The organism is Mycobacterium sp., assembly GCF_035499775.1.
Classification (GTDB): domain Bacteria; phylum Actinomycetota; class Actinomycetes; order Mycobacteriales; family Mycobacteriaceae; genus Mycobacterium.
Genome location: NZ_DATJYB010000222.1, coordinates 57,672 through 103,979, shown reverse-complemented (window position 1 = coordinate 103,979; position 46,308 = coordinate 57,672). Strand labels below are relative to the sequence as shown.

General features: G+C 66.5%; 43 protein-coding genes and 2 pseudogenes (1 of these 45 cut by a window edge). 13 read left to right on the top strand and 32 right to left on the bottom strand.

Going from position 1 to position 46,308, the window contains the following annotated elements:
• A pseudogene (locus tag VML93_RS14950) lies at positions 1–881 on the top strand (acyltransferase); the annotation flags it as partial.
• A 55-nt stretch (positions 882–936) separates the two neighbouring features.
• On the top strand, positions 937–1,149 hold the full coding sequence (locus tag VML93_RS14945; protein WP_325611746.1) for a dodecin: 213 nt from the start codon (positions 937–939) through the stop codon (positions 1,147–1,149).
• Positions 1,150–1,214: 65 nt separating this feature from the next.
• Here VML93_RS14945 and VML93_RS14940 read toward each other — a convergent pair whose 3' ends face one another.
• From VML93_RS14940 to mutA, 4 genes and pseudogenes are all read right to left on the bottom strand, one after another.
• Positions 1,215–2,495 carry a serine hydrolase domain-containing protein gene (locus VML93_RS14940; RefSeq protein ID WP_325611744.1) on the bottom strand — a complete coding sequence of 427 codons (1,281 nt, stop codon included), beginning with the start codon at positions 2,493–2,495 and terminating at the stop codon, positions 1,215–1,217.
• Between the two features lie 51 nt (positions 2,496–2,546).
• Positions 2,547–3,547: pseudogene (gene meaB, locus VML93_RS14935) on the bottom strand (methylmalonyl Co-A mutase-associated GTPase MeaB).
• Between the two features lie 5 nt (positions 3,548–3,552).
• On the bottom strand, positions 3,553–5,805 hold the full coding sequence (gene scpA, locus VML93_RS14930; protein ID WP_325611742.1) for a methylmalonyl-CoA mutase: 2,253 nt from the start codon (positions 5,803–5,805) through the stop codon (positions 3,553–3,555).
• 5 nt (positions 5,806–5,810) lie between these two features.
• The gene (gene mutA / locus VML93_RS14925; protein ID WP_325611741.1) at positions 5,811–7,679 is read right to left on the bottom strand and encodes a methylmalonyl-CoA mutase small subunit; all 1,869 of its coding nucleotides are present in this window, start codon (positions 7,677–7,679) and stop codon (positions 5,811–5,813) included.
• Between the two features lie 169 nt (positions 7,680–7,848).
• On the opposite strand from mutA, the gene VML93_RS14920 reads away from it, so the two are divergent.
• Positions 7,849–8,592 (top strand): TVP38/TMEM64 family protein, encoded by a 744-nt coding sequence (locus VML93_RS14920; RefSeq protein WP_325611739.1) that lies wholly within the window; start codon positions 7,849–7,851, stop codon positions 8,590–8,592.
• A gap of 168 nt (positions 8,593–8,760) precedes the next feature.
• The gene (locus VML93_RS14915) at positions 8,761–9,312 is read left to right on the top strand and encodes a hypothetical protein (protein WP_325611737.1); all 552 of its coding nucleotides are present in this window, start codon (positions 8,761–8,763) and stop codon (positions 9,310–9,312) included.
• A gap of 19 nt (positions 9,313–9,331) precedes the next feature.
• Here the strand turns inward: VML93_RS14915 and VML93_RS14910 are convergent, their stop codons facing one another.
• Together VML93_RS14910 and VML93_RS14905 are read right to left on the bottom strand one after the other, a co-directional pair.
• Positions 9,332–10,807, bottom strand: coding sequence for a sensor histidine kinase (locus VML93_RS14910; RefSeq protein ID WP_414686357.1), 1,476 nt, complete (start codon positions 10,805–10,807; stop codon positions 9,332–9,334).
• Entirely contained in the window at positions 10,804–11,547 is a 744-nt protein-coding gene (locus VML93_RS14905) for a response regulator transcription factor (protein ID WP_325611736.1), read from the bottom strand. The genes VML93_RS14910 and VML93_RS14905 overlap by 4 nt, the downstream gene beginning before the upstream one ends.
• Positions 11,548–11,622: 75 nt before the next feature.
• Between VML93_RS14905 and VML93_RS14900 the strand changes: the two genes are divergently transcribed.
• Positions 11,623–11,916, top strand: coding sequence for a hypothetical protein (locus VML93_RS14900; protein ID WP_325611734.1), 294 nt, complete (start codon positions 11,623–11,625; stop codon positions 11,914–11,916).
• A gap of 82 nt (positions 11,917–11,998) precedes the next feature.
• Positions 11,999–12,436, top strand: a complete 438-nt coding sequence (locus tag VML93_RS14895; protein WP_325611732.1) for a hypothetical protein — start codon at positions 11,999–12,001, stop codon at positions 12,434–12,436.
• 79 nt (positions 12,437–12,515) lie between these two features.
• Here VML93_RS14895 and VML93_RS14890 read toward each other — a convergent pair whose 3' ends face one another.
• Genes VML93_RS14890 through VML93_RS14880 form a run of 3 tightly spaced genes read right to left on the bottom strand, consistent with a single transcriptional unit; the run spans position 12,516 to position 14,625 of the window.
• On the bottom strand, positions 12,516–12,893 hold the full coding sequence (locus VML93_RS14890) for a DoxX family protein (RefSeq protein WP_325611731.1): 378 nt from the start codon (positions 12,891–12,893) through the stop codon (positions 12,516–12,518).
• A 10-nt stretch (positions 12,894–12,903) separates the two neighbouring features.
• Positions 12,904–14,151 carry an SPFH domain-containing protein gene (locus tag VML93_RS14885; RefSeq protein ID WP_325611755.1) on the bottom strand — a complete coding sequence of 416 codons (1,248 nt, stop codon included), beginning with the start codon at positions 14,149–14,151 and terminating at the stop codon, positions 12,904–12,906.
• 39 nt (positions 14,152–14,190) lie between these two features.
• Positions 14,191–14,625 carry an NfeD family protein gene (locus tag VML93_RS14880; RefSeq protein ID WP_325611730.1) on the bottom strand — a complete coding sequence of 145 codons (435 nt, stop codon included), beginning with the start codon at positions 14,623–14,625 and terminating at the stop codon, positions 14,191–14,193.
• Positions 14,626–14,682: 57 nt separating this feature from the next.
• Between VML93_RS14880 and VML93_RS14875 the strand changes: the two genes are divergently transcribed.
• The gene (locus VML93_RS14875; protein WP_325611729.1) at positions 14,683–15,546 is read left to right on the top strand and encodes a hypothetical protein; all 864 of its coding nucleotides are present in this window, start codon (positions 14,683–14,685) and stop codon (positions 15,544–15,546) included.
• Positions 15,547–15,561: 15 nt separating this feature from the next.
• On the opposite strand, the gene VML93_RS14870 is transcribed toward VML93_RS14875, so the two are convergent.
• From VML93_RS14870 to VML93_RS14830, 9 genes are all read right to left on the bottom strand, one after another.
• Complete coding sequence (locus tag VML93_RS14870) at positions 15,562–16,578, bottom strand: ferrochelatase (RefSeq protein WP_325611727.1); 1,017 nt, start codon at positions 16,576–16,578, stop codon at positions 15,562–15,564.
• Positions 16,579–16,584: 6 nt separating this feature from the next.
• Positions 16,585–17,394: an NADH-dependent enoyl-ACP reductase InhA gene (gene inhA, locus VML93_RS14865; protein WP_325611725.1), complete on the bottom strand. Its 810-nt coding sequence runs from the start codon at positions 17,392–17,394 to the stop codon at positions 16,585–16,587.
• 13 nt (positions 17,395–17,407) lie between these two features.
• Positions 17,408–18,163: a 3-oxoacyl-ACP reductase FabG1 gene (gene fabG1, locus VML93_RS14860; RefSeq protein ID WP_325611723.1), complete on the bottom strand. Its 756-nt coding sequence runs from the start codon at positions 18,161–18,163 to the stop codon at positions 17,408–17,410.
• A 60-nt stretch (positions 18,164–18,223) separates the two neighbouring features.
• A complete protein-coding gene (locus tag VML93_RS14855; protein ID WP_325611721.1) occupies positions 18,224–19,231 on the bottom strand; it encodes a VWA domain-containing protein in 1,008 nt (335 codons plus the stop codon).
• A gap of 10 nt (positions 19,232–19,241) precedes the next feature.
• The gene (locus VML93_RS14850; protein WP_325611753.1) at positions 19,242–20,153 is read right to left on the bottom strand and encodes a DUF58 domain-containing protein; all 912 of its coding nucleotides are present in this window, start codon (positions 20,151–20,153) and stop codon (positions 19,242–19,244) included.
• 50 nt (positions 20,154–20,203) lie between these two features.
• Complete coding sequence (locus tag VML93_RS14845) at positions 20,204–21,322, bottom strand: MoxR family ATPase (protein WP_325611719.1); 1,119 nt, start codon at positions 21,320–21,322, stop codon at positions 20,204–20,206.
• 161 nt (positions 21,323–21,483) lie between these two features.
• Positions 21,484–22,212 (bottom strand): NlpC/P60 family peptidoglycan endopeptidase RipB, encoded by a 729-nt coding sequence (gene ripB, locus VML93_RS14840; RefSeq protein WP_325611718.1) that lies wholly within the window; start codon positions 22,210–22,212, stop codon positions 21,484–21,486.
• A gap of 9 nt (positions 22,213–22,221) precedes the next feature.
• On the bottom strand, positions 22,222–23,670 hold the full coding sequence (gene ripA, locus VML93_RS14835; RefSeq protein WP_325611716.1) for an NlpC/P60 family peptidoglycan endopeptidase RipA: 1,449 nt from the start codon (positions 23,668–23,670) through the stop codon (positions 22,222–22,224).
• 258 nt (positions 23,671–23,928) lie between these two features.
• A complete protein-coding gene (locus tag VML93_RS14830; RefSeq protein WP_414686358.1) occupies positions 23,929–24,468 on the bottom strand; it encodes a DUF6676 family protein in 540 nt (179 codons plus the stop codon).
• A gap of 233 nt (positions 24,469–24,701) precedes the next feature.
• Between VML93_RS14830 and VML93_RS14825 the strand changes: the two genes are divergently transcribed.
• Complete coding sequence (locus VML93_RS14825; protein ID WP_325611713.1) at positions 24,702–27,539, top strand: aconitate hydratase; 2,838 nt, start codon at positions 24,702–24,704, stop codon at positions 27,537–27,539.
• A gap of 33 nt (positions 27,540–27,572) precedes the next feature.
• Positions 27,573–28,136, top strand: coding sequence for a helix-turn-helix domain-containing protein (locus VML93_RS14820; protein ID WP_325611711.1), 564 nt, complete (start codon positions 27,573–27,575; stop codon positions 28,134–28,136).
• A 69-nt stretch (positions 28,137–28,205) separates the two neighbouring features.
• On the opposite strand, the gene VML93_RS14815 is transcribed toward VML93_RS14820, so the two are convergent.
• The 6 genes from VML93_RS14815 to VML93_RS14790 all read right to left on the bottom strand — a co-directional run bounded on the left by VML93_RS14815 (position 28,206) and on the right by VML93_RS14790 (position 34,131).
• The gene (locus VML93_RS14815; protein ID WP_325611709.1) at positions 28,206–28,409 is read right to left on the bottom strand and encodes a helix-turn-helix domain-containing protein; all 204 of its coding nucleotides are present in this window, start codon (positions 28,407–28,409) and stop codon (positions 28,206–28,208) included.
• A gap of 119 nt (positions 28,410–28,528) precedes the next feature.
• On the bottom strand, positions 28,529–30,166 hold the full coding sequence (locus VML93_RS14810; protein ID WP_325611707.1) for an ABC-F family ATP-binding cassette domain-containing protein: 1,638 nt from the start codon (positions 30,164–30,166) through the stop codon (positions 28,529–28,531).
• Between the two features lie 24 nt (positions 30,167–30,190).
• Complete coding sequence (locus tag VML93_RS14805) at positions 30,191–31,000, bottom strand: enoyl-CoA hydratase (RefSeq protein ID WP_325611705.1); 810 nt, start codon at positions 30,998–31,000, stop codon at positions 30,191–30,193.
• A gap of 39 nt (positions 31,001–31,039) precedes the next feature.
• Complete coding sequence (trxA, locus tag VML93_RS14800) at positions 31,040–31,402, bottom strand: thioredoxin (protein ID WP_325611704.1); 363 nt, start codon at positions 31,400–31,402, stop codon at positions 31,040–31,042.
• Between the two features lie 50 nt (positions 31,403–31,452).
• Positions 31,453–32,067: an antibiotic biosynthesis monooxygenase gene (locus tag VML93_RS14795; protein WP_325611703.1), complete on the bottom strand. Its 615-nt coding sequence runs from the start codon at positions 32,065–32,067 to the stop codon at positions 31,453–31,455.
• A gap of 84 nt (positions 32,068–32,151) precedes the next feature.
• Positions 32,152–34,131: a heavy metal translocating P-type ATPase gene (locus tag VML93_RS14790; RefSeq protein WP_325611701.1), complete on the bottom strand. Its 1,980-nt coding sequence runs from the start codon at positions 34,129–34,131 to the stop codon at positions 32,152–32,154.
• Positions 34,132–34,243: 112 nt separating this feature from the next.
• Between VML93_RS14790 and VML93_RS14785 the strand changes: the two genes are divergently transcribed.
• The 3 genes from VML93_RS14785 to VML93_RS14775 all read left to right on the top strand — a co-directional run bounded on the left by VML93_RS14785 (position 34,244) and on the right by VML93_RS14775 (position 37,402).
• Complete coding sequence (locus VML93_RS14785) at positions 34,244–34,606, top strand: metalloregulator ArsR/SmtB family transcription factor (RefSeq protein ID WP_325611699.1); 363 nt, start codon at positions 34,244–34,246, stop codon at positions 34,604–34,606.
• Positions 34,607–34,699: 93 nt separating this feature from the next.
• A complete protein-coding gene (locus VML93_RS14780) occupies positions 34,700–36,532 on the top strand; it encodes an acyl-CoA dehydrogenase (protein WP_325611697.1) in 1,833 nt (610 codons plus the stop codon).
• 72 nt (positions 36,533–36,604) lie between these two features.
• Positions 36,605–37,402, top strand: coding sequence for a hypothetical protein (locus tag VML93_RS14775; RefSeq protein WP_325611695.1), 798 nt, complete (start codon positions 36,605–36,607; stop codon positions 37,400–37,402).
• A gap of 3 nt (positions 37,403–37,405) precedes the next feature.
• On the opposite strand, the gene VML93_RS38595 is transcribed toward VML93_RS14775, so the two are convergent.
• The gene (locus tag VML93_RS38595) at positions 37,406–37,678 is read right to left on the bottom strand and encodes a hypothetical protein (protein ID WP_414686356.1); all 273 of its coding nucleotides are present in this window, start codon (positions 37,676–37,678) and stop codon (positions 37,406–37,408) included.
• On the opposite strand from VML93_RS38595, the gene VML93_RS14770 reads away from it, so the two are divergent.
• Positions 37,677–38,258: a hypothetical protein gene (locus tag VML93_RS14770; protein ID WP_414686355.1), complete on the top strand. Its 582-nt coding sequence runs from the start codon at positions 37,677–37,679 to the stop codon at positions 38,256–38,258. The two genes, VML93_RS38595 and VML93_RS14770, sit on opposite strands and share 2 nt — an antisense overlap.
• A 30-nt stretch (positions 38,259–38,288) precedes the next feature.
• On the opposite strand, the gene VML93_RS14765 is transcribed toward VML93_RS14770, so the two are convergent.
• The 7 genes in view from VML93_RS14765 to VML93_RS14735 are tightly spaced (at most 57 nt apart) and all read right to left on the bottom strand, a layout consistent with a single transcriptional unit that may run on beyond the window.
• Positions 38,289–38,636 carry a metal-sulfur cluster assembly factor gene (locus tag VML93_RS14765; protein ID WP_325611693.1) on the bottom strand — a complete coding sequence of 116 codons (348 nt, stop codon included), beginning with the start codon at positions 38,634–38,636 and terminating at the stop codon, positions 38,289–38,291.
• A complete protein-coding gene (gene sufU / locus VML93_RS14760; RefSeq protein WP_325611691.1) occupies positions 38,611–39,099 on the bottom strand; it encodes a Fe-S cluster assembly sulfur transfer protein SufU in 489 nt (162 codons plus the stop codon). Before sufU ends, VML93_RS14765 begins: the two co-directional genes overlap by 26 nt.
• Positions 39,096–40,349, bottom strand: coding sequence for a cysteine desulfurase (locus tag VML93_RS14755; protein WP_325611689.1), 1,254 nt, complete (start codon positions 40,347–40,349; stop codon positions 39,096–39,098). Before VML93_RS14755 ends, sufU begins: the two co-directional genes overlap by 4 nt.
• A gap of 2 nt (positions 40,350–40,351) precedes the next feature.
• Entirely contained in the window at positions 40,352–41,134 is a 783-nt protein-coding gene (gene sufC, locus VML93_RS14750; RefSeq protein ID WP_325611688.1) for a Fe-S cluster assembly ATPase SufC, read from the bottom strand.
• On the bottom strand, positions 41,131–42,285 hold the full coding sequence (gene sufD / locus VML93_RS14745) for a Fe-S cluster assembly protein SufD (protein WP_325611686.1): 1,155 nt from the start codon (positions 42,283–42,285) through the stop codon (positions 41,131–41,133). Before sufD ends, sufC begins: the two co-directional genes overlap by 4 nt.
• Positions 42,282–45,941 carry an intein-containing Fe-S cluster assembly protein SufB gene (gene sufB / locus VML93_RS14740; RefSeq protein ID WP_325611684.1) on the bottom strand — a complete coding sequence of 1,220 codons (3,660 nt, stop codon included), beginning with the start codon at positions 45,939–45,941 and terminating at the stop codon, positions 42,282–42,284. Before sufB ends, sufD begins: the two co-directional genes overlap by 4 nt.
• Positions 45,942–45,998: 57 nt before the next feature.
• Positions 45,999–46,308, bottom strand: the final stretch of a protein-coding gene (locus VML93_RS14735) for a metalloregulator ArsR/SmtB family transcription factor (protein ID WP_325611750.1). Its footprint extends 443 nt past the window's final position; only the last 310 of its 753 coding nucleotides appear in the window; the start codon falls outside the window, past its right edge; it ends in the stop codon at positions 45,999–46,001.

Sequence of the window (46,308 nt, the reverse complement as noted above, 5' to 3'; positions counted from 1 at the left end):
ACGCCCTGATGGACGGTGGCGAACCCATCCGGCTGCCGGCCGTCGGCAGCTATGACGAGTACTGCAAGCGCGAGCGCGCGCACAACTCGGCGCTGAGCCTGGACTCCCCCGCGATCCGTAGGTGGGTCGAGTTCTTCGAGAACAACGGCGGATCCCTGCCCTCCTTCCCGTTGCCGCTCGGCGACACGGCACGGCTCAGCACCGGCGACGTCCTCTCGCTACGACTGATGGACGCCGAGCAGACCGCTCGCTTCGAAGCTGCGTGTACCCGCGCGGGCGCCCGGTTCAGCGGCGGGGTGTTCGCGTGCGCCGCCCTGACCGAAAACGAACTCACCGGCGCCGAAACCTATTACGCGGTCACCCCTACCGGCACTCGCAGCACTCCGGCGGAATTCGTCACCAGCGGATGGTTCATCGGCCACATTCCACTGGTCGTACCCGTCGGCTCCTCGTTCGACGAGACCGCGCGCTGCGCCCAAGCCGCCTTCGACTCGAGCACCGACCTGGCCAGGGTGCCGTTCGAGCGGGTGCTGGAGCTGGCGCCCTGGCTGAAAAAGCCACCGCCACGGAACGGCTTTCCCATGCTGTCATTCCTCGATGCCGGTGTGCCGCCGCTTTCTGCCGTCGTTGCGACACAACTGGGCCGGGCGAACACCAGGGTGTTCACCGACGGCAAGGTCGCCGCCCGAGTGTGCATGTGGGTCAACAAGTTCCACGAAGAAACCACGGTCACGGCGTCGTTCCCGAACAATCCGATCGCCTTCGACTCGGTGCTGCGGTACCTCGAGGCGATGAAGTCGGTGTACCTGGCCGTGGCCGAGGGCCGCAGCGAGGTAGCGCACTTGTGCGGCACCTCGCAGCTGCAGCGGCAACCGTCCTGATTGCATTCATATTCAATTCGTCCAGAAGCACTATCGACCGACGTAAGGGGACCCGATGAGCAGCCACACCTACCGCGTAATCGAGATAGTCGGAACCTCACCCGACGGCGTCGATGCGGCCATCCGTAGCGGCCTGGCGCGCGCGTCACAGACCATGCGCGCCCTGGACTGGTTCGAAGTGCAGTCGGTTCGCGGCCATCTGGCGGAGGGATCGGTTGCACACTTCCAGGTGACCATGAAAGTCGGCTTCCGCCTGGAAGATTCGTAGTCCAGATGGTGGCGACCCGCTTCGCCCGGCTGCGCCGCGCTCGCGATCGCCACGAGTCCGGTAGGTCAGCCGGCGACGGCTCCCGGCTCGGCGAACGGGGCACCGAAGTCGGTCACCGGCTCGAAGCCGCGCTTCTTGACCTTCGCCGCCGCCTGGCGCAGCAGGCCGCCGAGGGCCACCATGCCGACATGGTCGGTCAGCACGAACGGTGTCAACAGCCGGTTGTGCACGAACCCGAAGGCGACGCCGGTCGCCGGATCGGCCCAGCCGAGCGAACCTCCCAGCCCGACATGCCCGAAGCCCGGCAAGGCGAACGGCACAGAGTGGTAGCCCAGGTGGAAGCTCAAGGGAACGCCGAGGTTTGAGTCCGGCCGCAGGCTGCGCCGCCCGGCCAGACCCGCAACCAGCTCCCGGGACAGGAATTGGGTGCCGTCCACCTCGCCGTGGTTGGCGATCGCACCGTACATGCGCGCCAGCGCGCGGGCCGTCGCTACGCCGTTGGCCGCCGGCATCTCGGCGTCCAGCATCGCTATCTCACCCTGGACGGAGGCCATGACACCCGGGAAGTACATCGACCGGTACACGCCGAGAAAGCGGTTGGCGACCTTGTTGGTCACGCAGGCGACAACCCGGTTGGCGGCAATGTTCTGGGGCATGATGATCTGGGCGGCCCGGGTCGGTGCTTCGATCGGCGGCCGGCCCAGGTGAAAGCCATCGGTGTCCAACGGCGCCGCAAGCTCCTCACGAAACAGCGTGCGCATGCTCTTTCCGGTGACCGCTCGCGCCAAACCCGACATCAACCACCCGTACGTCAGCGCGTGGTAGGCCTGTTTGCCCAACAGACGTCCCGGTGCGGCCGCAGCAAGCCGCTCTTCCATCATCAGGTGGTCCAGCAAGTGTTCCTGGGTGGCGCCGCGCAAGCCCGACAGGCCGGCCGCATGCCGCATCACCTCACGCACCGTCATGGCCGCCTTGCCGTTGGCCGCGAACTCCGGCCAGTACTGAGCAACCGGGGTGTCGTAGTCGATCAGCCCGCGGTCGGCGAGCCGGTGAATGACGGTGGAGGCCATCCCCTTGGTCGCCGAGAACACCATCGGGGCGGTGTCCGCCGTCCACGGCACGTCTCCGCGCCGGTCAGCCCACCCGGTCCACACGTCAACGGCGGGCTGACCGTCGACATACACCGCCAGGGCCCCGCCACCGAACCGCCGGGCGGGAAACATGCCGGCAAACGCGCGAACGACGCAATCGAAATGTGAGTCCGCCGCGCCGGACACACGATGACCTGCGCCGGGGTCATCGCGAGTAGGGACCGCGCGGAGATCGACTCTGGTATCCGCTGTCACACTTTGAATTTACTTGGATTTCACACGGGGCACGCGCAAACCATTATTAATTTACCTATCCGTTAGCGAGCTGCTGCCCCGAGTATTTGCTGGGCCGCTAGGGCGGGCGTCAGCTCGCCGGCTTTGACCTGACGCTCCACCTCGGCGCGGATCTTGCGGACCTCGGGGTTGGACAGCACGCGGTCCAGCACGGTGTCGCGGACCATCTGCCAGGTCCAGTCAACCTGCTGGGCCCGCCGGCGCGCGTCGAATTCGCCTGCCTCGGTGAGCACTTGGCGATGACGCTGGACGGTGTCCCAAAACTCCGCCAGGCCGGTCTCCTCCACCGCACTCATAGTGAGAACCGGTGGCCGCCATAGTGTTTCGCGCGGATAAATCAGTCTGATGGCCGACGAGAGCTCGCGCGCCGCTGACCGCGCCTCGGCCAGGTGGTTACCGTCGGCCTTGTTCACCACCACGATGTCGGCCAACTCCAGCACACCTTTTTTGATGCCCTGCAACTGATCACCGGTGCGCGCCAGGGTCAACACAGCGAACGTGTCGACCATATTGGCGACTGCAACCTCGGACTGTCCGACGCCGACGGTTTCGATCAGGATCACGTCAAATCCGGCGGCTTCCAACAAGACAACTGTTTCCCGGGTGGCCTTTGCCACGCCGCCCAAAGTTCCCGACGTCGGTGACGGCCGGATGTAGGCGTCCGGATGCACTGCCAGCCGCCCCATTCGGGTCTTGTCGCCCAGAATCGATCCGCCGGTGCGAGTCGACGAGGGGTCCACGGCCAGCACCGCCACCCGGTGCCCCTGCTCGATCAGGTACATGCCCAGCGCATCGATGGCGGTGGACTTGCCCACCCCCGGAACCCCGGTGATACCGACCCGATGGGCCTTGCCGGACTCCGCCGTCAACTCCAGCAGCAGTTGTTGCGCCTGTTCCCGATGGTCGCCGCGGGTGGATTCGAGCAGCGTGATGGCCCGCGGCAGCGCCGCACGATCGCCGCTGCGGATAGCCGTGGCCAGCGCGTCAACGGTGTCGGTGCTTTGGGATGTCATCCCCACTAGCCCAGGTCGTAGCCCAGTCGGCCGGCGAGCTTGTTCAGCAAGCCGATCGCGGCGTCGGCGATCACTGTCCCGGGCGGGTAGATGGCGGTGGCCCCGGCCTGGTACAGCTCGTCGAAGTCACCGGGTGGGATGACACCGCCGACCACGATCATGATGTCGGGCCGGCCCACCTTCGCCAGGGCGTCACGAAGTGCCGGCACCAGCGTCAGATGCCCGGCGGCCAGCGAGGACACCCCCACCACGTGCACGTCGTTGTCCGCGGCCTGGCGGGCCACCTCGTCGGGCGTGGAGAACAGCGACCCGACGTCGACGTCGAACCCGATGTCGGCGAACGCCGTCGCGATCACCTTCTGACCGCGATCGTGACCGTCCTGGCCCATCTTGGCGACCAGAATCCTGGGGCGGCGGCCGTCGGCCTCGGCGAATTTCTCGACCAGCTCGGTAGCACTTGCGATGTTGGAGGCCTTTCCGACTTCGTCACGGTAGACCCCGGAGATGGTACGGATCTCCGCCTGGTGCCGTCCGTACACCTTTTCCAGCGCGTCGGAGATCTCGCCGACCGTGGCCTTGGCCCGGGCAGCGTTGATGGCCAGCGCGAGCAGGTTGTTGCCCAGCCCGTCTTCTCCGGCACGTCCGTGCGCGGCGGCCGCACGGCTCAACTCGGCCAACGCGGCCTCGACCGCCGCGGCGTCCCGGGTTGCCCGCAGCTCCTGCAGTTTGGCCAGTTGCTCGGCGCGCACCCGGCTGTTCTCGACCTTGAGCACCTCGATCTCTTGGTCCTCGTCGACCTGGTACTTGTTGACCCCGACCACCGGCTGCTGGCCGGAGTCGATGCGGGCCTGGGTGCGCGCGGCCGCCTCCTCGATGCGCAGCTTGGGGATGCCGTCGCTGATGGCTTGGGCCATGCCGCCGTGCTCGGCGACCTCCGCGATGTGGGCGCGGGCGCGCTGCGCGAGCTGGTGGGTCAGCCACTCGACGTAGTAGGAGCCGCCCCACGGGTCGATGGGCCTGGTGGTGCCCGACTCCTGCTGCAGCACCAGCTGCGTGTTGCGCGCGATCCGGGCGGAGAAGTCGGTGGGCAGCGCCAGCGCCTCGTCCAGGGCGTTGGTATGCAGCGACTGGGTGTGACCCTGAGTCGCTGCCATCGCCTCGATGCAGGTGCGGGCGACGTTGTTGAAAGCGTCCTGTGCGGTCAGCGACCAGCCCGATGTCTGCGAATGTGTGCGCAACGACCTGGATTTCGGGCTTTGGCTACCGCATTCGGCGACCAGTTCGCTCCACACCAGCCGGCCCGCGCGCAGCTTGGCGACTTCCATGAAGAAGTTCATTCCGATGCCCCAGAAGAAGGACAGCCGGGGCGCGAACTTGTCGATGTCCAAGCCGGCGTCCAGCCCTGCCTTGATGTAGTCCACCCCGTCGGCCAGCGTGTAGGCCAGTTCCAAATCCGCTGTGGCACCGGCCTCTTGGATGTGATAACCGGAGATCGAGATGGAGTTGAACTTCGGCATCTTGGCGCTGGTGTAGCCGAAGATGTCGGAGATGATCCGCATCGACGGCTTCGGCGGATAGATGTAGGTGTTGCGGACCATGAACTCTTTGAGGATGTCGTTCTGTATGGTGCCGGCCAGTTTCTCCGGCGGCACGCCCTGCTCCTCGGCCGCCACCACGTACAGCGCCAGAATCGGCAGCACGGCACCGTTCATGGTCATCGACACCGACACCGTCGATAGGTCGATGCCGTCGAACAGCTGCCGCATGTCGAGAATGGAATCGATTGCCACACCGGCCATTCCGACGTCGCCCTGGACGCGTGGGTGGTCCGAGTCGTAGCCGCGGTGGGTGGCCAGGTCGAAGGCCACGGACAGCCCCTTCTGACCCGCGGCCAGGTTGCGGCGGTAGAACGCGTTGGAATCCGCGGCGGTGGAAAACCCGGCGTACTGGCGAATCGTCCACGGCTGGTTGACATACATCGTCGGGTACGGGCCGCGCACGAAGGGCGGCTCGCCCGGGAAACTGTTCAGCGGGTAGCCCTGCGCCGCGACGGCGGCGCGGTCGGCGGCGATGTAAACCGGTTTGACGTCAATACCTTCCGGCGTCTGCCACTGCAGCTGATCCGGTGTGTAGCCGTGTGCTGACGCGGCCGCTGCGACGTGTTCTGCCACTGCGGCTTCGGTGGACGGCGGCACGGAACGCGTGCCGTGCAACGGGACATCGGCGAAACTGCCGATAACGGGCGTACTGGTCGTCATCGCGGCTAAGCTCCCAACCGGGTGAGCAGATTCGAAAGGGCTTCGACCGCATTGATTTTCGCGGTCAGGAAGTCGTCTGGCCGGTCCTGCGCATCGCCCAGGGCATGCTCCGGTCCGGCCAGGTAAATCCGCTCGATGCCGGCGTTGCGGGCCGCCTGCACAATGGCGGGCACCTCGTCCGGGTAGCGCTTGTCGGTGCCGCAGATGACCGCCACGGTCGGGGAGCCCGCGTCGGCCACGGCCCGGCCGACGGCGGCGGCGTCGACGGTTCCCGGATTTATCGCCTCGATGCCGCCGGACGCCAACAGGTTCGACGCGAACGTCGTGCGGATGTTGTGCTCGGCCAGCGGACCCAGCGGCAGTAGCAGCGCCTGCGGGCGCGCCCCGGTCCGGGCGAGGTAGGCATCCGAACGGTCGCGCAGCGCCTCGAACCCGGCCGCGTAGCGCACCAAGTTGCCGGCTCCCGCCAGCGAATCACTTTGCGGCAGTGCGGGTTCGCCCAGGTTCGGAAACTCGTTGACACCGGTGATCGCGGCCCGGCGATGAGCGATGTCCTCGGCGCGGCGGGCCGAGGTCTCGGCGATCTGCGCGGCGATGAAATCACGGGCGTCGACGAATCCGCCGCGGGACTCGATGGCCCGGAAATGCTGCCAGGCCTGCTGGGCCAGCTGTTCGGTGAGTTCCTCCACGAACCATGATCCGCCGGCGGGATCCAGCACCCGCCCGACATGCGACTCTTCCAGCAACAACAGCTGGGTGTTGCGGGCGATCCGGCGCGCGAAGCTGGTCGCCATACCCGGGAAGCCGCCCGGGATCGCCACATCGAACGCGTACACCAGCACCGTGTCGGCGCCGCCGACGCCGGCACCGAACGCGGCCAGCGTGGTGCGCAACATGTTCACCCACGGGTCGCGCTGGGTCATCATCGGCAGCGATGTCTGCGCGTGCACGACGGCAGCGCCGCCTTGCGGGTCGCCGGCGACCTCGGCGACCCGGGCCCACAGTTGGCGCACGGCGCGCATTTTGGCGATCGTCATGAACTGGTCGTCGTCGGCGGCCAGTCGGAAGCTGATTTGCCCGAGCGCATCGGCAACCGACAGGCCCGCCTCGCTGAGCACGCGCAGGTAGGCCACCGCGGCGGCGATGCTGCCGGCGAGCTCCCAGGCCGCGCTGGCGCCCAGATTGTGGAAGGCCGGCCCGTCGACGGTGATGGCCCGCACTCCGCGCTGCCCGATCGCGCGGGCGGCGACCGCGACCACCTGCTCGACCGGCGGCGCGGCGCGGTCGCTCAGCATCGCGGTCAATGGGTCGGCGCCCAGGTCGACCGACAGCGTCGCGCGCTGGTCGGGCTCCAGGCGGCCGATCAGCGCGAGCAGGATGTCGCAGGCCGCCAGGTAGTCGGCGCCCGCATCGAGGATCACCGGCGCCAGGTTCAGGTACACACCCGCCAGCAGCGCCTCGAGTTGCTGCGGCGGCACGCCGGGATCCCCGACCCGCAGCAGCAGCGCGCTGACCCCGTCGCCCAGCGCGGCCAGCATCGCCGCGTTGGCTTCAGCCGCGGATGCGCCCGGCGAAGGGAACGCCTCGGCGACCTTCCAGCCGGTGTTGACGTCGCGCAATGCAGGGAATGCTGGGCCGCCACGCACATAGGGCCACTCGCCGGGCAGCGGCGGCTCGGGCAGCTCGTCGAGCGCGGTGTAGAGCGCACGCACGGCGAACCCGTCATATGTCGGGGTCTCCAGCAGATGCTCGGGTTGCTCCCCCAAGTCGGCGGGGTCCTTGCGGGTGCTCTTGGCGAGAACACCGGCGACCGCGCTGCGCCAGCGCACGCGAACCTGTTCCAGGTCGGCGAGCTCGGGTACGTCAATGGACACCGATTGCTCCTGTTTCCGCAGCGATACGCAGCGTTTTCGTTCATGCGACTTGCTAATCAGGCTAATTGATGGAGCTGGCCGCAAAAAAGCGCGGAGTCCAGCCGGGCTGTCGGCGAAACGCCAGCCGTGGGGAAGGTCCTGTTCACCGATGACCCGTACCCTGTAGACCGTGACGAGCCTCGCCACCAGCAAAATCGCCGGTACCCTGCGCAGTCTGGGCTGCGCAGTGGGCGCCGCGGCGCGTCAGCTGCCACCGGCACGGACCGTCGGGACAGTGGTGGTTATCACAATCCTCGTGGCGGCGGCGCTGTTGCTTCGGCTGCCCACCGCGGTGGAGTTGCGGGACTGGGCCAAATCGGTAGGCCCCTGGTTCCCGCTGGCGTTTCTGGCCGCGCACATCGTCGTCACGGTGGTGCCGATCCCCCGCACCGCGTTCACGCTGGCCGCGGGTCTGCTGTTCGGCCCCTTGCTGGGCGTGGTGATCGCGGTGGCCGGCAGCACCGCGAGCGCGGTGCTCGCATTGCTGTTGGTGCGTGCCGCCGGCTGGCGGCTCAACCGCCTGTTTCGCCATCGGTCGGTCGACCAGGTGGACGAGCGCCTGCGGGAGCGGGGCTGGCTGTCCACGCTGTCGTTGCGGTTGATTCCTGCCGTGCCGTTCTCGGCGCTGAACTATGCCGCCGGCGCGTCGGGCGTGCGGCTGGTCCCCTATACGCTGGCAACGCTGGCCGGTTTGCTTCCCGGCACTGCCGCGGTGGTGATCCTGGGCGACGCGCTCGCCGGTCACCCCAGCCCGCTGCTGATTCTGGTGTCGGCGTGTACCGGCGCCCTGGGCTTGGCCGGCTTGATCTACGAGATCCGCCACTACCGCCAGCAGCACGAGCCCAGGCCCCAAGTGGCCATCTCTAATTCCTAAGACCCATCTCTAATTCCTAAGACACTGTCCCGCAACAGATTTCCGTACAACACAGCGGACGAACAGCCCCGTCGCGCTTAATGACAGAGATCAGAAAACAGGCCATCGCGGTGCCTTCGGAGGGATAAGCTGCGCACCGTAGCTTCCTACGAAGCAGAGGAGCAAACCATGGTCCGCTTGCGTCCTCAGCTGACCGGCGCCGGCGCCGCCACCCTCCTGATCGGCCTGACCGCCGCCGGGTTACCCACCCCGGCCGCGGCTGACCCGGCAAACGCTCCAGCAGACGTGCAAACTCTGATGAGCCATCTGTCCGGCGGCTTCAACCCCGCCGACTGCCACCCGGCCAGCGCGCGCACCCCCGCGGCGCTGGCGGCGGTCGACTGCCCCGACTTCACAAATCACGATCCCGGCGGCCCGTGGAACGCGCTTTACCTGCTGTACGCCAACGCCGGCGATCTGAATGCCGACTTCCAGCGCGCCCTCGCGGACCCGGACAATCCGGTGCAACCTTTCCCGGATGGCACGAAGGGGCCCATCCAGTGGAACCGCGGCGGGCACAGCGGGTCGGTCGTGTTCAACGGCCAAGGTGGTAATTCCGTCGTCCATCTGCTCTGGACAGACACCACCGCAATGATTTTGGTAGACGCTGAGCAGAGCATCGAGAGGGACCGGACCCAAGCCCGCCTGTGGGACTGGTGGCAGGCCGAGGGCGTTCGCTGATCGGCACCGGCCGGTCGGGCTAACCGCCGGCCGGCAAGCTGAGCCGGAATCGTGCCCCGCCTTCGTGCTGCAGGCACACCAGCTCACCGCCGTGGGCCCGGGCCAGGGCCCGCGCGATCGCCAGGCCCAGCCCGGCGCCGCCGTGGTCGCGGGCACGCCCGGCATCCAGGCGGACCAGCCGCTCGAAGATGTGATCGCGCTCGTCGTCGGGAATTCCCGGGCCCGTGTCGGTGACGGTCACCTCGGCCAGCCCGCCACCGCTGCTCATCTCGACAGCGATGGATCCTCCGGCCGGGGTGTACCTGCGGGCGTTGTCCAGCAGGTTGGACAAGATCTGCGACACCCGGGTCGGATCGGCCCTGACCGTCAGCGCGCTCAGGCCGCTCCGGGTGATGGTCACCTGCGGCGCCAGCATCGCGGCTCGGTCGGCTTCGGCGCCGACGATGGCGGCCAAGTCGGTGTCGCGCAGGTCCAGTGCAAGCCCGGCGTCGATGCGGCTCAGATCCAGCATGTCGGCGACCAGCCGTCCGGCGCGGCGAGCGTCGGACAGCAGCAGGCTGGCCCGACGGTACTGACCGCGCGCCGCGTCGTCTTCCTGTTGGCCGGCGCTGCTGGCCAGTTGTTCGGCCGCGGCCTGGATGCCGGCGATCGGGGTGCGCAGCTCGTGTGCGGCGTCGACGAGAAACCGCCGGGTCGCCGTCTCGGCGCGTTGCGCAGTGTCCGCGGCTTGCTGGGCCAGTCGCTCGGAGCTTTCCAACGCGTCCAGCATGCCGTCGAAAGCGCTTGCCGCGCGGCCAAGTTCGGTGTCGGCGCGGTCGGGACGCAGCCGCCGTCCGCGATCACCGGTGGTGATGTCGTTGGCCAGCGCCGTCATCCGGTTCAACGGCCGTAGCGCGGCCCGGCTGACCGCCACCATCAGCAGCGCCGCGGCCAGCAGGGTCGCCAGCCCGGCACCGACCATCAGTTGACGCAGCTGTCGGGTCACTTGCGTGGTCTGGGTGGTGTCGGCAACCAGGATCACCCGGGCGCCGTCGGGCAGCGGATGCACCAGCACGGTCGCGGTCGCATCGGGCGGCGGGCCCGGCGGAGGCGGCGGCGGTATCGGGCCGGGCGGCGGCGGGCCGGGCGGACCCCAGTGGTGGCCCGGCGGGAACGGCGGGCCGGGCGGCAGCGGCTCGGTGGGAGCCGCGGTGGTGTCGGGACTGATCCTGCGATCACCGTAGGTCGCGCCGTCGGCGGTCACCAGCAGCGCCCGCACGCTGCCGCCGTTGAGTTCGGCGGCAAGCAAATCCGGTTCGGTGTGCGCGGCCGCCAGTGCGTCGGCGCGTGACGTCGCCGCGATCAGCCGGTCGTGCAGATTTCGGCGCGCCTGAACACCCAGGACCACGTCGATAGTGACGCCGAGCACCACCAGCAGCACCGCCAGCAACGCCACCACGGTCAGCGTGACCCGGCGCTGCAGCGACGGCGTCGGGGTCACCGGATCGGTCGTCACGGGCGTTGGGGTTGCAGGCGGTAACCGATGCCGCGCACGGTGTGCAGGATCCGTGGGCCGTGGGCCTCGAGTTTACGTCGCAACCCGCTGACGTGTACCTGCACCAGGTTGGGGTCGTAGGCGTCATAGCCCCACACCGCGTTGAGGATCTGGGGAGCGCTGACGATCCGGCCGCGCTGGGCCACCAGGAAATCCAGCAGCCGCAGCTCGGTGGCGGTCAGGTCCAGCCGGTGCCCGTCCCGCGCCGCCACACCGGCGTCGACGTCGAGCAGCAGGTCGCCCACTTGAACCACCCGCGGCAGCCGTCCCCGCCGGCGCAGCACGGCGCGGACCCGCGACACCAGCTCGGCGAGCTCGAACGGTTTGACCACGTAGTCGTCGGCGCCGCCGTCCAGGCCACGCAGCCGGTCGGGCAATCCGTCGCGGGCGGTGATCAACACGATGCCGATGTCGCCCCACTCGCGGACGACGTCGATCAGTGCGAATCCGTCCCGACCCGGCAGCATCACGTCGAGCACCACCAAGTCGGGCCGCAGGCCCTCCAGAACCTCCTCCAATCCTTCTCCGTCGCAGCGGGTGTCGGTGTGATAGCCGACGTCGGCCAGCGCCTCGCTGACCATTTCCCGGATCGTCTCGGAGTCCTCGACCACCAGTACCCGGGGTGTGCCGACGCTGAATTGTTCGGTCCGGTTCACAACCGAACGACTGCCGGTGGGTCCCGTTCGCGAACAATCGGCCATGGCCCCATTGTTAACGCGCGGTTCTGAGATCAGGCTTAAGCACGCGCATTCACGACAACCGACATGGGGAGCCCGATGACCTCCGAACAGCTCCGTAACCCACCGCCACCGGCTGCCCCGGGCAGACGCTATTCACTGGGCGTGGTGATCGGCGCCGCGGTGGCGGGTGTGGCGATCGGCGCGCTGTCCGTCTTTGCGATAGCCGCCCCCACCTGGAAAATCCGCTTCGAGCTTCCGCCGCCCCCATACCCGGCCCCGCTGTCCAGTTACCTGCCGCCGACGCCGCTTCCTACCATCACCACGCCGACGACCGGGCCGGGTGGCCTACCTGCTCCGCCATTTCCGCCGCCCGGACCCACGCCTCGCTGAGGCACGCGAATTTCTTCAGATTCACTTCAAGTACGGCTCCTACCGTCGCGGTTATCGACGAACCGACGACATGAGGAGCCGCATGACCTCCGACGACACCAACACCACCACCGAGCATCAGGCCCCTCCAGCGCCGCCGCCGGCCGTGGTCGCCCCGCGCGTGCAGGCCAAAGGCCAGCACTCCACCGTCGTCGTGATCGGCGCCGGGCTAGTGGGCGCATTCGTCGGCGCCATGTTCACAGCGGCGGCGTCGCTGGCTATTTTCGCCTTCGGCTTTGGACCTCCGCCGCCGCCACCGCCGTTCGGACAGCCGGCGTCGCAGTTCGGCTTTCCCCCGCCCCCGGGGCCGGGCGGTCCACCGATGGCCGGACCGATGCACGGCGGGCCCGGTATGGGGTCTTGGGGTCCGGGACCCGGTGGGTGGCCGCCGCCGTTCCCGGGAGGGCCTCCGCCGCTGGGCCAAGGACGGGGCGGGCCGGGAGCGCCGCCTCCTCCTCCGGGACCTCAACCGCCACGATGAGCACTCGGCGACCAGACGCAGAATCGCATTGCGGGTGCCCGCCCCGTGCGATTCTGCGTCTGCTCGGCGGTAGCCAGAGTCAACGCGCCCCGGGCATCCCCGCGCCGGCGTCCGGCCCCTTGGCCGTCATCGCGGTGAACAACACCAGGAACGACGCCGCCGGAAGCGCATTGACCACCTTGTCCCGGACCCGGATGTGCGCGCCGAGGGCCAGGGTGAAATACAGCGTCAGCATCGCCGTCGTCAGCCTGGCCAGCCCGGGGAACCGGGTCACCGACAGCAGACCGACCGCGGCGGCTGCCTTGACCACCGGCAGCACCGGGCGAATACTGTCCGGACATTCCACGATGTCCAACGACTTCTTGATCGGAGGCACTTGGACCGCGCACGCGACCGCGTCGAAAGCCTGGAAAGCCGCAAGCGCCGCATAGGTTTTCGGTGAAGTCAAAGCACTCATGCCGGCAATCCTATTGAGTCAACCGCGGCGGCATTCCCGGCGGCGCTGCCGGCGGCATTCCCCGCGGTATTCCCTGCGGTGGTCCCGGCGGCATTCCCTGCGGCGGCGCCTGCGGTGGCGCCGGCGGCATCGCCGGCGTGCCAGGCAGTCCAGGCATGCCTTCCACCGGCCGGCGGGCTATCGCCTCCGCCTTGGCCACCGCCTGGGCGATCGCCGGATCGGTGTCGGTGGAGAACCAGTCGGCGACTTCAGCGTCGTCATCGCCGACCGCATGCCTGGGCATGTCGTCAACCGGAGACGGCGTGAACCGGAACACGCCGTCCTCGCCCGGTGCGCCGAGCAACTTGGTGAACCCCTGCAACGCGGTGCTGAAGTCGCTGGGCACCACCCACACCTTGTTCGCGTCGCCGCGCGCCATCTCCGGCAGCGTCTGCAGGTACTGGTAAGCCAGCATCTCCGGGGTGGGCCTACCGGCTTTGATCGCGGCGAACGTTTTCTCGATCGCCTTGGCCTGGCCCTGCGCCCGCAGGTAGGCCGCGGCACGCTCACCCTGAGCGCGCAGCATCCGGGACTGCCGGTCGGCCTCGGCGGCCAGGATGACGGCCTGCTTGGCGCCCTCGGCGGCCAGGATCTGCGCTTGCTTCTGCCCCTCGGCCTGTGTGACCGCGGCCTGCCGGGCGCCTTCGGCGGTCAAAATCATCGCACGCTTTTCCCGGTCGGCCTTCATCTGCTTTTCCATCGAGGCCTGGATCGACGGCGGCGGGTCGATGCTGCGCAGCTCCACCCTCGCTACCCGCAGGCCCCAACGGCCGGTGGCCTCGTCGAGCACGCCGCGCAACTTGGTGTTGATCTGATCCCGCGAGGTCAGGGTCTGCTCCAGCGTCATGCCGCCGACCACGTTGCGCAGGGTGGTCGTGGCGAGCTGCTCGACGCCGACGATGTAGTTGCTGATCTCGTACACCGCGGCCTGCGGCACGGTGACCTGAAAGTACACCACCGTGTCGATGTTCAACGTCAGGTTGTCCTCGGTGATGACGGGCTGCGGCGGGAAGGACACCACCCGTTCGCGCAGGTCGATCCGGGCTCGGATCCGGTCGATGAAGGGCATCAACAACGTGAACTGCCCGCTGACCGTGCGTTGGTAACTTCCCATCCGCTCGATCACCGCTGCCTCGGCCTGCGGGATGACCTTGACCGATTTGGCCAGCACGACGATGGTGAAAATCACCAGGACAACGAAGAACAGCAGAATGAGCACTTGTTCACCTGGAGTCACCGGAGTTCCTTTCTCGAACCGCTACCCGTTCTTGAAGACCACCGCAGTGGCACCATCGATGTGCACGACGGTCACCGACTCGCCTGGCTCGTACACGTCGCCCTCGTTGAGCGGGCGTGCGGTCCAGATCTGGCCGTCAACCTTCACCTGACCCTCGTGGCTGGCGATCCGATCGAGTACCAGCGCCTGCTTGCCCTCCAGCGCTTTGGTGCCAGTCTGGACTTTTGCGGCGGGTGTCAGCCGCTGCCGCAGCGCGGGGCGAACCAGCACTACCAGCAGCACCGAGACGATCAGGAACACCGCCCCGTCGGCCAAGATGTGCCAATTGGTCAGCCAGGCAGTTCCGGCGGCGGCAAGCGCGCCGCCGCTGAGCATCAACATAAACATGTCGCCGGTCAACGCTTCGGCAGCGGCGAGCGCCAGCGCGAAGATCAGCCAGCTCAGCGGGACGAGCATGCGGCCAGAATACGCGTGATCGGCCTTTGCCGGGACAACCAACTACACTGCGAGATCATGTGGTGTCCCAGTGTTTCGCTGTCGCTGTGGGCCAACGCCTGGCTCGCCGGCAAGGCCGCGCCCGACGATGTATTGGATGCGTTATCACTTTGGGCCCCAACACAATCGGTGACCGCGTATGATGCGGTCGCCGCGGGCCACACCGGACTGCCCTGGCCCGACGTGCACGACGCCGGCACGGTCTCGCTACTGCAGACGCTGCGGGCCGCGGTTGGCCAATCCAGGACGCGCGCGACGATCAACGTGGTATTGCCCGTGCCCGGCGATGTGCGCGGGCTTGTCCCCGGGACGCAATTCGGCCGCGACGCCCTCACGGTGGGCGAGGCGCTGATCATCTCCAACCCCGACGACCCCGGCACCGCCATCGGTCTGGTCCCGGAGTTCAACTACGGCGATACCGACTGCGAAGACGATTCACCCGATTTGTGCGCGCTCTCTTGGATCGTCTACTCCCTGCCCGGTGCACCCGCGCTCGAGCACCATGAACTGGGCGACGCGGAATACGCATTGCGCTCGGCGGTGCGCTCGGCCGCCGACGCGCTCGGCAGCATCGGGCTGGGATCCGCCGCCACCGACGTCGCCGACCCGCGCGGACTTGTCGAGCAAATGCTGGAATCCGCACGGCAGCACCGGGTTCCCGAGCATGCGCCGTCACGCGCGTTGCGGGTGCTGGAGAACGCCGCACACGTGGGCGCGATCATCGCCGTCAGCGCCGGCCTGAGCCGATTGCCGACCGGAAACTCGGCGTCGGAAACTCAGATCGCCAGCGATGCGCTGCGACCGCTCGCCGGTGTGGTCCGTTCGGCGCGGATGGCCGCCGTGAGTGCGATCTTGCGCTCCGCCTGGCAGGATTACTCCTGACGGCGGCGACCCGCTTCACTCGGCTGCGTCTTCCAGCGCTGCGCAGTGCGGTCGACGACACGGCTCACCGTTGCTGCTGGCCAGACAGCCCGGCACCGGATCAGGGCCGCTCACTCGGGCCGGACCACGCCCGCAGCGCAATTCGTCGATCAAACCCGCAGCCAGCCGGGCGAATCGGCGGTCGGCGTTGGGCGTGGCGGCGCGGGCGAACGCGATCCCCGCCGCCTCGGCCTGTGATCGCAGTTCCTGGTCGAGATCCCACACCACCTCGATGTGGTCGGCGACAAAGCCGATGGGACACACGATTACCGCCCGAGTGCCGTTGCCGGCCAGCTCCGCGAGGTGATCGGCGACATCGGGCTCCAGCCACGGAACCTGCGGCGGCCCCGATCGCGACTGCCACACCACGTCGTAATCGCGATACCCGGCCGCGGCGGCGACCAGGCTTGCGGCGTAACGGACTTGGCCGCTGTAAAGATCAGGGCCGCAGCGCCGGTCGGCGGCGACGGGGATCGAATGTGCGGTGAACACCAGTCGCGCGTCGGCCGGCACGGTGCGGGCCGCCGCGGCGACGGCGTCGGCGAACATCTCGACAAAGAGCGGATGGTCGAAATACCGCCGCAGCTTTACCAGTTCGGGCGCGCCCGGCCCGGCCGCCCGCCGCGCCCGGGCGATGTCCTCGACGTACTGCGTGCAGCTCGAATAGCCGCTCCACGCCGAGGTGGTGAACACCGCGGCACGACGAACGCCGTTGTCGCGCATCGTTGTAACGGTGTCTTCGACGTAGGGCTCCCAGTTGCGGTTGCCGAAATAGACCGGCAGGTCCTGTTCGGCTTCCAGCTCACCGATCAGTGCGCGGTTGATCGCGTTGATCGGCGACACCCCACCGAAATGCATGTAGTGCTGGGCGACGTGGTCAAGCCGTTCGGGTGGCACATTGCGGCCCCGGGTGACGTTCTCCAGAAATGGCCGCACCTGCTCGGGCGCCTCCGGGCCGCCGAAGGACAGCAGCAGGATCGCGTCGAATTCCATTAGACCCTACAGTAATTGGGTGTGCGCGCCGCCGTCGGCGAAGATGATGTCGCCCGTGGTCGCCGGCAGCCAGTCGGAGAGCAACGCGCAAACCGTCTTGGCAACCGGCGTCGGGTCCTTCATGTTCCAACCGATCGGCGCACGCTGATCCCAGCCCTCTTCGAGCAATTGGATCTGCGCACCGGCCTCGTCACCGAGCGCACCCCCCACGATCGCGGCCATCGCCAGCGTCCGAATCGGTCCGGCGGCAACGAGATTCGAGCGGACCCCGTACTTGCCCGCCTCGCGTGCCACGAACCGGTTGACCGATTCCAGCGCGCTCTTGGCGACCGTCATCCAGTTGTAGGCGGGCATCGCCCGGCTGGGGTCGAAGTCCATACCGACGATGGAGCCGCCCGCGTTCATGATCGGCAGCAGCGCCTTGGCCAGCGACGCATACGAATACGCCGAAATGTGAATGCCTTTGGAGACATCCTCATAAGGCGCGTCGAAGAACGGGTTGATGCCCATCCCGGTCTGCGGCATGAATCCGATCGAATGCACCACGCCGTCAAGCTTGTTGCCCTCGCCGATCTCGGCCGTCACCCGCTCGGCCAGACTGTCGAGATGCTTCTCGTCTTGCACATCGAGCTCGATCAGCGGCGCCTTCTCCGGCAGCCGGTCGGCGATGCGCTGGATCAATCGCAGCCTGTCGAACCCGGTGAGCACCAGTTGAGCGCCTTGCTCCTGGGCCACCCGCGCGATGTGAAACGCGATCGACGCGTCGGTGATGATCCCGCTGACCAGAATCCTTTTGCCGTCGAGCAGTCCTGCCATGTCCGTCCTTCTCCTAGTGCCCCATGCCCATGCCGCCGTCGACCGGGATGACCGCACCGGCGATATAGCTCGCATCCTCGGACGCCAGGAAGCTGACCACCCCGGCGACCTCCGCTGCGGTGCCGACCCGCTTCGCCGGGATGAACTCCAGCGCCCCCGCCTGGATCCGCTCGTCCAGCGCGCGCGTCATCTCGGTGTCGATGTAGCCGGGGGCCACCACGTTCGCGGTCACGCCGGCCTTGGACAATTCCCGGGAGATCGAGCGGGCCATGCCGATCAGGCCGGCCTTGGAGGCCGCGTAGTTGGACTGGTTCCCGATACCCCAGCTGCCGGAGACCGACCCCACGAAGATCATCCGGCCGAACCGCTTTTTCTGCATGCTGCGCGAGGCGCGCTGGGCCACCCGAAACGCCCCGGTGAGGTTCGCGTCGATGACCTTCTCGAACCTCTCCTCGGTCATCCTGATGAGGAAAGCGTCCGCGGAGATGCCGGCGTTGGACACCAGCACCTCGACGGGACCTTGGTGCTCCTCGACCTCTTTGAAGGCACGGTCGACGGCGTCGTTGTCGGTGACGTCACACTCGACGGCGAACAGCCCGTCGGGTGCCCCGGATCCGCGGTGCGTGACGGCCACCTTGTGGCCGTCGGCGGCCAGCCGCTGTGCGATCGCCAGACCGATCCCCCGGTTTCCGCCCGTCACCAGGACTGAACGGGAGACGAATGCGGGTTTGCCGCCGTCGGCGGCGAGCTCAGCGGCCGTGTCAGTCACCCGGCCAACCTATCGCCTCGGTGTAGCGGGGCTGAAATCTCCCCCTGGCATGTCGACCCGTCAGTTGGGCAGTCGCCGGTTGATCAGCAGGGCGGCCAGCGCGGACAACGCGAGAAGCAGTGCACCCAGCCGCAGCCAGCCAGCGCTGGCGTCGCCCTTGCTCGGCTCGTAGCCGATCTGCTCCTGCAGTGTCGCGTAGACCTCCTTCAACTCGGCCAGAGTCGAGGCGTTGTAGGCATTGCCACCGGAGAGCTGGGCGACCTTCTTCATGGTCACGTCGTCGACGGGCACCGGCTGGCGCTGGTTGTTGATCTCGACGAACCCGTACGGGGTGCCGAACGAGATCGTCGAGATCGGCACGCCCTGGTCCTTGGCGGTGCGGGCGGCGGTGTAGGCCCCCTTGGGGTTGTCTGGGTTGGTCGGCATCGTCTCCTTGCCGTCGGAGAACAACACGATGCGCGCCGGGGGCGGTGTGTCGGCGCCACCGATCACCGCGCCGACCGTGGCGATGGCCTGCAAGGCAGTGAAGATTCCCTCCCCGGTGGCGGTGCGATCGGCGAACTGCAACTTGTCCAGCGCGGCCTTCGTCGCTGCCCGGTTGGTCGTCGGCTGCACCAGTACCGTCGCGGTGCCCGCATACTCGATCAGCCCGAGGTTGATGCCCGGGGTCAGCTCGTCGGCGAACTGTTTGGCGGCTTCCTGCGCAGCTGCCATCCGGTTGGGCGCGACGTCGGTGGCACGCATCGACTGCGACACGTCGATTACCAGCATCACCACCGCACGGTTGCGCGGAATCCGGACTTCGATCGTCGGCCCCGCCATCGCAATGGTGAACAGCACCAACGACAACACCAGCAGGACCGCCGGCAGGTGCCGCCATCGGTGAGGTCGCTTGGGGGCAACGCTGTCCAGCAGCTCCGTGTTCGCGAATCGCAGCATCCGCCGCTGGCGGGCCAGCTGCATCACCACGTAGAGCACGGCCAGCCCGACGGCCACCAGCAGGAACAGAAAAAACCACGAATGCGCGAAGCCGGACAGCGTCATCGGCCCGAGCAAGGGCAGCGTCATAGCAGACCTGTCACTGACGCCCCGCCATGGACCCGCGCCTGCGGGACTCGACGAAGCGGACAATGTCGGCGATCCAGTCCCGGTCGGTGCGCAGCGTCAGCAGCGGCGCACCGCAACTGCGCAGCGTGCGGGCGACCTCGGCGCGATGAGCCGCCGCGGCCCGGGCGAAATCGTCGCGCAGCTGGGCATCGATGGTGTACTCGCGGGTGACTCCGGACTCGGCGTCCTGCAGTACGACCTCGCCGACGTCGGGAAGCTCGACGTCACGAGGATCGAGCACCTCGATGCCCAGCACCTCGTGGCGGCCGGCGATCGCGCGCAGCGGCCGGGTCCAATTGATCGGGCCCAGGAAGTCACTGATGATGACGGCCATCCCGCGGCGGCGCTGCGGACGGCGCAACGCGTCGATGGACCTGGCCAGGTCACCGCGCACCCCCGGCGGGGCCTTGGGCATGGTCGCGATGGTGCGCAGCAGCGTGTGCTGATGCTGCCGTCCGCTGCGGGCCGGCACCCGGGTCATGGTGGCGCCGTTGTCGATCAGCGCGCCGAACCGGTTACCGCCGCCGCTGTTGAGGAAGTTGATGGCGGCCGCGGCGGCCACCGCGAGGTCACGCTTCTCGCAGAACGCGGTCCCGAAATCCAGACTGGCCGACAGGTCCACGACCAGCCAGGTCTCCAATTCGCGGTCGGCGATCATCTGTCGAACGTGGGGGTGGGTGGTGCGCGCGGTCACCGACCAGTCCATCCGGCGCACGTCGTCGCCGGGCTGGTAGAGGCGCGACTCCCCCGGCTCGGAGCCCGGGCCCGGGATCAGCCCGAGGTGGTCGCCATGCAGGACACCGTCGAGCTTGCGGGTGACGGTCAGTTCCAGGCTGCTCAGCGCCGCCGCCAGCTTCGGGTCGTCGATGTCGCCGCGCTGCATCGACGGTGGGTGCTCAGAAGCCGCCGGCTTCCCGGCGGGGCGAGCGTTTGTCACCGGGCAACGGTGGGCGAGACCGCGGTCTGCATCACCGGACCCACCGAATGTCCTTGCTGCGGAACGGCGTTGATCTGCGGCATGGCGACCGTCTGCATGACCCGGTTGATCACGATCTCCGACGAGATTTCGTCGGCGAGCGCGTCGTAGGTGAGCACCAACCGGTGGCGCAGCACGTCGGGAATGACGTCGACGACGTCCTGCGGGATCACGTAGTCGCGGCCGCGCACCAGCGCCAGCGAACGCGCGGAGGCGATGATGCCCAGCGACGCGCGCGGCGACGCACCGAACGCGACCCAGGTCTTGACGTCGTTCATGCCCAGCTGCTCGGGATTACGGGTGGCGAAGACGACCCGCACCACGTAGTCGACCAACGCGTGGTGCACGAAGTTGTTGGCCGCGGTGTCCTGCAGCCGCACCAGGTCTCCGGTGCTCAGGATCTGCTTGGGCTCCGGTGGCCGCACACCCATCCGGTAGATGATCTCCCGCTCTTCCTCCGGCGACGGGTAGCCGACGTTGATCTTGAACAGGAAGCGGTCGCGCTGCGCCTCCGGCAACGGGTAGACGCCCTCGTGCTCGATCGGGTTCTGCGTCGCCATCACCAGGAACGGGTTGGGCAACGGATAGCTCTTGCCGCCGATGGACACCTTGCGTTCCTGCATGACCTCCAGCAACGCGGACTGCACCTTCGCCGGCGCGCGGTTGATCTCGTCGGCGAGCAGGAAGTTGGCCACCACCGGACCTAGCTCGGTGTCGAATTCTTCCTTGCCCTGCCGGTAGATGCGGGTACCGATGATGTCGGTGGGCACCAGGTCGGGGGTGAACTGGATGCGCGAGAACGTGCCGCCGACCACCTTGGCGAAGGTCTCCACGGCCAGCGTCTTGGCCACACCGGGAACACCCTCGAGCAACACGTGGCCCTTGGACAGCAGGCCGACCAGCATCCGCTCCACGAGTTGGTCCTGGCCGACGATGATCCGCTTGACCTCGAAGATGGCCCGCTCCAGCGTGTGTACCTCGGCGGCTAAGCCGTCAGCGCCACCGGTATACGCCTCATGGGCGCCCCCGCCCGAGTAACCGCCGGGGCCCGGGGGCATTCCACCTGCTTGCGTCATCAATAACCCTCCAGAGCTCGTCGGACACGACTGCTTTCACGACCAAATGTCGCGGGGCAGCGGCGTGCCCTCGTTCAACTATTCCAGGCCACTCGGATTCCGTCGACGCCACGGTTGCCGCAGGGTGACCATGCGGGCAAATCACGCCCCGCCCACCCGGGTCAGTACTCGATGATCCTGGTCAAAAACGGTGTCATCCCGGGTTTGCGCACCGGGCTGACGGTGACTTTGCCGGCCAGGCTGCTGGCCTCCAGCATCTGACCGTTGCCCAGGTACATGGTGACGTGCTGACTCCCGTTGGGGCCGTAGAAGATCAGGTCACCGCGCCTGGCCTCGTTGGGTGGGATGTGGCGGCCGGCGTTGTACTGGTCGCCGGAGAACCGCGGGATCAGCACGCCGACCCCGGCGAACGCGTAGCGCATCAGGCCAGAGCAGTCGAAGCCGTTGATGTTGGCGCCGTCGCCGACTCCCTTACTGGGACCGTCGAGCGTGCCGCCGCCCCACGAGTAGGGGACTCCCATCTGTGACCCGGCCCGCCGGATCACGTACTCGACGGCTTGGCGGCCGTTGGCCCGCGGAATCCGGCTGCCACTGGTGTTGTTGGCGGCGGGGGTGCCGCCCAAATTGATGCCGAGCCCGCCGAGGAATTGCCTACCCAGGTCCAGCGTCGTCTGGGTGGCCTGGGCGGTGGCCTGCAGCGAGGCGTTGGCGACGGCCAGCGGATCTCCGGGAGCTCCGGCACTTAGCGTTGCCGGCAGGGTGGGGTCCCACTGGCCCGGGTCGGCTTGTGCCGGAGCGGCGGCAGACAACATCAGCCCGGTCACCACGGCGGTGATCCAGGCTAGGTTGATCAGGCGCGTCCTTTTGACCTGAAAAACTTTGCGGCGCATAGTTCCTCGTTAATAATCGATATAGCGGATTACGAAGGGCGTCATGCCGCTGGTGCGCACCGGCGCAACACGCACCTTCAACCCGATGTCGGGGGCCTCGAGCATCTGGCCTTCGCCGAGGTAGATCGTCACGTGCTGGCTGCCGCCGGGGCCGTAGAAGATGACGTCGCCGCGGCGCATCTGGGAGGTGGGGATCTTGCGGCCCAAGTTGTACTGCGAACCCGAGTAGTGCGGCAGCTTGATGCCCACGCCGGCAAACGAGTACAAGACCAGGCCCGAACAGTCGAAGCCGGTGATCGAGGCCCCGGAGTCGATTCCTTTGCTGGGCCCGGCGGCATTGCCACCACCCCAGGAATAGGGCACCCCGATCTGTGACATGCCACGACGGATCACGTACTCGGAAGCCTGTCGCCCGTACACGCGCGGAATCCGGCCCTGCGTCGAGCCCGTGGGGACGTTGGTGATCCCCGAGTCGTTGGGCTTGAGGATGCCCAGCTGCTGCAGGAAGTTGCGCCCCATCTGGGCGGTGACCTGGGTCGACGTGGCCGAGATGCCCAACACCTGGTTGATCACCGCGATCGGGTCGCCGGGGATGTTGGCGCTGGGAACCTGCGGCAGCGTGGGGTCCCAGCCGTCCCACCTTCGTCCCCCGGCCGGCCCCCCGAATGGTCCAGCGCCACCGCCCGGTGCCCCCGGATCCCAACGGTCGCCTGAACCCGGAACACCAGACACGCCGGGCGCCCCTCCTCCCGCTGACCAGATGGCGGCTTCGAGTTTGACCTGGGCCGCGTCGCGCTCGGCAGCCAGGCGATTGACCTGGTCGCGTTGTTCGTCGAACTTGTGCTGCGTGTCGGTGAGCGCTCTGACGGCGGCATCCTCGCTGGCCTTGGCATCAGCGGCGGCTTTGTCGGCTTTCTGCTTGGCCAGTCGCGCCGCCGACTCCTTGTTCACCTGCTCTGTCCGCGCCCGCAGCAGGTTGGCCATCACCGTCTGGGAGCTGGCGTTGAGGACCTGGGCGGCAGATGCTGTGGCGATGATCTCGTCGGGGTTTCGCGCACTCAGGTAGCTGCCCTGCGGGCCGCCCATGTAGGTGGCCGCCGCGTAGCTGTTGAACCGGCGCTGAGCAGCGGCGATCGCCGTGTTGGCGTCCTTGACCGCCTGCTGGCGCTCCTGCAGTTCGCGTTCGGCGGCGCCGGCATTGTCCCGCGCGGTCTCCACGTCGACCATGGCCTTGTCGACGCTTTGTTGTTCGGTCTCGACTTCTGCGGTCAGGTCCTCCAGGTGCTGGTTGGCCTTGGCGACCTCAGCGATCAGCGCGCCCATGGTGTCGGCGCCGGGATCACCGACCGCGAGCCCAGGCGTGCAAGCCAGCAGCGCCACGCAGAGGACCGACGGAATGGCCGGTCGCACCAACCGTGCGGCTGGTCGCGACACAGAGCCACGGCGGGTCCGTCTCATTCGCAGGTCTCCTACGGCTTAACGCACACGGGCGGCGCAGGTCACATTTTTCCCACAAAGCGCCAAAGACAACATGAGCATCATTCGCACCGTACGTCACATCTGACGCCATGGAAACGTCAGTCACAAACTGCACTCTGGACGTGCGTTTAATGTGACCGAATAGTGATCTGCTGTGTTTGCCGCGAGAATTCGCAGAGCTTGCGAACCGGGCTCGGCGGAGCGCGGAATTGGGCGAAAATGCGTGGTTAGACGGCTTTAGACGGCCTGGGTGGGCGCTTCTGCCGCCGTTTCGTCGGCCTTTGTCGAGGTTGCTGATCGCCTGCCGCGCAACTGCATGAATCGAGTGCCGACGGCCGCCGCAAGCACCACAATCAGCAGCAGAATCGTCAACCCACTCCACGGAAACTCGGGAGTGTTCAGCTCGTTCAGAAAGTTATTCGCCGACACCACCGGGTTGCCAGTCTTGGCGTGGTCCTCCCCCGCCTCGAGCGTCACGCGCGCGAAGTGCGTGCTGTAGGTGCCGACGAAGCTGGGGCTCAGGGTGAGCACCGTGGCATCCGGGTAGTCGGCGCCAACCACCGTGGATATGTCCCGCAGGGGTGTGTCGTGGGGCGGGTTGTGGTCCAGCAGCACGATCTTGAGGTTGATGCCCTCCGCCTGAGCGTGGTCGACCACCTCGAGCAGTCCCGCCATGGCCACCGGTGGTGCACTGACCCCGCTGGCCTTCACCTGAGCCTTGATGAAATTCATGTCCACGTCTTGCGGAATGTAGAGAGGCAGGGTTTCCCCGGTCATCGCGTCACCCACCTTTTCCATCCTTTCCGCTCATCGGTGCTCTGACCACCTCCGAGCGCTAAAGGCACGTTACGCGACATGACCCAAAAGGGTTCCAACAAGCGCCCGACACGACAAGACTGAACCTGAGTGCCACTTCAAACAGGACAAGCGTACTGTTAAAGTGACATGGTTGTTCGAGATGCCGCCGACGTAGCCCCGTCGGCGGAAGAACTTAATCCCCGGGAGTTGATGTGACCAGCAAAGATTCGGTGAACTCGTTCGGAGCCCGCGACACCCTCAAGGTCGGCGACCACACTTACCAGATCTATCGTCTCGACGCCGTCCCCAATACCAAGAAACTCCCGTACAGCCTGAAGGTTCTGGCCGAGAACCTGCTGCGCAACGAGGACGGCAGCAACATCACCAAAGAACACATCGAGGCCATCGCCAATTGGGATCCCGAGGCCGAGCCCAGCATCGAGATCCAGTACACGCCCGCGCGCGTGGTGATGCAGGACTTCACCGGCGTGCCCTGCATCGTCGACCTGGCCACCATGCGCGAGGCCATCGGCGATCTGGGCGGCAAGGCCGAGAAGGTCAACCCGCTGGCACCGGCCGACCTGGTGATCGACCACTCGGTGATCGCCGACCTGTTCGGCACCGCCGACGCCTTCGAGCGCAACGTCGAGATCGAGTATCAGCGCAACGGCGAGCGTTACCAGTTCCTGCGCTGGGGACAGGGCGCATTCGACGACTTCAAGGTGGTGCCGCCGGGAACCGGCATCGTGCACCAGGTCAACATCGAATACCTGGCGAGCGTGGTCATGGAGCGCGCAGACCGCGCGGGAAAAATCACTGCGTACCCGGACACCTGCGTGGGCACCGACAGCCACACCACCATGGTCAACGGCCTGGGTGTGCTCGGCTGGGGTGTGGGCGGCATCGAGGCCGAGGCCGCGATGCTGGGCCAGCCGGTGTCGATGCTGATCCCGCGCGTCGTCGGCTTCAAGCTGACCGGCGAGATTCAGCCCGGCGTCACGGCCACCGACGTCGTGCTGACCGTTACCGAGATGCTGCGCAAGCACGGCGTGGTCGGCAAGTTCGTCGAGTTCTACGGCAAGGGCGTGTCCGAGGTGCCATTGGCCAACCGCGCCACGCTGGGCAACATGAGCCCCGAATTCGGTTCCACCGCAGCCATTTTCCCGATCGACGAGGAGACCATCTCCTACCTCAAGTTCACCGGCCGCACGGATCAGCAACTGGCACTCGTGGAGGCCTACGCCAGAGAACAGGGCATGTGGCACGATCCCGATCACGAGCCGGCGTTCTCCGAGTACCTCGAGCTCGACCTGTCCACGGTGGTTCCCTCGATCGCCGGGCCGAAGCGCCCCCAGGACCGAATCGCGTTGTCGGACGCCAAGTCCACCTTCCGTGAGCAGATTCTCAGCTACGTCGATGGCGACGCGGACGGCCAGCAGGGCTACTCGAAACTGGACGAGTCAGTCGAGGAGACGTTCCCGGCCAGCGATCCGGCCGCGGTGTCGAACGGACATGCCGACGACCGTCCCCAGGTGCATTCGGCGGCCGCACATTCCAAAGGTCGCCCCAGCAGCCCGGTGACGGTGAAGTCCGACGAGCGTGGCGAATTCGTGCTCGACCACGGCGCGGTGGTGATCGCCGCGGTCACGTCGTGCACCAACACCTCCAACCCCGAGGTGATGCTGGGCGCGGCCCTGTTGGCGCGCAACGCCGTCGACAAAGGACTGACCTCCAAGCCGTGGGTGAAGACCACGATGGCGCCCGGCTCGCAGGTGGTCAACGACTACTACGACAAGGCCGGCCTGTGGCCGTACCTAGAGAAGCTCGGCTTCTATCTGGTCGGCTACGGGTGCACAACCTGCATCGGCAACTCCGGGCCGCTGCCGGACGAGATCTCGAAGGCCGTCAACGACAACGACCTTTCGGTGACCGCGGTGCTGTCGGGCAACCGTAACTTCGAGGGCCGCATCAATCCCGACGTGAAGATGAACTACCTGGCGTCACCGCCGCTGGTAGTGGCCTACGCGCTGGCCGGGACCATGGACTTCGACTTCGACGCCCAGCCCCTCGGCAAAGACAACGAGGGCAACGACGTCTTCCTGAAAGACATCTGGCCGTCGCAGAAGGACGTCTCCGACACCATCGCCTCGGCGATCAACCAGGAGATGTTCACCAAGAACTACGGCGACGTGTTCAAAGGCGACGAACGGTGGCGCAACCTGCCCACCCCGAGCGGCAATATCTTTGAGTGGGATGCGGATTCGACGTATGTGCGCAAGCCCCCGTACTTCGAGGGCATGCCCGCCGAGCCGGCACCGGTCGGCGACATCAGCGGCGCCCGGGTGCTGGCCCTGCTGGGTGATTCTGTGACCACCGACCACATCTCTCCCGCCAGCAGCATCAAGCCCGGCACCCCGGCGGCGCAGTACCTCGACGAGCACGGCGTGGACCGCAAGGACTACAACTCGTTCGGCTCGCGGCGCGGTAATCACGAGGTGATGATCCGCGGCACGTTCGCCAACATCCGGCTGCGTAACCAGTTGCTGGACGACGTGTCCGGTGGCTACACCCGCGACTTCACCCAGGATGGCGCCCCGCAGGCGTTCATCTACGACGCGGCGCAAAACTATGCGGCAGAGAACATTCCGCTGGTGGTGCTGGGCGGCAAGGAGTACGGCTCCGGCTCGTCGCGGGACTGGGCAGCCAAGGGCACCCGGCTGCTGGGCGTGCGGGCGGTGATCGCCGAGTCGTTCGAGCGCATCCACCGCTCCAACCTGATCGGCATGGGCGTCATCCCGCTGCAGTTCCCCGACGGCCAGTCCGCGCAGTCCCTGGGTCTGGACGGCACGGAGGTGTTCGACATCACCGGTATCGAGGTCCTGAACGACGGCAAGACGCCCAAGACGGTGAAAGTCAAAGCCACCAAGGAAGGTGCAGACCCGATCGAGTTCGACGCGAAGGTGCGCATCGACACCCCAGGTGAAGCCGACTACTACCGCAACGGCGGCATCCTGCAATACGTGCTGCGCAACATGCTGAAGTCCGGCTAACACCTAACACCTAACACCCGACCACGCTCCGCGGTGCCCAAAGTCAGCGAGGACCATCTGGCGGCTCGTCGCCGTCAGATCCTGGACGGCGCCCGCCGTTGCTTTGCCGAATACGGCTACGACAAGGCGACGGTTCGGCGTCTGGAACAGGCGATCGGAATGTCGCGCGGTGCGATCTTCCACCATTTCCGGGACAAGGACGCGCTGTTTTTCGAACTGGCGCATCAGGATGCCGAGCGAATGGCCGACGTCGCGGCACGCGAGGGTCTCATCCAGGTGATGCGCGACATGCTGGCCGCGCCCGACCAGTTCGACTGGCTGGCCACCCGGTTGGAGATCGCCCGCAAGCTACGCAACGACCCCGAGTTCAGCCGCGGCTGGTCCGAGCGCTCTGCGGAGTTGGCGGCGGCGACGACCGATCGGCTGCGCCGGCAGAAGGAGGCCCACCGGGTGCGCGACGACGTTCCCGGCGACGTGTTGCAGTGCTACCTCGAACTCGTTCTCGACGGGTTGGTGGCCCGGCTGGCGTCGGGCGAGGACCCGCAGCGGCTGGCCGACGTCCTCGATCTGGTGGAAAAGTCGGTACGGCGCAACTGATTTCGACGCTGAGCGTAACGTCACTGCGAACAAAGGGACAAGATTTCGCAGTGACGCTACGCACGCGGTCTATCGGTGTCGGGAAGTGTGGTTGGGGCCGCCGCGGCTGCGCATCGTAGTGCCCGACTCAAGCAGCATGCTGTGCACAGATCCATACGATCTGCCGGTGCTGGCCACCAGCTTGCGGATGCTCGCCCCGCCTTCATAGGCATTACGCAACTCGTGCAACAACTGATCGCGTGTCTTCTTCGACTTCCTCGTTGGGTTTCGCACGGGGACCTCCACGCTTCAACACGAACCGAAGCACTTAGCGTAAGAACCCGTTGTCGAACGCGGGGCAGTTTGACCGAAAATCATCCGCGACCGAAATCGCCTGCGGCCCCGCGCAAGAATCAGGCCAGCTCGATGAGATCCCGATAGTCCTCGGACCAGTAGTCCTCGGTGCCGTCGGGCAACAGCACCACGCGCTGCGGGCCGAGCGCCTCGGCCGCACCCGGGTCGTGCGTCACCAGTACCACCGCACCGCGATAGCTGCGCAGCGCATCGAGCACCTGCTCGCGCGATGCCGGGTCGAGGTTGTTGGTCGGCTCGTCGAGCAGCAACACATTGGCTGTCGACGCGACCAGGCCGGCCAGTGCCAGCCGGGTCTTCTCCCCACCGGACAGGGTGCCCGCGGGTTGGTCGAGCTGTGGGCCGCTGAACATGAACGCCCCGAGCAGGCCACGCAGATCTTGTTCGCCGGATTCCGGTGCCGCGTGGCGGATGTTCTCCCAGACAGTCGCGTCGATGTCGAGCGTGTCGTGCTCCTGCGCGAAATAGCCGATCCGCAAACCGTGTCCGGGTTCCAACCCGCCGGTGTCGGGCTTCTCCACGCCGGCCAGCAGTCGCAGCAGCGTGGTCTTACCGGCGCCGTTGAGTCCGAGCACGACGACGCGCGAGCCCCGGTCGATGGCCAGATCGACGCCGGTGAACACCTCGAGCGAACCGTAGGACTTGCTCAGCCCCTTGACCACCAGCGGCGTGCGCCCGCATGCGGCCGGGGTCGGAAACTTGATCCGCGCCACCTTGTCGGCGACCCGCTCCTCGTCAAGGGCCGCCATCATCCGGTCGGCGCGGCGCAACATGTTCTGGGCCGCAACGGCTTTGGTGGCTTTGGCACCCAGCTTGGCGGCCTGCGAACGCAGCGCAGCGGCCTTGCGTTCGGCGTTGGCGCGTTCCCGGCGGCGGCGCTGCTCGTCGGTGGCCCGGGCATCGAGGTACTTCTGCCAGCCCATGTTGTAGACGTCGACCTCGCCGCGCACCGCGTCCAAAAACCACACCCGATTGACGACGTCGGCGATCAACTCGACGTTGTGGCTGATGACCACCAGACCGCCGGTGTGGGTCCGCAGGAAATCCCGCAGCCAGCCAAGCGAATCCGCGTCGAGGTGGTTGGTCGGCTCGTCGAGCAGCAGCGTGGTGCCAGAACCTGAGGCGCCGGCTCCGCCTTCCGACGCGGCGAACAGGATGCGCGCCAGTTCCACCCGGCGACGCTGACCGCCCGACAGGGTGTGCAGCTGCTGGGTCAGTACCCGTTCGGGCAGGCCGAGGCTGGCGCAGATCCGGCCGGCTTCGCTTTCGGCGCCGTAGCCGCCCAGCGCGACGAATCGTTCCTCCAGCTGACCGTAGCGGCGGATAGCGCGGTCGCGCGCGTCGTCGTCGGCGACCTCGGCCATCAACGCCTGCTGCTTTTCCAGATCAGTCAGCAGCACGTCCAAGCCGCGGGCCGACAACACCCGGTCGCGGGCCAGCACGTCAAGGTCGCCTTCTTTTGAATCCTGTGGCAGGTAACCGATTTCGCCGGTTCGAGTGACCGACCCGGCATAGGGTTGGCTTTCCCCGGCCAGGATGCGCAGGGTGGTGGTCTTGCCGGCGCCGTTGCGCCCGACCAGCCCGATGCGATCGCCGGGCTGCACCCTCAGGTCCGGACCGTCGGGTGAGATCAGGATGCGCGCGCCAGCGCGGACCTCGAGGCCCGTAGCCGTGATCACGATCCTTCTCCTTGTTGCGTTGCGCTATTTGTCGTCGGTGAACACCGGCGGCCGCCGTTCCGCGCGTGCCGCGACCGCTTCCTCGAAGTTGGCGGTGAGTAGACGGACGAAGAGCTGTCCCAGGCCCTCGGCCTGCATATGCCCTTCCAGGCTACCGGCGTCCAGTCCACTCCAGAGTGTGCGTTTGGTCAACTCAATTCCCGGCCGGGAGAACATCGCGATCCGGGCCGCGATCGCATAGCAGGTGTCCAGCAGCTGGCCTTCGGGGACCTGACACGACACCAGGCCGATCTGCTCGGCCTCCTCGGCGCTGACGTCGCGACCGGTCAGCATGATCTCGAATGCGCGCGACGATCCGATGGCCCTGGGCAACAGGTAGCTCAGGCCCAGTTCGCTGGCGGTCAGCCCGTTGTTGATACCCGCGGCCCGGAAATAGGCGCTGGTCGAGGCGACCCGGATGTCGGCGGCCAATGCCAGGCACAGTCCGCCGCCGATCGCCGGGCCGTTGACCGCGGCGATCACCGGTTGGTGCAGCCGACGCAGCGCCAGGATGACGTCGTCGAGCAACTCCATGGACCGCAGCGCATACGTCGGCCGGGTGAGGCCCTCGACGTTGGGCACCGTGCCCGCGGACTTGTGGTCGGCGCCCGACGAGAACCCCCGGCCCGCGCCGGTCAGTACGACCACGCGAACAGAGTTGTCGTAGGTGACCTGCTCCAGGGCCTCTTTGAACGGCACCATGACGTCGAACGCCATCGAATTCATCCGCTCGGGCCGGTTGAGGGTTATCAGCGCGACCCCGGGACGCGGATTTTCAACGAGGACCAAATTCACCTTAGAAAGGTAGCGCGTGTTTCCTGAGAAGGCGCTGGGTCAGACTTCTTGCGCCCCGGCCTCGTCGTTCGCGGCGTCCACATCGAAGGCTTTGACCTGCTGAACCAGGTCCTCCAAGGCTGCCGGCGGCAGCGCGCCGGGCTGGTTGAACAGCAGTTTGCCCTTCTTGAAGGCCATCAGCGTCGGGATGGACCGGATCTGGGCGGCCGCGGCCAGCTGTTGTTCGGCTTCGGTGTCGACTTTGGCGTGCACCACATCGGGGTGTTTCTTGGACGACGCCTCGAACGTCGGGGCGAACGCTCGACACGGTCCGCACCAGGACGCCCAGAAGTCGACCAGCACGATGTCGTTGCCGTTGATGGTTTCGTTGAACTGCTCAGCAGTGAGGTCTTGGGTAGTCACGTCCCCGTAACGCGGTGCGACGGCCCGATGTTCCCGGTGCAGTTCGGCCTTCAGCCCGCCACCCTCAGGTGAGCGATTGCCAGCTCGAACTCGCCGACGTCGTCCTGGTCAAGGTTGAGGTCGCCGAGCATCGCCGTTCGCAACGAGTCGGTCGCGTCGGCGCTTTGTTGCATCGTTTCCACGCTGTCGAAGGTCACCGATGACACCGCCCGCGCGGCTGTGGGGTCGACCATCAGGCTGGCACTGCAGAAGCCGTCGAAATCCTCGATGGCCGGCAGCATCGCCCGCTGGTAGAAATCGATGGCGCTGTCGAACAGCTCGGGCCGCGCTTTGAGCCAGGTGGCACGCACGCAGACACCAGGACTTGAATGGCGATCGCGGCGCATGACGGCGATCTGCCAGTGGTTGTCGATCGGCGGGCCGCGCAGAATCTGGGCGGCCCGCTTGTGTGCCGCCAACATCTGATTGGCGCTGGCGTGCATCGCCTCCTTGGTCCGCCAGGAGTTGGTCGCTACGCATCTGCCGGACCCTCGGTCGACCAGTAGGGACATGCCGAGACAACCGTCGATGCGCTGGAGCGTGGGCCACGTGGCATCGCGAAAGTGCGCTATTCCAGCGTCGATCGCCGCAGGTTGCGCGTGGATGGTGGTAGAGCGTGCGTACAAGATGGGCCTATCTCCCGGATACCATTTCCCTACCGACTCCCCGCGTCTTTTCCAGGGCAGCGCGAAGGTATCCCACGCTACAGCCTAGGCAGCCGCCGCGAGCCGCCACGAGTGGTTGGTCAGCAGGCGCATCCCGTTGAGCGCGACGATCAACGTGGACCCTTCGTGACCGGCCACGCCCAGCGGCAGCGGCAGCTGCCCGAACAGATCCCACAGCACCAGAACGCTGATAAAGCCGGCCGCGATGCCGAGGTTGACGACCACAACCCGGCGCGCCCGCCGGGCCAACCCGATGATGGTCGGGATGGTGTGCAGCTCGTCGCGGACCGTCACACCGTCGGCGGTCTGCAGGGTGAGGTCGGCGCCGGCCCCCATCGCCACCGACGTGCGGGCCGCCGCCATGGCCGGAGCGTCGTTCACTCCGTCGCCCACAACCAGCACCCGGTGACCGCCGGCCTGCAGAGCGCGGACCGCGTCGACCTTCTGCTCGGGCAACAGCGCCGCTCGCACGTCGGTAATCCCGGCCTGCTGGGCCACCCGTCGCGCCGCGCGCGCATTGTCACCGGTCAGCAGCACCGGCGGCGCCGAGGTCAGCGCGGACAGCGATGCAACGGAGCGTGCGGCGTCGGCCCGAACCTGATCGGTCAGGCCCAGCACACCGACCGCGACGCCGTTGACCAACACGATGGCAGCGGTGGCGCCGGACTCCAGGATCGGCGTCAGTTGGGCCACCGGTGCGCCCCGGTAGCTGTGCGGGCTGCAGATCTCGACGAAATCGTGACCCACGGTGGCGCGCACCCCGCGACCCGGCAGCGCGCGGAAATCTTCGGCGGGCGGGATGACCATGCCACGCATCCGAGCATCCTCGACGATCGCCCGCCCCAGTGGGTGCTCGCTGGATTGTTCTGCGGCAGCGGCCAATTGGAGTAGTCGCTGGGCGTCTATTCCGTTGCGGCCGGTGGTGTCCAGCGGTGCCAGAGCTTCAACGGTGGTGAGTCGCGGGACGCCGCAGGTCAGGGTGCCGGTCTTGTCCAGCGCGACGACGCTGGTGTCGGCGAGGTGCTCGACGACGACCGCCGACTTGACCAGTACCCCGTGCCGCCCCGCGTTGGCGATCGCCGACAGCAGCGGCGGCATGGTGGCCAGCACCACGGCACACGGCGAGGCCACGATCATGAACGTCATGGCGCGCAGCAGCACCGCTTGCAGGTGGGTGCCCATCAGCAGCGGAATGACGATGAGCGCGATGGTGGCGACCACTACCCCGACCGAATAGCGCTGCTCGATCTTCTCGATGAACAGCTGGGTCTTGGCCTTGGTGGCCGATGCTTCAGCCACCAGTTCGACAATGCGCGAGACGACGGAGTTGGACGGATCACGGGTGACCACCAAGTGCAGCACCCCAGACCCGTTGACGGTGCCGGCGAACACCTCGTCGCCGCAGCATTTGGCGGCCGGCATCGACTCACCGGTGATGGAGCATTGGTCCACCTCGGAAGACCCGGACACCACGACGCCGTCGCCGGGAATCCGCTCCCCCGGTCGCACCACCACCCGGTCGCCCACGACCAGCTCACCGGCCGGCACCACCCGCTCGCGTCCGTCACCATCGAGCACGACGGCCTGATCCGGCGCGAGGCCCAGTAGTCCCTTGACCGAATCCGCGGTGTGTTTGGTCGCCACGTCGTCGAGCGCGCCGGAGGTGGCGAAGATGACGATCAGCAGGGCGCCGTCGAAGATCTGCCCGATCGCGACCGCTCCGATCGCCGCGACGATCATCAGCAGGTCCACGTCGAGGGCCTTCTTCCGCAACGCTTGCGCGCCGGCCCATGCCGAGCCCCATCCGCCGGTGAGATAGCAAGCCAGATACAGCGACCACCACACGGTCTGGGGGGCACCGTTGAGCTGAGCGATCAGCCCGATCAAAAACAGCGCCAACGCGACAGCCGCCCACCGCACCGAAAGCACGGACCACAGAGCCGCTCGCCAACTCAAAGGCTTTGCAATTCGATCACGATCGAAACAAGCCTCTTGAGCGGTCACGTCGAGAGCGGTCAGAGTCATGCCGGCGGCCTCACAAGGGGGTGGTGGGGTTCGACAAAGAACAAGCAAAGTGTATAGATGTAGACATCTACATATGTCTCGGTTTTATTTCGGTATGTGATTGAATTGACCTATGGCACAAGGCAAGCGAGGCAAGCCTTACCATGCTGGCCGGCCACCGACCCTGGACCATGCGGCGGCCGCCAGAGTCGCGGACACGCTGCAGGCCCTGGCATCTCCGACGCGCCTGCTCATCCTGACCCGGCTACGGCAATCACCCTGCTCGGTCACCGACCTGGCGACCGCGGTCCGGATGGAACAGCCCTCGGTCTCACACCAGCTCCGGTTGCTGCGCAACCTCGGCCTGGTCGCTCGCGACCGAAACGGACGCAGCGTCGTCTACCGGCTGTACGACGACCACGTCGCCGCCCTGCTCGACGAGGCGGTCTATCACGTCGAGCACCTCGGGCTCGGCGCTCGCGACACCACGGCTTAGTAGCGTGAGCAGGTTACGGTTGCGTACATTTTCCCAAGTCAGACAGACTTAGCTCGAAATCAGCCGCCTTCTCAACGATCAGAGGGAACTGCATTGGGCCACTACATCGCCAACATCCGCGATCTTGAGTTCAACCTATTCGAGGTCCTCGACATAGGCGCCGTGCTGGGCGCCGGACCGTACAGCGAGTTGGACGAAGACACCGTCCGGACGATCTTGGCCGAAGCCGCACGCCTGGCCGAAGGGCCGATCGCCGAGTCCTACGCCTCCGCGGACCGTAACCCGCCGGTATTCGACCCGGAGACACACAGCATCAGCCTGCCCGACCCCGAGTTGCTGAAATCCGTGGATGCGATCAAAGAGGCCGGGTGGTGGCGCCTGGGTCTGGCCGAGGATATCGGTGGTATCGCCGCACCCCCGCCGCTGACCTGGGCGGTCGCCGAGATGATCTTCTCCGCCAACGCCTCCGCGTGCTTCTACGTGATGGGGCCGCCGATGTCCCGGGCGCTCTACGCCGAAGGCAACGACCAGCAGAAGCGCTGGGCGGCAGAAGGCCTGGAGCGCGGCTGGCAGGGCACCATGGTGCTCACCGAACCCGACGCGGGTTCCGACGTCGGTGCCGCACGCGCCAAAGCCTTCGAACAGCCCGACGGCACCTGGCACATCGAGGGTGTCAAGCGGTTCATCTCCGGCGGCGATGTCGGCGATACCGCCGAGAACATCTTCCATCTGGTGCTGGCCCGGCCCGAAGGCGCCGGCCCGGGCACCAAAGGGTTGAGCCTGTTCTACGTGCCGAACTACCTCTTCGACCCGGACACGCTCGAACTCGGTCCGCGCAACGGGGTTTTCGTCACCGGGCTGGAGCACAAGATGGGCCTGAAGTCCTCCCCGACGTGCGAGGTGTCCTTCGGCATCACCGATGTGCCCGCGGTCGGCTACCTGGTGGGCGACAAACACAACGGCATCGCGCAGATGTTCACCGTGATCGAGAACGCCCGCATGACCATCGGCGTCAAGGCCGCCGGCACCCTGTCCACCGGCTACCTGAACGCACTGGCCTACGCGAAGGAGCGGATCCAGGGCGCGGACATGACTCAGATGACCGACAAGACCGCGCCGCGGGTCACGATCATGCACCACCCCGACGTGCGGCGCAGTCTGATGACCCAGAAGGCCTACGCCGAGGGCCTGCGGGCGTTGTATCTGTATGCAGCGGCGCATCAGGATAGTGAAGTCGCACAACGGGTTTCGGGTGCAGATCTGAGCATGGCACACCGCGTCGACGATCTGCTGCTGCCGATCGTCAAGGGAGCGAGTTCGGAACGGGCCTTCGAGATCCTGACCGAATCGCTGCAGACACTGGGCGGCTCGGGTTTCTTGACCGACTACCCAATCGAGCAGTACCTGCGCGATGCCAAGATCGACTCACTCTACGAGGGCACCACGGCCATCCAGGCGCTGGACTTCTTCTTCCGCAAGATCATCCGCGACCACGGCAGCTCCCTGCAGCATGTGACGGCCCAGATCACCCGCACCATCGACACCTGCGACGAGTCGCTGAAGTCGCACGTCGAGCACCTGCAGGCCGCGCTCGAGGACGTCACCGCGATGACGGAGGCCCTGACCGGTTACCTGATGTCCGCCGCGGAAAACCCGACCGACATCTACAAGGTGGGCCTCGGGTCGGTGCGGTACCTGCTCGCCGTCGGAGACCTGCTGATCGGCTGGCTGCTACTCAAGCAAGCCGACGTCGCGCACGCCGCGCTGCAGAGCGGGCCTTCGGCAAGCGACGAGGCGTTCTATAAGGGGAAGATCGCGACCTCGGCGTTCTTTGCCAAGAACATGCTTCCCAAGCTGACGGCGCTGCGTAACGTCATCGAGACACTCGACGACGACATTATGCGGCTGCCGGAGGATGCCTTCTGAAGACACAGTCTGCGCACAGCTCCATCGGGTAAACCCGATCGTCGAGACCTTTTCACGATCGGAGAAACGTTGATGCGTGCCACCCCCCGACTCGCGCGAGTCGCGGTCCTCGCCGTTACCGGCGCCGCCGCACTGTCCCTCGCGGCGTGCAGTTCGACGAGCCCACCACCAAGCGGGACCACCTCGTCAAGCACTGTCTCGTCCTCCCCCACGACAACCACGTCGGGATCGCCGACTTCGTCAACGCCCGGTGGCGAAGCGGAAGTCAACGGACTGATCGCGTCGGTGGCCAACAACTCGGCGCAGGTGACCCAGCATGGCGGGAACACGACGGTGAATTTCGGCGGGTCGACCAAGGTCACCGAGACCAGTTCGGCTGCGCTGAACGACGTCACCCAGGGCAGCTGCGTCAGCATTCACGCAACCCACGACTCGCGTCGCAGCAACCCGGTCACCGCGGCGTCCGTGCGGATCAGCCCCGCCGTCGACGGCAAATGCCCACAAGGCAAGGAGCCCGCGCCAGAATCGACGACCACGCCGCCGTCCAGCCCGACGACGACGACGCCCAGCCCCACGACGACGACAAAGCCGGCCAAGAGGTCGAACATCGTGGGCACGGTCGCTTCGGTTTCGGGTAACACGATCAATGTCACCACCACCGATGCCGGCGGCAATACCTCACAAGCTGCCGCGACGGTCAACGACAAGACCAGTTACACCAAGGAGGCCCCGGCCAACATTCAGGCGATCACGCAGGGCAAGTGCATGACGGCGAAGGGAACCAAGGACAGCGGCGGCGCGCTGCAGGCGACGACGATCGACCTGCGACAGGCCACCAATGGCAAGTGCGGTCACGACCACGACAGGTGACCGCTACCGACGACATGTGAGAGCAACGGTGCTGCGGGTATCCGCATACATGCAAAGCGCACGAGGGACTCGAGTCGCGGTCCTCGCGGTCGCTTTGGTGTGCGTGTCTGCGTGCGGCACATCGAGCAACGGCGGGAACCCCTCGTCGTCGGCCGGCCCGACCAGTTCGGCGCCCAGTTCGGCGCCGAGCTCAGGACCCAGTTCAGGGCCCAGTTCGTCGCCGAAGCCGCCACCGCCACCGCTGGCGCCAGCGCCCAAGGACCGTGTCGAGGGCATGGTCAACTCGGTATCGGGCGGCGTGATCCACCTCAGAACCCGGAGCGGATCGGCGACGGTGGACTTCGAACCGGCGACTGTGATCAGCGAGGCCGGGCCGGCTCACCTGACCGACGTCACCGCGGGCAGTTGCATCAGCGCACACGCCGCGCCGGGAGGAGCTCCGGGTGCCATCACCGCGGAATCCGTGCTGATCAGCCCTGCCGTCGATGGCAAGTGCGTACCGCCCCCGGAGGAGGAACCAAGCGGCAAACCTGCCGCCCCGCCGCCCGCCGCACCCACCGGCGTCTTCGGCCAGGTGGGCTCCGTCGCGGACAACACCATCGTCGTCAACCGCATCGGTCCTGACGGCCAACCCACTTCCACCAATGTGGCCGTGACCGGCTCGACTTCCTACACGAAAGACACAGTCACCAACGATCACTCGATCCAGAACGGGAAGTGCTTGGCGGCGCAGGGCACCGAAAGCGATGGAGCGTTGCACGCGACGGCCATCAGCCTGCAACCGTGCCCGCCGATGGGGCGCCCCCACCCTCATCTCCCGCACCTGCCGCCGATCCCGATTCCGCACCACCGCTAGCGGGCGGACTCGCTTGACGGCGTTACTGATTCAGACAGTGAAGCCCAGCGCGCGGAGTTGCTCGCGCCCGTCCTCGGTGATCTTGTCCGGGCCCCAGGGCGGGTTCCACACCCAGTTGATCCGGATTTCGTTGACCAGACCGCTGCCGACGAGCGCCGAGCGCGACTGGTCTTCGATGACGTCGGTGAGCGGGCAGGCGGCGGATGTCAGCGTCATGTCGATCAGCGCGACCTTGCCCTCGTCACCCGATTCCAGGTTCAGGCCATAGACCAACCCAAGGTCGACGACGTTGATGCCCAGTTCGGGGTCGACCACGTCACGCATCGCCTCCTCGATATCGAAGAGCAGTTCGTCATCCGGTGCGCTGGTTTCGCTCATCCCTGACCTCCTCGAAGGATTCACTGGCCTGTGACAGTGCATCTTTAAACGCCATCCAACCGAGCAGCGCACACTTGACCCGCGCGGGGTATTTGGCTACACCGGCGAACGCTACTCCGTCGCCTAGAACGTCCTCGTCACCCTGCACGGTTCCGCGCGAGGACACCATTTCGGTGAATGCGTCGACGGTCTTCAACGCCTCCGGCACGCTCTGGCCGATCACCTGTTGGGTGAGCACCGACGTCGCCGCCTGGCTGATCGAACACCCTTGCCCGTCGTAGGAGATGTCTACGACGCTGCCGCCGTCGTCAGACAGCGACACCCGCAGCGTCACCTCGTCCCCGCACACCGGGTTGACGTGAGATACCTCAGCGCCGAACGGCTCCCGCAGTCCGCGGTGCTGCGGGTGTTTGTAGTGGTCCAGGATCACGTCCTGATAGATCTGCTCGAGGCGCAATGTCATTCTCTCCCAAAGAAATCCAGCGCCCGTTGTACGCCGGCCAGCAAGCGGTCGACCTCGTCGAGCGTGTTGTACACGGCGAACGACGCGCGCGCGGTGGCCGCGACGCCGAACCTGCGATGCAGCGGCAATGCGCAGTGATGTCCGACCCGCACGGCGACGCCGTCGTCGTCGAGCACCTGACCGACGTCATGGGCATGCACCCCGTCGACGACGAACGCCACCGGCGAGCCGCGGTCCTGCATCGAGGTGGGTCCGACGATGCGGACGCCCTCGATCCCGGACAGGCCGGCGATGGTCGCGGCAACCAGTTCGCGTTCGTGAGCTTCGACGGCATCCATGCCGATGGCGTCCAGATAGCGTGCGGCGGCGGCCAACCCGACGACCTGGGAGGTCATCGGGGTACCCGCCTCGAACCGCTGCGGCGCGGGCGCGTAGGTCGAGGCGTCCATGGCGACCGTCTCGATCATGGAACCACCGGTCAAAAACGGCGGCATCGCTTGCAGCAGGTCGCGGCGGGCGTACAACACGCCGATACCGTTGGGCCCCAGCATTTTATGCCCGGAGAAGGCGGCGAAGTCGACATCCAGCGCGTGCAGGTCCACCGGCTGGTGTGGCACCGACTGGCAGGCGTCCAGGACGGTCAGCGCGCCTATTTCTTTGGCGCGGGCCACCAATTCGCCCACTGGCGCCAGTGCGCCGGTCACATTCGAATGATGGCTGAATGCGACGACTTTCACCCGCTCGTCGAGTCGCCGCGAGTCCAGGTCGATGCGGCCGTCTTCAGACACGCCGTACCAGCGCAGGGTGGCTCCGGTGCGCCGGGCCAGCTCTTGCCACGGGACGAGGTTGGCGTGGTGCTCCAGTTCGGTGGTGACAATAACGTCGCCGGGCTGCACCGCCCACTCGAAACGGTTGTCCCCCAGCACATATGACACCAGATTCAGCGACTCGGTGGCGTTCTTGGTGAAGACCAGCTCGTCGGCGTGGGCGCCGACGAACGCCGCGATCTCGGCCCGGCCCTGCTCGTAGGCGTCGGTGGCCTCCTCCATCAGCTGGTGCGCACCGCGGTGCACGCCGCCGTTGGAGGTGAGCAGGAACTCACGCTCGGCGTCGAGCACCTGCAGTGGGCGCTGCGACGTCGCGCCGGAATCCAGGTACGCCAACTGATTTCCGCCCCGCATGACACGCTTCAGGATGGGGAAATCGGCGCGGATCGCCGCGAGGTCCAATGGGGTCACTGAGGCCGTCATCGTCAAGCCCCGGTGGCGGCCGCTTGGGTAAACCGCTCGTAGCCGTTCTGCTCGAGTTCGTCGGCCAGTTCCGACCCGCCGGATTCGGCGATGCGCCCGCCGACGAACACGTGCACGTACTCCGGGTGGATGTAGCGCAGGATGCGGGTGTAGTGCGTGATCAGCAGGATCCCGCCATGCTCCGCCTCGGCGTAGCGGTTCACGCCCTCGCTGACCACCCGCAACGCGTCGACGTCCAGGCCGGAATCGGTCTCGTCGAGAATGGCGATCTTGGGCTTGAGCAGCTCCAGCTGCAGGATCTCGTGGCGCTTCTTCTCGCCACCGGAGAAACCCTCGTTGACGTTGCGCTCGGCGAAGGCCGGGTCGATATCGAGGCCGGCCATCGCGGCCTTGACCTCTTTGACCCAGAGCCGCAGTTTCGGCGGCTCGCCCCGGATGGCCGTGGCCGCCGAACGCAGGAAATTCGACACCGAGACACCGGGCACCTCGACGGGGTACTGCATGGCCAGAAACACTCCGGCGCGGGCGCGTTCGTCCACGCTCATGTCCAGGACGTTGGCGCCGTCCAGGGTGATCGATCCCGAGGTGACCCGGTATTTGGGGTGACCGGCGATGGCGTAGGACAGCGTGGACTTGCCCGAGCCATTGGGGCCCATCAACGCATGCGTCTCACCGGATTTCACGGTCAGGTCGACGCCCCTGAGGATGGGGATCTCGCGTTCCCCGTCGGCGGCGTTGGGGTTGTCGACACTGACGTGCAGGTCTTTGATTTCCAGAGTCGTCATGAGGTAGCAGTCTTTTCCGTGATTTCCAGTTCGTGTTCGATGGCTGCGGTCAGGCGGTCCCGGACATCGGGCACCGCGATCTTGGAGATGATCTCGCCGAAGAAGCCGCGCACCACCAACCGGCGGGCCTGCTCTTCGGGGATGCCGCGGGAACGCAGGTAGAACAGTTGCTCGTCGTCGAATCGTCCGGTGGCGCTGGCGTGTCCGGCGCCGACGATCTCGCCGGTCTCGATTTCCAGGTTGGGCACCGAGTCGGCGCGGGCGCCGTCGGTGAGCACCAGGTTGCGGTTCACCTCGAAGGTGTCGGTTCCGGTGGCCTCGGCCCGGATCAGCACGTCGCCTATCCAGACGGTGTGCGCGTCGGGCAGGTTCGACGCCGGATCTCCTTGCAGCGCACCCTTGTACAGCACGTTGGACCTGCAGTCGGGGTGGGCGTGGTCGACCAGCAGCCTCGATTCGAGGTGCTGACCGTCGTCGGCGAAGTACAGGCCCAGGAGCTCGGCGTCCCCGCCGGTGCTGTTGAACCGCACGTTGGCCGACAACCGCACCACCTCGCCGCCGAGCGTGACGGTGACGTGGCGCAGCACCGCGTCCTTGCCGAGCTTTGCGTGGTGGGCGCTGAGGTGCACCGTGTCGTCGGCCCAGTCGGCGATCCACACGACGGTGAGTCGCGCGGCGTCGCCGACGACGAATTCGACGTTGTCCGCGTAGGTTCCACTGCCCCGGTGGTCGATGATGACGACGGCCTCGCCGAGCTCTTCGACCCGGATCTGCAGGTGCCCGTAGGCCACCGCGCCTGTGCCGGGTCCGGTGACGGCGACGTTGACCGGTTCGGCGATCTGCGTGTCGCGTCCGACGGTGATCAGCGTTGCCGAGTTGAACGACGAAAACGCTTGGGCTGCAACGCGGTCAGCAGGAACCCCGCCTTGCCCGAGGCGATCGTCGCCGCGGCGCACCGTCTCGGTCCGCACGCCGGGCAGCTCGCTGACGGCGATCTGAGCGCTTCCGGTGGCGTTAGCGGACCCGTCGTGCAGGCCACGCAGTCGCCTCAGCGGGGTGAATCGCCAGAGCTCGTCGCGGCCGTGCGGAACCTCGAACGCGTCAACATCGAAGGAGGAGAACAACTCCCCCTTATTCAATGCAGCGGTCATCCGACCGCGCCCTCCATCTGCAGCTCGATCAGCCGGTTGAGCTCCAGCGCGTACTCCATCGGCAGTTCCTTGGCGATCGGCTCGACGAACCCGCGCACCACCATCGCCATGGCCTCGTCCTCGGTGAGCCCGCGGCTCATCAGGTAGAACAGCTGGTTCTCGCTGACCTTGGACACGGTGGCCTCGTGGCCCATCGTGACGTCGTCCTCGCGGATGTCGACGTAAGGGTAGGTGTCGCTGCGGCTGATCGTATCAACCAGCAGCGCATCGCATTTCACGCTGGACTTGGAGCCGTGCGCGCCCTTGTTGACTTGCACCAGCCCTCGATAGGAGGTGCGGCCGCCGCCGCGCGCGACCGACTTGGACACGATGTTGCTCGACGTGTTGGGCGCCAGGTGCAGCATCTTGGCGCCGGTGTCCTGGTGCTGGTCTTCGCCGGCGAACGCCACCGAGAGCACCTCACCCTTGGCGTGCTCGCCGGTCATCCAGACCGCCGGGTACTTCATGGTCACCTTGGACCCGATGTTGCCGTCGACCCACTCCATGGTGGCTCCGGCCTCGGCGCGGGCGCGCTTGGTGACCAGGTTGTAGACGTTGTTCGACCAGTTCTGGATCGTGGTGTAGCGAACGCGTGCATGGGGTTTCACGACTATCTCGACCACTGCCGAGTGCAACGAGTCCGATTTGTAAATGGGCGCGGTGCAGTTGTGCACCGCGAAGCCGTAGGCGAGGTAGCTGTCGGGCGCTTCGACGTCGAGGTTGTACACGGGCTCGTGCGCCTCTCGCACCGCGCGCTTCTTGATCGGCACGGCGAAGTAGTCGCCGCAGTCGCGGGCCTGCTTGGGTCCGTGGCCACCCTCGGTCCACTGGACCTGGTAGATGTCCTTGCGCATGACATTGCGGCCCATGATGACACCCGGACCTGCCGGCCGGCGCAGCTCGACGGTGGCGTAGTGACCCAGTCGCGCCAGGATCGACTGCAGCTGGAACGCCCAGACACGTGACGTCGTGTGAACCCGCTTCCAGAGCGCGCCGCCGCGTTCGATGATGTTGCCGTCGCCGTTGACATAGGCGTCCACCAACTCGCGTAGGAAGATCTCGTCCTGACGCATCAGGAGATCGGACAACTTCTTTTTCGACGATCCGATGCCGACGTTGTCGCGCATCGCGGCGTAGCCCGCCTTCGTGTAGACGGTCACGCGCGCCGAGTGCTTGTGCTCCTCGACCAATACCGAACCAGACTTCTCGTAGAGCGACTTGCACGCCTGGCGCACGTCCTCGACGTATTCGAATTCATCACTGTGGAACGAGAAGATCAGCGACTCACAGTTGTTGGTGAGGCACGCGTGACCCTCGGCCAGGTAGTAGCCGGCGAGCCGCGCGAACTCGAGCGGCAGCACCGTCTTGTGCGGGATCGGCTTCGGCTTGGGGTAAATCAGGAAGTCGCCCTCGGCCACGTCCTTTGCCGCGATCCACCGCGGCTCGGCAACACGCAGCTTGGCACTATTGACTTCCGCCTTCCATCCGTTGCGTTCCTTGCGCATGACGCGCACCTCGGCGCGCGGGACGACGAGCAAGGGGTGCTCTGCTGTGACGGAGAATTTGTTGGCGGGCGACATCGGCGTGAAGGTGAACAATTCGCCATTGAGGTCGCGCATTTGCACCGCGGTGACGCGATGCGGCCGGCCATCGTGGCCAGTGACGTAATCACCGACGCGAATCGACTCGATGGGCCGCAGGTCGCCGTCCGCGGTCGTGATCAGCTCACCTGCCGGCAGGCAGCCCTCGACGTAATGCACGTAGGAGCCCTCGTCGGCGATGATCAGCGTTCGCTCGAACTGGCCCATGTTCTCGGTGTTGATCCGGAAATACGCCTGCAGCGGGATGTCGACGCGCACACCCGGCGGGACGTAAATAAAAGAACCGCCACTCCACACCGCAGTATTCAATGCAGAAAACTTATTATCGCCTGCCGGAATTACTGTTCCAAAATATTTCTGGAAAATCTCCGGATGCTCCCGCAAACCAGTATCGGTGTCCAGGAAGATAACGCCTTGGGCTTCCAGGTCCTCTCGGATCTGGTGGTAGACCACCTCGGAGTTGTGTACCACGAGTCCTGCAGCCACAAAATTATGTGGACCGTCGACCTCGATGTCATACACCGGCTCGATGGCATACGGTTCGATTGACTTGACCCGCTCGAAGCCAAGCCAATCGTTGGTGTGCGCTCGGATCGTCGTCCCGTGCGAACTGTTGGACGAATGCACGTAGCGGCGGCGACCGAAGCGGTCTGTTCGCTTCAGATTGCGGCATCCGAGGCGCTCGAAGTCACCGGAAATCCCTAGGCGCCAAGCAATCTGCATGCGTTCCGGGGCGTGCCGGTACGGCTGAGTGAACGACCAAGGCCCGCCCGCGCGCAGCCCGGAAAGTTCGGCAAGCTCCCGGGCTTGATTGATGAGAGGCTCATTGGCACAGGTAAGCATCACGGAGCCACATCGTTCCGGCTGGACGTAGCCGTCGGCGTCAACCCAGCCGCCGAGGAATGCCAGCCGCTGGTCAACCGGCAGCCCGTAGACCCACTCGGGCACCCGCTTGGTCAGCGACAATCCGCTGAATCCCAGCGCAACGATCCACTCCGTCAACGCCTTTGAGTTGACAACGACGCGGTATTCGTCAGCCTCGATGCAACGCAACCCGAATAGTTCCTTGATGACCCGGGTCAACTCCGCGCGCAACTCAACATCGGTTGCCGGGATTGCGAACTGAACGCGATACGTCTTGGTCGACAGATGCAGGTTGCCGTCGCCGACGTACAAGCCCAGCAGCCACATCAGGTCGATCGAACTGGTCTCTGGAGCTGTCAATCCGGCGATGATCGGAAGTTCAGCCGCGACACCGAAATCCGGAACGGTTCGTGGCACTGCGATGAAATCGCCTGCCTTCAGTTCTCCCACTGTGACCCAACGCCGCGCATAGCGGGCACGCTGGCGGCCCTCCTTGCGCTCGTCGCGCAGCACCAGCATGGGGTGGTTATCAGTGGCACGGATGCTGAGCCGAGTGGTCTTGATCTCATATGTCAGCCGGGTGTCGGTCTGCGCTGCCGCCTTGACCGGCGCGACGACAAACTGCTCGGCAGACTCGTCGTAGGAGAACACCCGATCGCCGAACTCGATCTCCTTGATCGGGACCTGCCCGCGGTTGGCGGTCCATACCAAAGTTTCACCGGCGAGGCACTCGTACTGGGCCGCAACGCCGGCAACAAGGCGCTGCTTTTCCGCCTCCGGGATTCCCAGCCGGTCGTAGGTGTTGCGGATATCTTCCGGCAGCTCTTCCCAAGAGGCGGCCTGCTTCTCGGTCGAGCGCACGAAGTACTTGATGTTGTCGAAGTCGATGCCCTCCAGGTTGGAACCCCAGTTCGGCATCGGCTTGCGGTCGAAGATGCCCAGCGCCTTCAGCCGGGTCTTCAGCATCCACTCGGGCTCGTTCTTCTTCGCCGAGATGTCGCGCACGACGGCCTCGGAGAGGCCGCGCTGTGCGCTGGCGCCTGCGACGTCGGAGTCCGACCAGCCGTAGCCGTAGTTGCCCAGGGAGGCGATGGCCTCGTCCTGAGTCAACGGTGCGGCAGCGGTCCTGCTGGCCTCTGGCGTCAGTGTCATGTGGACACTCCTTTGATGCTCGTGCTGTATTCGGCGCGGGCTGGGCGCCGTTTCGTGCTAGGTCTTGCCGGCCGCGGGCGTGAGCGGCACGTGGGTGGTGCAGGCGCAGTCGCCGTTGACGATGGTCGCCAGGCGCTGGACGTGGGTCCCGAGCACCTCGGCCATCGCCTGCTGTTCGGCTTCGCACAACTCCGGAAATTCCTCGGCGACGTGCGAAACCGGACAGTGGTGCTGACAGATCTGCACGCCGTGGATGGGTCCGCCGACCCGCGTGGTGGTCGCGACGTAACCGGCCTTGGTCAGCGCTGCGGCGACCCGGTCGGCGGCCGCCTCGACATCGTCGTCGCCGGCGCTGCCGGCCCCCTCG

What these genes read in the sequence shown, in the direction of transcription:
- VML93_RS14945 (WP_325611746.1), top strand. Translation starts at nt 937, where the DNA reads ATGAGCAGCCACACCTACCGCGTAATCGAGATAGTCGGAACCTCACCC.
- scpA (WP_325611742.1), bottom strand. Translation starts at nt 5,805, where the DNA reads ATGACGACCAGTACGCCCGTTATCGGCAGTTTCGCCGATGTCCCGTTG.
- VML93_RS14915 (WP_325611737.1), top strand. Translation starts at nt 8,761, where the DNA reads ATGGTCCGCTTGCGTCCTCAGCTGACCGGCGCCGGCGCCGCCACCCTC.
- VML93_RS14905 (WP_325611736.1), bottom strand. Translation starts at nt 11,547, where the DNA reads ATGGCCGATTGTTCGCGAACGGGACCCACCGGCAGTCGTTCGGTTGTG.
- VML93_RS14900 (WP_325611734.1), top strand. Translation starts at nt 11,623, where the DNA reads ATGACCTCCGAACAGCTCCGTAACCCACCGCCACCGGCTGCCCCGGGC.
- VML93_RS14895 (WP_325611732.1), top strand. Translation starts at nt 11,999, where the DNA reads ATGACCTCCGACGACACCAACACCACCACCGAGCATCAGGCCCCTCCA.
- VML93_RS14890 (WP_325611731.1), bottom strand. Translation starts at nt 12,893, where the DNA reads ATGAGTGCTTTGACTTCACCGAAAACCTATGCGGCGCTTGCGGCTTTC.
- VML93_RS14880 (WP_325611730.1), bottom strand. Translation starts at nt 14,625, where the DNA reads ATGCTCGTCCCGCTGAGCTGGCTGATCTTCGCGCTGGCGCTCGCCGCT.
- VML93_RS14875 (WP_325611729.1), top strand. Translation starts at nt 14,683, where the DNA reads ATGTGGTGTCCCAGTGTTTCGCTGTCGCTGTGGGCCAACGCCTGGCTC.
- VML93_RS14870 (WP_325611727.1), bottom strand. Translation starts at nt 16,578, where the DNA reads ATGGAATTCGACGCGATCCTGCTGCTGTCCTTCGGCGGCCCGGAGGCG.
- inhA (WP_325611725.1), bottom strand. Translation starts at nt 17,394, where the DNA reads ATGGCAGGACTGCTCGACGGCAAAAGGATTCTGGTCAGCGGGATCATC.
- VML93_RS14855 (WP_325611721.1), bottom strand. Translation starts at nt 19,231, where the DNA reads ATGACGCTGCCCTTGCTCGGGCCGATGACGCTGTCCGGCTTCGCGCAT.
- VML93_RS14850 (WP_325611753.1), bottom strand. Translation starts at nt 20,153, where the DNA reads ATGCAGCGCGGCGACATCGACGACCCGAAGCTGGCGGCGGCGCTGAGC.
- VML93_RS14845 (WP_325611719.1), bottom strand. Translation starts at nt 21,322, where the DNA reads ATGACGCAAGCAGGTGGAATGCCCCCGGGCCCCGGCGGTTACTCGGGC.
- ripB (WP_325611718.1), bottom strand. Translation starts at nt 22,212, where the DNA reads ATGCGCCGCAAAGTTTTTCAGGTCAAAAGGACGCGCCTGATCAACCTA.
- ripA (WP_325611716.1), bottom strand. Translation starts at nt 23,670, where the DNA reads ATGAGACGGACCCGCCGTGGCTCTGTGTCGCGACCAGCCGCACGGTTG.
- VML93_RS14830 (WP_414686358.1), bottom strand. Translation starts at nt 24,468, where the DNA reads ATGACCGGGGAAACCCTGCCTCTCTACATTCCGCAAGACGTGGACATG.
- VML93_RS14790 (WP_325611701.1), bottom strand. Translation starts at nt 34,131, where the DNA reads ATGACTCTGACCGCTCTCGACGTGACCGCTCAAGAGGCTTGTTTCGAT.
- VML93_RS14785 (WP_325611699.1), top strand. Translation starts at nt 34,244, where the DNA reads ATGGCACAAGGCAAGCGAGGCAAGCCTTACCATGCTGGCCGGCCACCG.
- VML93_RS14775 (WP_325611695.1), top strand. Translation starts at nt 36,605, where the DNA reads ATGCGTGCCACCCCCCGACTCGCGCGAGTCGCGGTCCTCGCCGTTACC.
- VML93_RS14770 (WP_414686355.1), top strand. Translation starts at nt 37,677, where the DNA reads ATGGTCAACTCGGTATCGGGCGGCGTGATCCACCTCAGAACCCGGAGC.
- VML93_RS38595 (WP_414686356.1), bottom strand. Translation starts at nt 37,678, where the DNA reads ATGCCCTCGACACGGTCCTTGGGCGCTGGCGCCAGCGGTGGCGGTGGC.
- VML93_RS14765 (WP_325611693.1), bottom strand. Translation starts at nt 38,636, where the DNA reads ATGAGCGAAACCAGCGCACCGGATGACGAACTGCTCTTCGATATCGAG.
- sufU (WP_325611691.1), bottom strand. Translation starts at nt 39,099, where the DNA reads ATGACATTGCGCCTCGAGCAGATCTATCAGGACGTGATCCTGGACCAC.
- VML93_RS14755 (WP_325611689.1), bottom strand. Translation starts at nt 40,349, where the DNA reads ATGACGGCCTCAGTGACCCCATTGGACCTCGCGGCGATCCGCGCCGAT.
- sufC (WP_325611688.1), bottom strand. Translation starts at nt 41,134, where the DNA reads ATGACGACTCTGGAAATCAAAGACCTGCACGTCAGTGTCGACAACCCC.
- sufD (WP_325611686.1), bottom strand. Translation starts at nt 42,285, where the DNA reads ATGACCGCTGCATTGAATAAGGGGGAGTTGTTCTCCTCCTTCGATGTT.
- sufB (WP_325611684.1), bottom strand. Translation starts at nt 45,941, where the DNA reads ATGACACTGACGCCAGAGGCCAGCAGGACCGCTGCCGCACCGTTGACT.